This window comes from Stenotrophomonas sp. YJH_SMC_29 (genome assembly GCF_059371235.1).
Map to the genome: position 1 here is coordinate 619,710 of NZ_JCAFUK010000001.1, position 56,789 is coordinate 676,498.

Annotated in this window: 49 protein-coding genes, 3 pseudogenes and 1 riboswitch (2 of these 53 cut by a window edge); of the genes and pseudogenes, 23 read left to right on the plus strand and 29 right to left on the minus strand. The window is 67.8% G+C overall.

Annotation, left to right across the window (positions count from 1 at the left end):
* Positions 1-416, minus strand: partial view of a sensor histidine kinase gene (locus AC5P9I_RS02910; RefSeq protein WP_049465678.1) — the 5' end (the start) only. Its footprint begins 3,127 nt before the window's first position; only the first 416 of its 3,543 coding nucleotides appear in the window; the start codon lies at positions 414-416; the stop codon falls past the left edge of the window.
* A 164-nt stretch (positions 417-580) separates the two neighbouring features.
* On the opposite strand from AC5P9I_RS02910, the gene AC5P9I_RS02915 reads away from it, so the two are divergent.
* From AC5P9I_RS02915 to AC5P9I_RS02925, 3 genes are read left to right on the plus strand one after another with little or no spacing between them, the layout of a single operon-like run.
* Entirely contained in the window at positions 581-1,225 is a 645-nt protein-coding gene (locus tag AC5P9I_RS02915) for a YceI family protein (protein WP_049465675.1), read from the plus strand.
* Positions 1,222-1,794 carry a cytochrome b gene (locus tag AC5P9I_RS02920; protein ID WP_049465672.1) on the plus strand — a complete coding sequence of 191 codons (573 nt, stop codon included), beginning with the start codon at positions 1,222-1,224 and terminating at the stop codon, positions 1,792-1,794. Before AC5P9I_RS02915 ends, AC5P9I_RS02920 begins: the two co-directional genes overlap by 4 nt.
* Before the next feature lie 3 nt (positions 1,795-1,797).
* Entirely contained in the window at positions 1,798-2,370 is a 573-nt protein-coding gene (locus AC5P9I_RS02925; protein ID WP_021202032.1) for a YceI family protein, read from the plus strand.
* A 141-nt stretch (positions 2,371-2,511) separates the two neighbouring features.
* Here the strand turns inward: AC5P9I_RS02925 and AC5P9I_RS02930 are convergent, their stop codons facing one another.
* Complete coding sequence (locus tag AC5P9I_RS02930) at positions 2,512-2,742, minus strand: glutaredoxin family protein (RefSeq protein ID WP_049465668.1); 231 nt, start codon at positions 2,740-2,742, stop codon at positions 2,512-2,514.
* A 100-nt stretch (positions 2,743-2,842) separates the two neighbouring features.
* Here AC5P9I_RS02930 and AC5P9I_RS02935 point away from each other — a divergent pair, with 100 nt between their 5' ends.
* Both AC5P9I_RS02935 and AC5P9I_RS02940 read left to right on the plus strand, forming a co-directional pair.
* Complete coding sequence (locus tag AC5P9I_RS02935; RefSeq protein WP_235644570.1) at positions 2,843-4,225, plus strand: L-serine ammonia-lyase; 1,383 nt, start codon at positions 2,843-2,845, stop codon at positions 4,223-4,225.
* Positions 4,226-4,429: 204 nt separating this feature from the next.
* Positions 4,430-5,425, plus strand: a pseudogene (locus tag AC5P9I_RS02940) (alpha/beta fold hydrolase).
* 55 nt (positions 5,426-5,480) lie between these two features.
* Here the strand turns inward: AC5P9I_RS02940 and AC5P9I_RS02945 are convergent.
* The 3 genes from AC5P9I_RS02945 to metX are packed head-to-tail and all read right to left on the minus strand — an operon-like array spanning position 5,481 to position 8,808.
* Entirely contained in the window at positions 5,481-6,548 is a 1,068-nt protein-coding gene (locus AC5P9I_RS02945; RefSeq protein WP_049465657.1) for a homoserine dehydrogenase family protein, read from the minus strand.
* Positions 6,545-7,780, minus strand: coding sequence for an O-succinylhomoserine (thiol)-lyase (locus tag AC5P9I_RS02950; RefSeq protein ID WP_049465652.1), 1,236 nt, complete (start codon positions 7,778-7,780; stop codon positions 6,545-6,547). The genes AC5P9I_RS02945 and AC5P9I_RS02950 overlap by 4 nt, the downstream gene beginning before the upstream one ends.
* Positions 7,777-8,808 carry a homoserine O-succinyltransferase MetX gene (metX, locus tag AC5P9I_RS02955; protein ID WP_130767844.1) on the minus strand — a complete coding sequence of 344 codons (1,032 nt, stop codon included), beginning with the start codon at positions 8,806-8,808 and terminating at the stop codon, positions 7,777-7,779. Before metX ends, AC5P9I_RS02950 begins: the two co-directional genes overlap by 4 nt.
* Before the next feature lie 77 nt (positions 8,809-8,885).
* Positions 8,886-9,004, minus strand: a riboswitch (SAM riboswitch).
* 148 nt (positions 9,005-9,152) lie between these two features.
* Between metX and AC5P9I_RS02960 the strand changes: the two genes are divergently transcribed.
* The 4 genes from AC5P9I_RS02960 to AC5P9I_RS02975 all read left to right on the plus strand — a co-directional run bounded on the left by AC5P9I_RS02960 (position 9,153) and on the right by AC5P9I_RS02975 (position 14,562).
* Positions 9,153-10,037, plus strand: coding sequence for a M23 family metallopeptidase (locus AC5P9I_RS02960; RefSeq protein WP_049465646.1), 885 nt, complete (start codon positions 9,153-9,155; stop codon positions 10,035-10,037).
* Positions 10,038-10,103: 66 nt separating this feature from the next.
* On the plus strand, positions 10,104-11,708 hold the full coding sequence (locus AC5P9I_RS02965) for a peptide chain release factor 3 (RefSeq protein WP_049428108.1): 1,605 nt from the start codon (positions 10,104-10,106) through the stop codon (positions 11,706-11,708).
* Positions 11,709-11,868: 160 nt separating this feature from the next.
* Positions 11,869-12,507, plus strand: coding sequence for a PAQR family membrane homeostasis protein TrhA (trhA, locus tag AC5P9I_RS02970; protein ID WP_049465643.1), 639 nt, complete (start codon positions 11,869-11,871; stop codon positions 12,505-12,507).
* A gap of 81 nt (positions 12,508-12,588) precedes the next feature.
* Positions 12,589-14,562, plus strand: coding sequence for an AsmA family protein (locus tag AC5P9I_RS02975; protein ID WP_130767843.1), 1,974 nt, complete (start codon positions 12,589-12,591; stop codon positions 14,560-14,562).
* Positions 14,563-15,046: 484 nt separating this feature from the next.
* Here the strand turns inward: AC5P9I_RS02975 and AC5P9I_RS02980 are convergent, their stop codons facing one another.
* The 3 genes from AC5P9I_RS02980 to mtgA all read right to left on the minus strand — a co-directional run bounded on the left by AC5P9I_RS02980 (position 15,047) and on the right by mtgA (position 17,270).
* Positions 15,047-15,478, minus strand: a complete 432-nt coding sequence (locus AC5P9I_RS02980) for a CBS domain-containing protein (protein WP_049469311.1) — start codon at positions 15,476-15,478, stop codon at positions 15,047-15,049.
* Positions 15,438-16,457 (minus strand): glycosyltransferase family 2 protein, encoded by a 1,020-nt coding sequence (locus AC5P9I_RS02985; RefSeq protein WP_049469308.1) that lies wholly within the window; start codon positions 16,455-16,457, stop codon positions 15,438-15,440. The genes AC5P9I_RS02980 and AC5P9I_RS02985 overlap by 41 nt, the downstream gene beginning before the upstream one ends.
* A 63-nt stretch (positions 16,458-16,520) precedes the next feature.
* Positions 16,521-17,270, minus strand: a complete 750-nt coding sequence (gene mtgA / locus AC5P9I_RS02990; RefSeq protein ID WP_049469305.1) for a monofunctional biosynthetic peptidoglycan transglycosylase — start codon at positions 17,268-17,270, stop codon at positions 16,521-16,523.
* A 77-nt stretch (positions 17,271-17,347) separates the two neighbouring features.
* Here mtgA and hslO point away from each other — a divergent pair, with 77 nt between their 5' ends.
* The 3 genes from hslO to AC5P9I_RS03005 all read left to right on the plus strand — a co-directional run bounded on the left by hslO (position 17,348) and on the right by AC5P9I_RS03005 (position 22,472).
* Positions 17,348-18,241: an Hsp33 family molecular chaperone HslO gene (gene hslO / locus AC5P9I_RS02995; RefSeq protein ID WP_049469301.1), complete on the plus strand. Its 894-nt coding sequence runs from the start codon at positions 17,348-17,350 to the stop codon at positions 18,239-18,241.
* Positions 18,242-18,357: 116 nt separating this feature from the next.
* Positions 18,358-19,206: an XOO1806 family protein gene (locus AC5P9I_RS03000; RefSeq protein ID WP_049469298.1), complete on the plus strand. Its 849-nt coding sequence runs from the start codon at positions 18,358-18,360 to the stop codon at positions 19,204-19,206.
* 383 nt (positions 19,207-19,589) lie between these two features.
* Entirely contained in the window at positions 19,590-22,472 is a 2,883-nt protein-coding gene (locus AC5P9I_RS03005; protein ID WP_049469294.1) for a TonB-dependent receptor, read from the plus strand.
* A 137-nt stretch (positions 22,473-22,609) separates the two neighbouring features.
* Here the strand turns inward: AC5P9I_RS03005 and AC5P9I_RS03010 are convergent, their stop codons facing one another.
* On the minus strand, positions 22,610-23,212 hold the full coding sequence (locus AC5P9I_RS03010) for a TetR/AcrR family transcriptional regulator (RefSeq protein WP_005418411.1): 603 nt from the start codon (positions 23,210-23,212) through the stop codon (positions 22,610-22,612).
* A 152-nt stretch (positions 23,213-23,364) separates the two neighbouring features.
* Here AC5P9I_RS03010 and AC5P9I_RS03015 point away from each other — a divergent pair, with 152 nt between their 5' ends.
* The 3 genes from AC5P9I_RS03015 (at position 23,365) to AC5P9I_RS03025 (ending at position 27,299) form a co-directional block, all read left to right on the plus strand.
* The gene (locus AC5P9I_RS03015; protein ID WP_049469290.1) at positions 23,365-24,282 is read left to right on the plus strand and encodes an alpha/beta fold hydrolase; all 918 of its coding nucleotides are present in this window, start codon (positions 23,365-23,367) and stop codon (positions 24,280-24,282) included.
* Positions 24,279-26,756 (plus strand): acyl-CoA dehydrogenase, encoded by a 2,478-nt coding sequence (locus AC5P9I_RS03020; RefSeq protein ID WP_049469287.1) that lies wholly within the window; start codon positions 24,279-24,281, stop codon positions 26,754-26,756. Before AC5P9I_RS03015 ends, AC5P9I_RS03020 begins: the two co-directional genes overlap by 4 nt.
* A gap of 75 nt (positions 26,757-26,831) precedes the next feature.
* Positions 26,832-27,299 carry a hotdog fold domain-containing protein gene (locus AC5P9I_RS03025; RefSeq protein ID WP_049469282.1) on the plus strand — a complete coding sequence of 156 codons (468 nt, stop codon included), beginning with the start codon at positions 26,832-26,834 and terminating at the stop codon, positions 27,297-27,299.
* Between the two features lie 475 nt (positions 27,300-27,774).
* Here the strand turns inward: AC5P9I_RS03025 and AC5P9I_RS03030 are convergent, their stop codons facing one another.
* On the minus strand, positions 27,775-28,125 hold the full coding sequence (locus tag AC5P9I_RS03030; protein ID WP_049469749.1) for a DUF1304 domain-containing protein: 351 nt from the start codon (positions 28,123-28,125) through the stop codon (positions 27,775-27,777).
* A 76-nt stretch (positions 28,126-28,201) separates the two neighbouring features.
* On the minus strand, positions 28,202-29,530 hold the full coding sequence (locus AC5P9I_RS03035) for an NTP/NDP exchange transporter (protein ID WP_130767841.1): 1,329 nt from the start codon (positions 29,528-29,530) through the stop codon (positions 28,202-28,204).
* Between the two features lie 284 nt (positions 29,531-29,814).
* Between AC5P9I_RS03035 and AC5P9I_RS03040 the strand changes: the two genes are divergently transcribed.
* Positions 29,815-31,215, plus strand: coding sequence for a serine hydrolase domain-containing protein (locus AC5P9I_RS03040; RefSeq protein ID WP_049469759.1), 1,401 nt, complete (start codon positions 29,815-29,817; stop codon positions 31,213-31,215).
* A gap of 141 nt (positions 31,216-31,356) precedes the next feature.
* Here the strand turns inward: AC5P9I_RS03040 and AC5P9I_RS03045 are convergent, their stop codons facing one another.
* On the minus strand, positions 31,357-32,115 hold the full coding sequence (locus tag AC5P9I_RS03045) for an SDR family NAD(P)-dependent oxidoreductase (RefSeq protein WP_049469761.1): 759 nt from the start codon (positions 32,113-32,115) through the stop codon (positions 31,357-31,359).
* Between the two features lie 114 nt (positions 32,116-32,229).
* Between AC5P9I_RS03045 and AC5P9I_RS03050 the strand changes: the two genes are divergently transcribed.
* Entirely contained in the window at positions 32,230-33,159 is a 930-nt protein-coding gene (locus AC5P9I_RS03050; RefSeq protein ID WP_049469763.1) for a LysR family transcriptional regulator, read from the plus strand.
* Between the two features lie 83 nt (positions 33,160-33,242).
* On the opposite strand, the gene AC5P9I_RS03055 is transcribed toward AC5P9I_RS03050, so the two are convergent.
* The 10 genes from AC5P9I_RS03055 to nudE all read right to left on the minus strand — a co-directional run bounded on the left by AC5P9I_RS03055 (position 33,243) and on the right by nudE (position 40,689).
* Complete coding sequence (locus AC5P9I_RS03055; protein WP_049469766.1) at positions 33,243-33,737, minus strand: hypothetical protein; 495 nt, start codon at positions 33,735-33,737, stop codon at positions 33,243-33,245.
* Between the two features lie 775 nt (positions 33,738-34,512).
* Positions 34,513-34,908, minus strand: coding sequence for a glycine cleavage system protein GcvH (gene gcvH / locus AC5P9I_RS03060; protein ID WP_049469771.1), 396 nt, complete (start codon positions 34,906-34,908; stop codon positions 34,513-34,515).
* 94 nt (positions 34,909-35,002) lie between these two features.
* A complete protein-coding gene (gene gcvT, locus AC5P9I_RS03065; RefSeq protein ID WP_049469774.1) occupies positions 35,003-36,115 on the minus strand; it encodes a glycine cleavage system aminomethyltransferase GcvT in 1,113 nt (370 codons plus the stop codon).
* A 131-nt stretch (positions 36,116-36,246) separates the two neighbouring features.
* A complete protein-coding gene (locus tag AC5P9I_RS03070; protein WP_049469777.1) occupies positions 36,247-36,690 on the minus strand; it encodes an NfeD family protein in 444 nt (147 codons plus the stop codon).
* Between the two features lies 1 nt (position 36,691).
* Positions 36,692-37,651, minus strand: a complete 960-nt coding sequence (locus tag AC5P9I_RS03075) for an SPFH domain-containing protein (RefSeq protein ID WP_049469781.1) — start codon at positions 37,649-37,651, stop codon at positions 36,692-36,694.
* Positions 37,652-37,717: 66 nt separating this feature from the next.
* Positions 37,718-38,020: an Mpo1-like protein gene (locus tag AC5P9I_RS03080; protein ID WP_049469782.1), complete on the minus strand. Its 303-nt coding sequence runs from the start codon at positions 38,018-38,020 to the stop codon at positions 37,718-37,720.
* Between the two features lie 125 nt (positions 38,021-38,145).
* Positions 38,146-38,475: a YnfA family protein gene (locus AC5P9I_RS03085; RefSeq protein WP_049395784.1), complete on the minus strand. Its 330-nt coding sequence runs from the start codon at positions 38,473-38,475 to the stop codon at positions 38,146-38,148.
* A complete protein-coding gene (mazG, locus tag AC5P9I_RS03090; protein ID WP_049469785.1) occupies positions 38,472-39,311 on the minus strand; it encodes a nucleoside triphosphate pyrophosphohydrolase in 840 nt (279 codons plus the stop codon). The genes AC5P9I_RS03085 and mazG overlap by 4 nt, the downstream gene beginning before the upstream one ends.
* A gap of 14 nt (positions 39,312-39,325) precedes the next feature.
* A complete protein-coding gene (cysQ, locus tag AC5P9I_RS03095) occupies positions 39,326-40,129 on the minus strand; it encodes a 3'(2'),5'-bisphosphate nucleotidase CysQ (protein ID WP_049469789.1) in 804 nt (267 codons plus the stop codon).
* Positions 40,126-40,689 (minus strand): ADP compounds hydrolase NudE, encoded by a 564-nt coding sequence (gene nudE, locus AC5P9I_RS03100; RefSeq protein WP_064239035.1) that lies wholly within the window; start codon positions 40,687-40,689, stop codon positions 40,126-40,128. Before nudE ends, cysQ begins: the two co-directional genes overlap by 4 nt.
* A gap of 77 nt (positions 40,690-40,766) precedes the next feature.
* Between nudE and bioA the strand changes: the two genes are divergently transcribed.
* From bioA to AC5P9I_RS03120, 4 genes and pseudogenes are all read left to right on the plus strand, one after another.
* Positions 40,767-42,158, plus strand: coding sequence for an adenosylmethionine--8-amino-7-oxononanoate transaminase (bioA, locus tag AC5P9I_RS03105; RefSeq protein ID WP_049469795.1), 1,392 nt, complete (start codon positions 40,767-40,769; stop codon positions 42,156-42,158).
* Positions 42,149-42,886, plus strand: coding sequence for a 16S rRNA (uracil(1498)-N(3))-methyltransferase (locus AC5P9I_RS03110; protein ID WP_057494966.1), 738 nt, complete (start codon positions 42,149-42,151; stop codon positions 42,884-42,886). Before bioA ends, AC5P9I_RS03110 begins: the two co-directional genes overlap by 10 nt.
* A 157-nt stretch (positions 42,887-43,043) precedes the next feature.
* Positions 43,044-43,157, plus strand: a pseudogene (locus AC5P9I_RS03115) (16S rRNA (uracil(1498)-N(3))-methyltransferase); the annotation flags it as partial.
* Positions 43,158-43,311: 154 nt separating this feature from the next.
* A pseudogene (locus AC5P9I_RS03120) lies at positions 43,312-43,425 on the plus strand (16S rRNA (uracil(1498)-N(3))-methyltransferase); the annotation flags it as partial.
* Positions 43,426-43,526: 101 nt separating this feature from the next.
* On the opposite strand, the gene AC5P9I_RS03125 reads toward AC5P9I_RS03120, so the two are convergent.
* The 7 genes from AC5P9I_RS03125 to pilG all read right to left on the minus strand — a co-directional run bounded on the left by AC5P9I_RS03125 (position 43,527) and on the right by pilG (position 55,540).
* Entirely contained in the window at positions 43,527-43,991 is a 465-nt protein-coding gene (locus tag AC5P9I_RS03125) for a chemotaxis protein CheW (protein WP_049468090.1), read from the minus strand.
* Entirely contained in the window at positions 43,988-45,313 is a 1,326-nt protein-coding gene (locus tag AC5P9I_RS03130) for a chemotaxis protein CheB (RefSeq protein ID WP_049468087.1), read from the minus strand. Before AC5P9I_RS03130 ends, AC5P9I_RS03125 begins: the two co-directional genes overlap by 4 nt.
* Positions 45,300-52,049, minus strand: a complete 6,750-nt coding sequence (locus tag AC5P9I_RS03135) for an Hpt domain-containing protein (protein ID WP_049468085.1) — start codon at positions 52,047-52,049, stop codon at positions 45,300-45,302. The genes AC5P9I_RS03130 and AC5P9I_RS03135 overlap by 14 nt, the downstream gene beginning before the upstream one ends.
* Before the next feature lie 100 nt (positions 52,050-52,149).
* Entirely contained in the window at positions 52,150-54,186 is a 2,037-nt protein-coding gene (locus AC5P9I_RS03140; RefSeq protein ID WP_049468083.1) for a methyl-accepting chemotaxis protein, read from the minus strand.
* A 41-nt stretch (positions 54,187-54,227) separates the two neighbouring features.
* Entirely contained in the window at positions 54,228-54,758 is a 531-nt protein-coding gene (locus AC5P9I_RS03145) for a chemotaxis protein CheW (protein WP_049468081.1), read from the minus strand.
* Positions 54,758-55,120, minus strand: coding sequence for a response regulator (locus AC5P9I_RS03150; RefSeq protein WP_005410717.1), 363 nt, complete (start codon positions 55,118-55,120; stop codon positions 54,758-54,760). Before AC5P9I_RS03150 ends, AC5P9I_RS03145 begins: the two co-directional genes overlap by 1 nt.
* Positions 55,121-55,138: 18 nt before the next feature.
* Positions 55,139-55,540 carry a twitching motility response regulator PilG gene (gene pilG / locus AC5P9I_RS03155; RefSeq protein ID WP_005418455.1) on the minus strand — a complete coding sequence of 134 codons (402 nt, stop codon included), beginning with the start codon at positions 55,538-55,540 and terminating at the stop codon, positions 55,139-55,141.
* Positions 55,541-55,780: 240 nt separating this feature from the next.
* On the opposite strand from pilG, the gene gshB reads away from it, so the two are divergent.
* Positions 55,781-56,728, plus strand: coding sequence for a glutathione synthase (gshB, locus tag AC5P9I_RS03160; protein ID WP_049468078.1), 948 nt, complete (start codon positions 55,781-55,783; stop codon positions 56,726-56,728).
* Positions 56,728-56,789, plus strand: the 5' end (the start) of a protein-coding gene (locus AC5P9I_RS03165) for an energy transducer TonB family protein (RefSeq protein WP_049468077.1). The gene runs 823 nt beyond the window's last position; 62 of the gene's 885 nt are visible here — the first part of the coding sequence; it begins with the start codon at positions 56,728-56,730; its stop codon lies off the right edge, out of view. The genes gshB and AC5P9I_RS03165 overlap by 1 nt, the downstream gene beginning before the upstream one ends.

Genomic DNA, 56,789 nt, shown 5'->3' on the forward strand with positions numbered 1-56,789 from the left:
TGCCCCTGGCAGGTGGCATTGACCTTGTCGAAGGTCCGGAAGCGCTCGCGGTCGGCATCCAGGCGGGCCACGCCCTTGCCGTTGATGCCCACCCAGACGCGGTCCAGCGGATCGATCAGCAGGGTCTCGATTTCGTTTCCCGGCAGCGCGCCTGGCTGCTCCGGGTCGTGCTCCCAGACCCGCAGGCTGTTGCCGTCGTAGCGGGCGAGCCCGCCATCGGTGGCGGCCCAGATGTGGCCCTGCCGGTCCTCGGCCAACGCCACCACCATGCGCGACGGCAAGCCTTCGGCGGCACCGAAGCGGCGCAGGCGCGGTGTTTCTGCGATATCCAGGGTCGCAGCCGCCGTGGCCAACGCCATCAGCAGCAGTCCCATACCCGCGATGCCACGGCACCACCGGCGCCAGCCGCTCGTCATCCTGAACCCCCTGTCCTGGCCCGATTGTCACACAGGGCCGGGTTCATGGCTGCAACAGCCTGTTTCCAGCGATGGCGCCACCACGAACTGTTGCAGCCATGTACGCAACGTTGTCGGGGGGCTGTGCGTATGATCGCAGCGTCCCCTTCCGGAGCCCGCCATCGATGCGTCCCTGCCTGGCCCTGCTGCCGATGCTGCTCGCCACCGCTCCTGCCTGGGCGGCGGCTGATACCTACCGCCTCGATCCGGTGCATACGCGGGTGCTGTTCTCCATCGACCACGCCGGCTACTCGCAGGCCATGGGCACGGTGTCCGGCAGCCAGGGCCGAGTGCTGTTCGATCCCGACAACTGGCGCGATGCGACCGTGGAAGTGGACATTCCGGTGTCGCGACTGGACCTTGGTGACGCCAAGTGGAACCAGGCCACGCTGGCGCGCAGCCTGCTCGACGGCGAGCGCCATCCCACGGCACGCTTCGTCTCCCATCGGGTGGAACCGATCGACGCCCGACACGCGCGCGTGATCGGCACGCTGACCCTGCGCGGGGTCAGCCAGGAGGTCATTCTGGAAGTGACCTTCAACGCGCTCAAGCGCTATCCGCTCCCGCCGTTCCGGCGCACCGCCGGGTTTTCCGCCAGCACCACGCTGAGCCGGCGCGCGTTCGGCATCACCGCCTGGCCGGGCGTCATCGGTGATGCGGTGCAGGTGCGGATCGAGGCCGAAGCCACCCTCGACCGCAACGACGCCCCGGGAACTCCGGCTCCTGTTTCCCACTCCGACCACACGACGGCCCCCAAGGACCCTTCATGACCGCCAAGAACACCCCCGCCGCGTGGGGAAGTGTCAGCCAGATCCTGCATTGGTTGATCGCACTGCTGATCCTCGCCCTCGGCGTGGTCGGCCTGACCATGGGCGAACTGCCCAAGACGCCCAAGTACTTCTGGGTGTACACCGCGCACAAGTCGATCGGCATCACGGTCCTGGCCCTGGTGCTGTTCCGTCTCGGCTGGCGCCTGTATGCCGGTGCGCCGAAGCCGGTGCCGGGCGTGCCCAGCTGGCAGGAGCGCATCGCCAGCGCCACCCACGTGCTGCTGTACGTGCTGATGTTCGCCATTCCGCTGTCGGGCTGGTTGTACGATTCGGCCAGTGGCCTGCGCCCGTTCCGCTGGTTCGGCCTGGTTGACGTGCCCAAGCTGAGCGCGCCGGATCCGCAGGTCGTCGCGGTGTCCCATGCCCTGCACGAATATGGCTTCTGGCTGCTGATCGCGGTGGTGCTGGCACATGCCGGCGCTGCCTTCTACCACCACCTGTTCCAGCGCGATGCAACACTGTCCCGCATGTTGCCACGCGGTTGGCTCGCCTCCCCTCAGAAGGACTGACCGATGAACCTGAAACTGACCACCCCGGCCGCTGTGGCCGCCGCCCTGGCCGGCATGCTGGCCACTGCCCCGGCGCTCGCCGCCGACTATGCGCAGGCCCCGGGTGCCGGCTCGATCCTGGTGTTTGCCACCAAGTACGACGGTGAAGTGTTCACCGGCAGCTTCCCCGGCTTCGCCACCAAGCTCAGCTTCGACCCGGCCAATCCGGCCGCCGGTTCGCTGGACGTGGTGATTCCGCTGGCCGGGGCCAAGAGCGGCAACAGTGACCGTGATTCGACCCTGCAGGGCGCCGACTTCTTCAATGTCGGCAAGTTCGCCACGGCGCGCTACACCGCCAAGGGTTTCCGCGCGGTGGGCAACGACCAGTTCGCCGCCGATGGCACGCTGGAACTGCGCGGCGTCAGCAAGCCGGTCACGCTGACCTTCACCTGGAAGCCAGGCACCCAGCCGGTGTTGACCGGCAAGGCCACGGTCAAGCGACTGGACTTCGGCGTCGGCGGCGGTGACTGGGCCGACACCAAGACCATCCCGGATGAAACCGCGATCAGCACGATCGTGAAGTTCGACGCGAAGTAAATCGCGTCTGGACCGGGCATTGCTACGCATCGGGTAGTGCCGGCCGCTGGCCGGCATCAACGGGCATCGCAACGCATGGGGTAGTGCCGGCCGCTGGCCGGCGTCACCGGGAACAGAGGGGTTGCCGGCCAGCGGCCGGCACTACCGGTCGGCGGCCAGCCACGCCTGCACCGCGGCCGCGTCGAACGGCCAATCCAGCTCGCGGTCGCCGCGCTCGTCACGCAGTACCGGCACCCGCGCGCCGTAGCGGGCCTCCAGCGCCGGCTGGTCATCCAGGAACACCGATTCGAACTCCGGCGCCCGCGCCCTGGCCAGCTCGGCCAGGGCCATATCGCACAGGTGGCAATCGTCACGCTGGATAAGGATCAACACCGGCCGGGCTCCCGTGGCGGAAATGCTGCGCCGCAGCCATGGAACTGCGGCGTGAACCGCTAGAATAGCGGTCTCTTCCGGTACCCGCAGTACGGCAACCATGGCTGTCAGCACGTTCGACGTTTTCAAGATCGGCATTGGCCCGAGTTCCTCGCACACCGTCGGGCCGATGAAGGCCGCCGAGCGATTCATCCATCGCTGGCTGCTCGACCCGGGCCGCCTGCACGAGGTCGCGCGCATCCGCGCCGATGTCTACGGCTCGCTGGCGCTGACCGGCCGCGGCCACGGCACCGACAAGGCGATCCTGCTCGGCCTGGAAGGCCAGCGGCCGAACCTGATCGACCCGGACATCATTCCGGCCACGCTGGAGCGCATCCGCAGCAGCAAGCGCATCCAGCTGATGGGCCAGCACGAGATCGCCTTCGACGAGAAGCGCGACCTCGGCATGAACAAGCGCCAGAAGCTGCCCTACCACACCAACGGCATGCGCTTCACCGCGTACAACGCCGACGACGAAGTGATCGCCACCCGCGATTACTACTCCGTCGGGGGGGGCTTCGTGGTCAACCAGGACGATGCGGCCGATGACCGCATCGTGCCCGATGAGACCCCGCTGCCCTACCCGTTCAAGAGTGGCGACGAACTGCTGGCGCAGACCGCGCGCAGCGGCCGGAGCATCGCCCAGCTGATGTTCGAGAACGAGAAGTGCTGGCGCAGCGAAGACGAGATCCGTGCCAATCTGCGCGAGATCTGGAGCGCGATGCAGTCCTGCGTGGCGCGCGGCATCCGCGAGGAAGGCGTGCTGCCCGGTGGCCTGAAGGTCGGCCGTCGTGCACCGGCGCTGTACCGCGAGCTGTCGTCGAAGCCGGAAGCGGCGATGCGCGACCCGCTGACCACGCTGGACTGGGTCAACCTGTATGCGCTGGCGGTGAATGAAGAGAACGCGGCCGGCGGCCGAGTAGTGACCGCGCCGACCAATGGCGCCGCCGGCGTGCTGCCGGCGGTGCTGCATTACTTCGATCGTTTCTGCCCCGGCGCCAATGAGCAGCGCGTGTTCGACTTCCTGCTGACCTCGGCGGCGATCGGCATCCTGTACAAGGAAAACGCTTCGATCTCCGGGGCCGAAGTGGGCTGCCAGGGCGAAGTGGGCGTGGCCTGCTCGATGGCCGCCGGCGGCCTGGTCGCGGCCCTGGGTGGCAACCCGAGCCAGATCGAGAACGCCGCGGAGATCGGCATGGAACACAATCTCGGCCTGACCTGCGATCCGATCGGTGGCCTGGTGCAGATCCCCTGCATCGAGCGCAACGCGATGGGTGCGGTGAAGGCGATCAACGCCTCGCGCATGGCGATGCGCGGTGATGGCAAGCACAAGGTATCGCTGGACAAGGTCATCAAGACCATGCGCGATACCGGCCGCGACATGCAGGACAAATACAAGGAAACCAGCCGCGGTGGCCTGGCGGTGAACGTCATCGAGTGTTGAGGGCGGCCGGCTTCGGCGCGATGGCGACGGGCCACAGGTAGAGTCGACTGTTAGTCGACTATCGCGCGCAGCGCGGGATTTTCACGGCCTGAGGGAAGAGCAGTCGACCAACAGTCGACGCTACCCCGCCCACCCTGGCCCGCACGGGCGACATCGTCACCGCGTTGCGGTTAGGCTCCGGGTTCCCCCGCCCCGGATTGCCCCATGCGCGTGATCGCCGCCGCCCTGCTTGCCTGCCTTCCGCTGCCTGCCCTGGCCGCGCCCACCTACGGGCCGCGGCTGGAGGGCTTCGACTATGGCTATCCGGTAAATACCTTCGCGCTGGAATCGCAGCGCCAGCCACTGGAGATGGCCTACCTCGACATCGCGCCGAAGAAGGCACCGATCGGCGTGGTGGTGCTGCTGCACGGCAAGAATTTCTGCGCGGCCACCTGGAAGGAATCGATCAAGCCGCTGGTCGCCGCCGGCTACCGGGTGATCGCCCCGGACCAGGTGGGCTTCTGCAAATCCAGCAAGCCCGAGCGCTACTAGTATTCGTTCGCGCAACTGGCCGCCAACACCCATGCCCTGCTGCAGCAGTTGCAGCTGGGCGAGGTACCGGTGCATCTGGTGGGCCACTCGATGGGCGGCATGCTGGCGGTACGCTACGCGCTGATGTTCCCGCAGGACCTGCGCAGCCTGTCGCTGGTCAACCCGATCGGGCTGGAGGACTGGAAGGCGCTGGGCGTTCCGTGGCGCAGCGTGGACGCGTGGTACGCCGGCGAAATGAACATCAGCTATGACAGCATCCGCCGCTACCAGCTGGAGGTGTACTACGACGGCAAGTGGAAGCCGGCCTACGAACCGTGGGCGCGGATGCAGTCGGGCATGTACGAAGGGCCGGGCAAGCAGGCTGTTGCATGGAGCCAGGCGCTGGCCTCGGACATGGTGTTCAACCAACCGGTGGTTTACGAGCTGAAGCACCTGCAGGTGCCGACCACGCTGTTCATCGGCCAGAAGGACCGCACCGCGATCGGGCGCGACCTGGCGCCGCCGGCGGTGAAGGCGACGCTGGGCAACTATCCGGCGCTCGGCAAGGCGGCGGCCGCGGCAATTCCCGGGGCGACCCTGGTCGAGTTCGCCGAACTGGGCCATTCGCCGCAGGTGCAGGACCCCAAGCAGTTCAACACCGCGTTGCTGAAGTCCTTGAAGTCACGCTGACCGGTTGTGCTCCTGTAGAGCCGAGGATCGGCTCGGCTCTACAGGCACCCTGCGATCAACCCACGATCCGCAGCACGTCATCCAGCAGCGCGGCAGCGGTGACTTCCGCACCGGCACCCGGTCCCTGGATCAACAGCGGCTGGCGCTGATAGCGATCACTGTGGATGGCCACGCGGTTGTCGGTGCCTGCGCCCTGCGCCAACGGGTGATCGGACGGCAGTTCGCGCAGGCCGACCTGTGCACCCTGGCCGTCAACACGGCCCACGAAACGCAGCACGCGGCCGTTGTCCCGTGCCTGTTGCCAACGCGCCTGCAGCGGTGCATCCAGCTGCTCCAGTGCAGCCACTGCATCCTCCAGCGGCAGCGCTGCCAGCGCGTCCGGGACCAGTGAATCCACCTGCACCTGCGCGGCATCCAGGGCCAGCCCGCTGCTGCGTGCCAGGATCAGCAGCTTGCGGCGCACGTCCTCGCCGGACAGGTCCAGGCGCGGATCGGGTTCGGTGTAGCCGGCCGCCAGCGCCTCGCGCACCGCCGCCGAGAACGGCGACTGCCCGTCGTAGCGGTGGAACAGCCACGCCAGCGAACCGGACAGCACGCCCTCGATGGCATGGATGTGGTCGCCACCGGCGACCAGCGCGCGCAGGCTGCTCAACAATGGCAGGCCGGCACCGACGGTAGCGCTGTCGCCATAACGCGCACCACTGTCGGCGCAGCTCTCGGCGATGGCCGTGGCGCGTGCCAGCTGCGCGCCGCGGCCGAGCTTGTTGGCGGTGACCACATGCACGCCCCGCGCCAGCCACTGCACGTGGCGCGCGGCCACCTCTTCGCTGGCGGTGGCATCGACCACCACATCGCCCCGCTCCAGGCCTTCGGCGCTGGCCCAAGGCGGCGAACTGAGGCCGTCGCGCGGTGCGCGGCGCGCCAGCTCCAGCGGCAACGCCAGATCGCGGTCGATCGCCAGTGCGGTGCGCGAGTTGGCCAGCCACTGCACGCTGGGCAGTTCCAGCCCGCGTGCCTGCAACGCCTGGTAACGCTGGACGAAGGCCGACCCGACCGTGCCGGTGCCGAGCAGCGCCAGCCGCCCTGTGCCCAGCGCGGGAATTTCAGCGGCGAGCGCGTTCATGCGTCCACCACCTGTTTGCGGCGTGCGGCCGCGTCGATCACCGCTTCGGCGCGCTGCAGCGCGGCGCCGAGATCGGCCAGCAGGTCACGCTCAGCCTCGATGCCGATCGACAGGCGCAGCAGTCCTTCACTGATGCCAGCCGCCGCACGCGCTTCGGCGCTCATCGCCGCATGGGTCATGGTCGCCGGATGGGCAATCAGGCTTTCGACGCCGCCCAGTGATTCGGCCAGGGTGAAGCAGCGCAGGCCATCGACGAACGCGCGCACCGCCGCATGCGGATCGTCACCGGCGCAGTGCGCCAGTTCGAACGACAGCATCGCGCCGAAACCGCTTTGCTGGCGCGCCGCGATGGCGTGGCCCGGATGATCGGCCAGGCCCGGGTAGTACACCCTGCCGACGGCCGGATGCTGGTCCAGCAGGGCAACGACCGATGCGGTGTTCTCCTGGTGCACGCGCAGGCGCGCGTCCAGCGTGCGCAGGCCGCGCAGGGTCAGGAAGGCATCGAACGGCGAACCGGTCAGGCCCAGCGCATTGCCCCACCACACCAGCTGTTCGTGCAGCGCCGGATCGCGCGCGACCACGGCGCCGCCGACCACGTCACTGTGACCATTGATGTACTTGGTGGTCGAATGCAGCACCAGGTCCGCACCGAACGACAGCGGCTGCTGCAGGGCCGGCGACAGGAAGGTGTTGTCGACCACGACGAGGGCACCGGCCTTGTGCGCGGCGTCGATGACGAAGCGCAGGTCGGTGATGCGCAGCAGCGGGTTGGACGGGGTTTCCACCAGCACCAGCTTCGGCTGGGTCGCCAGTGCCTGGGCGAGCGCACGCGGGTCGGTCAGGTCGGCAGTGACCAGTTCGAAGTGTCCCTTCCGGGCCAGCGCATTGAACAGGCGCCAGCTGCCACCGTATGCATCGTGCGGCACCACCAGCGTATCGCCCGGCTGCAGCAGCGCGTTCAGCACCAGGTTGATTGCTCCCATGCCGGTGGCGGTGATGACGCCACCGGCGCCACCCTCCAGTTCCGCAAGCGCCTCACCCAGCAGGTCGCGGGTCGGGTTGCCACTGCGCGTGTAGTCGTACTGGCGCTTGTTGCCGAAGCCTTCGAAGCTGAAGTTCGACGACAGCACGATCGGCGGCGTGACCGCGCCATGCGCGGTGTCCCGATCGATGCCGGCACGGACGGCGGCAGTGGTGCGACTACAGGACGGCTCGTTTGCGTGCAGGCTCATGCGGACTCTCCAGAAGTGCGGAAGGCGGTGGCGAGGATCGCGTCGATGCGATCGGTTTCTTTGAGGAAGGCGTCATGGCCGTAAGGCGAGCGCAGCACGCGCAGGCTGCCGCGCGGGCCCAGCCCTTCGACCAGACCGACCAGGTCGGCCAGCGACACCAGGCGGTCACCCTCCACGGCCACCACCACGGTCGGCGGCAGGATCGCGGTGGGGTCGACACGATGCAGGTCGATCGATTCGGACAGGCGCAGGTAGGCGGTCACCGGCGTGCGCGCGACGTACTGCGCACCGGCCGCGTCGAGGTAGTCTTCGGCGGCCACGCGCACGCGGCCGTTGATCACTTCCGGCGCGGCGTCGAAGCGCTCGCCGAATTCTTCCGGCGTGCGGTAGCTGAGCATGGCGAACTGCCGCGCCAGGGCCAGGCCGTGGTCTTCGCCGCACTGCAGCTGGCCCAGCGCGACCGCACGGCGCTGCAGCGCGCGCCAGGCGGCGGCATAGGGATGCGGGCGATGCGCGCCGCTGGCCAGCACCAGCTGGCGCACGCGGGCCCGGTGCCGGATCGCGAACTGCTGGCCGACCAGCGCACCATACGAATAGCCCACGAACGCCTTCAGCGCACGGATGCCGAGGTGGTCCAGCAGCAGCGCCAGCGCATCGGCCTGGTCGGCGGTATCGATCGGCACATCCAGCGCACCGTCGGCACCGATGAAGTCGAAGGCCAGCACGCGCAGTTGCTGCGGATCCAGCGCGCGCCCGCTGCCCACCAGGTCTTCGGCCCAGCCCTTCTCGCCGAACTGTGCATTGGACGCCACGTGGCGGTGCGCGGAGATGCCACCGGCCAGCACCACCACCGGTGCATCGGCCGGGCCGACCCACTCATAGCGCAGGCGCACCGGGCTGGGGCCGGCGTGGCGCATCGACAGCACCGCGGCGAACTCGCCGCGCTCGGCATGCACGCGGTCTTCGACCGGCACGCTGACGGGGACAAAGGACTCGGAGCGAATGGCGGTACTGGCGGCGAAGCTCATGGCGGGATCCGGTTGGGGAATCGGCCATCGAGCCTTCGCGGGGCCCGCGTTCGAGATGCACGTGGGGTGCATGGTTCGAACCATCTTTCGGTGGACGCCACGGTCCCCGCAGGATTTGGCACCTACGCAGACGCTTGCGCGCCTGCGGGCTGCCCCGGCTTCAAAGGGCCTGTCCCTCTGCCGGTCTCGATGGTGGAGCCACGATGCCAGCCCTTTCCGGCACTGTCAATCCCTTCATGCGGATAAAGCGATGAATATTTTCAGGTCCACACTGCGCAGTCCGTTCCGGTCGCCCCGTTCAGGATCGGGTACAGTCCCGGCGGTCCATTCCGCTGGAAACGCCGATGTCGCGCTTGCCCCTGTCCTGCCTGCTGTTGACCCTGCTGGCGAGCGCGAGCGTGCACGCCGACGATTGGCGCCAGGGCTGGGGACTGGTTCCCCCGCCTGGCCAGGCGACGCCCGCAGGCGGGTCCGCGGGCGCCGCCACCATGGCCCAGCTGCGCCTGCAGCCGGTCGGCGGGCAATGGCAGGCACGCATCGACAACGCCCTGGCCGGCCCGCTGCAGATCGAACTGCGCGCGGCCCCCGGTCACCCGGTCGACGGCCTGCCGGTGCAGTCACTGATCCAGGGCGACAGCAGCCTGGTGGTCGGCCACCTGCCCGCCCCGATCGATGGGCGCACGCTGGACCTGCGCCTGCAGTCGGTGCCGGGCAACCCGGCCGCGCAGGCCGAGGATGTTGCCTATCGCCTGCCCTTCGACGCAGCCCCCCTGCGCGTGGACCAGGCGCCGCAGGGACGGTTCAGCCATGGCGACGAGGAGAACCACGATGCGGTCGACTTCGCACTGCCGGAGGGCACCCTGGTGCTGGCCGCGCGCGAGGGCACGGTGATGCAGATCCAGGATGGCTTCCGTGGCAACGGCCAGGACCGCGAGCGCGATGGCGCCCGCGCCAACTTCATCCGCGTGCTGCACAGTGACGGCAGCATGGCCCTGTACGGCCATCTGCAGGCCGGCGGCATGCGCGTGCGTCGCGGCCAGGCCGTGGGGGCCGGGCAGCCGATCGGCCTGTCCGGCAACAGCGGCTACAGCAGCGCGCCGCACCTGCACTTCGTGGTGCAGGTCAACCGCGGCATGGGCCTGCGCTCGGTGCCGGTGCGCATCTTCGCCGAACAGGGCCAACTGCAGTTCGCCCGCCACGGCGAAGCCGACGGCGGGACCGGGCGCTGACCGGCCCCGGCCGGTATAATCGGGCGCTTATCTCTTTGAAAAGCGCCCCGGGCGGGCGCCACTGCCATGTCCGAAGTCGCCAACGAAGCGTCGCGTCGCCGCACCTTCGCCATCATTTCCCACCCTGACGCCGGCAAGACCACGCTGACCGAAAAGCTGCTGCTGTTCGGAGGCGCGATCCAGATGGCCGGTTCGGTGAAGGGCCGCAAGGCCGCCCGCCATGCCACCTCCGACTGGATGGCACTGGAAAAGGAGCGCGGCATCTCCGTGACCTCCTCGGTGATGCAGTTCCCGTACGAGGGCAAGATCGTCAACCTGCTCGACACCCCCGGCCACGCCGACTTCGGCGAGGACACCTACCGCGTGCTGACCGCGGTGGACTCGGCGCTGATGGTGATCGACGTGGCCAAGGGCGTGGAAGAGCGCACCATCAAGCTGATGGAAGTCTGCCGCCTGCGCGACACCCCGATCATGACCTTCATCAACAAGCTCGACCGCGAGGGCAAGGACCCGATCGAGCTGCTGGATGAGGTGGAAACCGTGCTCGGCATCCAGTGCGCGCCGGTGACCTGGCCGATCGGCATGGGCCAGCGCCTGAAGGGCGTGGTCCATCTGCTGACCGGTGAAGTGCACCTGTACGAGCCCGGCCGCAACTTCACCCGCCAGGACTCGACCATCTTCCCGTCCATCGATGCCCCCGGCCTGGCCGAGAAGATCGGTGCACAGATGCTGGCCGACCTGCGCGACGAGCTGGAACTGGTGCAGGGCGCCAGCCACCCGTTCGACCTGGACGCCTACCGCGCCGGCAAGCAGACCCCGGTGTTCTTCGGCTCCGGCGTGAACAACTTCGGCGTGCAGCCGCTGCTGGACTTCTTCGTCGAGCATGCACCGTCGCCGCAGGCGCGTTCGACCACCGGCCGCGAGATCGCCCCGGAAGAGAACAAGCTGACCGGCTTCGTGTTCAAGATCCAGGCCAACATGGACCCGCAGCACCGTGACCGCGTGGCCTTCATGCGCGTCTGCTCCGGCCGTTTCAGCGCCGGCATGAAGACCTTCCACGTGCGCACCGGCAAGGAAATGAAGCTGGCCAACGCGCTGACCTTCATGGCCAGCGACCGCGAGATCGCGGCCGAGGCCTGGCCGGGCGATGTGATCGGCATCCACAACCACGGCACCATCTCCATCGGCGATACCTTCACCGAAGGCGAAGCGGTGACCTTCACCGGCATCCCCAACTTCGCGCCGGAACTGTTCCGCCGCGCCCGCCTGCGCGATCCGCTCAAGCTCAAGCAGCTGCAGAAGGGCCTGGCGCAGCTGTCCGAGGAAGGCGCGACCCAGTTCTTCCGCCCGCTCACCAGCAACGACCTGATCCTGGGTGCGGTCGGCGTGCTGCAGTTCGACGTGGCCGCGTACCGACTGAAGGACGAGTACGGCGTGGAAGCCACCTTCGAGCCGGTCAGCGTGACCACCGCGCGCTGGGTCCACTGCAGCAACGAGAAGAAGCTGGAAGAGTTCCGCGAGAAGAACGCGCTGAACCTGGCCTTGGATGCCGCTGGGCACCTGGTCTACCTGGCGCCGACCCGGGTCAACCTGCAGCTGGCGCAGGAGCGCTCGCCGGATGTCCGCTTCTCGGCCACGCGCGAAGCCGCCCATACCGTGTCGGCGGGCTGAACAACGGGGTCAGGTCCCTTTCCGCAAGGAAAGGGCGCTCCCCCTACCGGCGCAGGCCGGTAGTTCATTGACCATACGGGGACGGGCGTGCACATCCCGCCCATCGCGGCGATGATAGGGGGGCGCGGGTCCCCACCTCCCCGCGAACGATGCCTACGCCATGTCCACGACTTCCGTTGCTTCGATCCGCGAAGAAATCGCAAGTGCCTTGACCCACGGCCTGGGTGCCGTGTTCGCGCTGGGTGCCGGCGCGGTCCTGATCACCCTGGCCGCGATCTACGGCGATGGCTGGCAGCTGGCCGGTGCCATCGTGTTCGGCATTGCGCTGCTGCTGCTGTACACCGCCTCGACCCTGTACCACGCCATCCAGCACCCGGTCGCCAAGGGGCGACTCAAGGTGTTCGACCACTGCGCGATCTACGTGCTGATTGCAGGCACCTACACCCCGTTCACCCTGATCGGTCTCCGCGGCCCGTGGGGCTGGGGCCTGTTCGCCGCAATCTGGACCCTGGCCCTGGCCGGTGTGGTGTTCAAGCTGTTCTACACCGGCCGCTTCAAGCGCCTGTCCACGGCCATCTACGTCGCCATGGGCTGGCTGGTGATCGTGGCGGTCAAGCCGATGCTGGCTTCGATCGACGGCTGGACGCTGGGCTGGCTGCTGGCCGGCGGCCTGTCGTACACACTGGGCACCTATTTCTACCATCGCGAATCGATTCCCTATTCGCACGCGATCTGGCACCTGTTCGTGATCGGTGGCAGCGTCTGCCACTTCGTCGCAGTGACCATGCAGGTGCTGTAGACCGGCGTCCGCGCCGCTTGTGCACGCCACGCACATGGACGCTTCGCGCCCCGTCCACGATGAGGGGGCAACCATGGCAGCGTGAATGCTGCCGCCTCCCCTGCTGCACGGCGCTCGCCCCGCTGGCGCCTCCGCCGCCCCGGTCCCCGGGGCCGCCGCTGGCTGACCGTGCTGGTCTTCCTGCTCGCGGCGGTGCTGGTGTTGATCGCGCTATGGGACTGGAACTGGTTCAAGGGCCCGGTTGAACGCGCGGTGCAGGCCCGCACCGGCCGTGCGCTGCAGATCGGGAATCTCGACGTCGACCTCGGCCGCACCAGCACCCTTCGCGCCGATGCGATCACCTTCGCCAATGCCCGCTGGGCAAAGCAGCCGAACATGGCCACGGCCGACCGCGTCGAGATCGACGTGCGGCTCTGGCCACTGCTGCGCGGCCGCGTGGAACTGCCCGAAGTACGCCTGACCCGGCCGGACCTGCTGCTGCAGACTGCCCCGCGCAAGGGTGAGCCCGGCAACTGGGATTTCCTCGGTGACAGCGCTGGAGGGACACCTCCCCAGCTCAAGCGACTGCGCATCGACGACGGTCGTCTGCAGTTCCTCGACGCGCTCGGCCGCACGGATATCCGCGTGGAGGTGCGCAGCGGCCAACCGAAGCAGACCGACGGCGCGCCGCCGCTGCTGGTGCAGGGCAAGGGACGCTGGCAGGGCAACCCGTTCACCCTGCGCGGTGGCACCGAATCCCCGCTGGAGCTGACCGACAGCGACCACCCGTTCCGCATCCACCTTGACGGCCGCGCCGGCGCTACCCACGCCGTCGCCACCGGCACGCTCACCAATCCATTCCAGCTGCGCGTGTTCGACCTGCAGTTCGCGCTGAGCGGGCAGGATCTTGCCGACCTCTACCCGCTGCTCGGCATCGCCATCCCGCCCTCCCCGCCGTATGCGTTGAACGGCCGCCTCAAGCGTGACCACGACACCTGGCGCTACGAGCGGTTCTCCGGCAAGGTCGGCGACAGCGACCTGGGTGGCAATCTGCAGTTCGACGTGGGCGGCGCTCGCCCGCGATTGACCGCCACGCTGGAATCCAGGCGCCTGGACTTCGATGACCTGGCCGGCTTCGTTGGCGCCCCGCCAAAGACCGGCGGTGGCGAAACCGCCAATGCGGAGCAGAAGGCCGAGGCGGCGCGGGTGGCTGCCCGCCCGCGCGTGCTGCCCGATACGCCCTACAACCTCGGCAAGCTGCGGGCGATGGACGCCGACGTGCGGTGGAAGGCCCATCGCATCAACGCTCCGTCGCTGCCGCTGGATGACATGGATGCGCACCTGCTGCTGGATGACGGCCTGCTGCGGCTGGACCCGCTGAACTTCGGCGTCGCCGGCGGCGATATCCGCAGCACGGTCCGCATGGACGCGCGGCAACCGCAGATCAGCACCGCACTGAAGGCCAGCGTGCGCGGCGTGCAGCTGGGCCAGTTGTTCCCCGATGCCAAGCTGGCCGAGCAGGCCAAGGGTGGCATCGGTGGCGAAGTGGACCTGAGCGGCCGTGGCAATTCGATCGCGGCAATGCTCGGCAGCAGCAGCGGCAAGGTCGGCCTGGCGATGGGCCGTGGGCATGTCGGCAACCTCGTGATGGAGCTGGCCGGCCTGGACATCACCGAGTCGCTGAAGTTCCTGGTGACCGGCGACAAGCAGATTCCCCTGCGGTGTGCCTTCGCCGACTTCGGCGTGCGCGACGGCCTGATGACCAGCCAGGCACTGGCGGTGGACACCACCGACACGATCCTCATCGGCGAAGGCACGGTGAGCCTGCGCGACGAGACCCTGGACCTGCTGTTGAAACCGCGCCCGAAGGACAAGAGCATCCTGGTGCTGCGCTCGCCGCTGCACATCGCCGGTACGTTCAAGGACCCGTCGTTCCGCCCGGACTTCAAGGCGCTGGGCATCCGCGGCGCGGTGGCCCTGGCATTGGGCAGCATCGCCCCGCCGGCGGCGTTGCTGGCAACGATCGAGCTGGGGCCGGGCAAGGATGCCGACTGCGGCGGGCAGTATGCGAAGTAGGGTTACAGCGTTGTTCGCGGCGCCTGCATTGATGGTGTCTTGAGGGGGACGGGTGACGCAGGCAGGACACGCCGCAAGTACGTCCCTGTAGGCTCGATGGCGCCATCCATGGCGCCAACGGTCCTGCCTCCGTCACCCGTCCCCCTCCTGACAGTTTCCTGCGCGCGCGGAACGAGAGCGGAAATTCAAAGTCAAAAGAAGAAAGCAAAGTCAAAAGCGGTTGCCAACCAAGGTTGGCGGCTACCAAAGGCGAGGCACCGCGCATGTACGCACCGCGCTCGCGGTGATGTATCCAGAGGCGGAGGGCATGGGCGTGCAGGACCGTTGGCGCCATGGATGGCGCCATCGAGCCTACAGGGACGTACTTGCGGCGTGTCCTGCACGCCCATGCCCTCCGCCTCTCCGACGTATCAGGAAGGCGCTGCTTCTGCTTCTGCACTTGCTGTTGGCGGGCCGGCGGGCCGCAGGCCCGCCAGCGAACACCTCACCCCGCCACGATGTACTGCTGCAGCTGGTCCAGCTCCCGCCGCTGCGCATCGATCACCGACTTCACCAGGTCGCCGATGGAGATCACCCCCAGCACCTGCGCGCCCTCCACCACCGGCAGGTGGCGGATGCGGTAGTCGGTCACCAGCTGCAGGCAGTGCTCCACCTGCTCGCCCGGCGACACCGTCACCACCTGTGCCGTCATGATCTCCGCCACCGCGGTATCCCGCGACGAACGATCGCGCAGCACGATCTTGCGCGCGTAATCACGCTCGGACAGGATCCCGACCAGTTTCGGCCCGTCCATCACCAGCACCGCACCGATGCCTTTTTCCGCCATCAATCGGATCGCATCGATCACCGCCGCTTCCGGCGCGACCGCATGTACTTCAGGAGACTTGCCGTCCAACAGTTGCCGTACCGTGGTCATCTGCCTGCCCTCCGAGGGTGGGTTGCAGGGCCGAGTCTGCCACGGCGGATGCTAGCCAGGCGTCAACCAGGTACAGCGGCCGCTGCTTGGACTCTTCGTACAGCCGCCCCAGGTACTCGCCGATCAGGCCCAGCGCGATCAGCTGCACCCCACCCAGGAACAGGATCACCGCCATCATCGTCGGCCAGCCCGCCACCCGGTCGCCATACAACGCCGCTTTGACGATCACCCACAGGCCGAACAGGAAGGCGACCGCTGCCGTTGCCAGCCCCAGGTAGGTGGCCGCCCGCAGCGGCACGGTGGAGAATCCAGTGATGCCCTCCAGCGCGAAATTCCACAGCCGCCACAGGCTGAATTTGCTGGTGCCGGCCACGCGCGCGTGGCGGTGATAGGGCACGGCGATCCGCTTGAATCCGACCCAGCTGAAAAGCCCTTTCATGAAGCGGTGGCGCTCACGCATGCCACGCAGGGCGCTCAGCGCGCGCGGCGACAGCAGGCGGAAGTCCCCGGTGTCGGCCGGAATCGGTGTACGCGACAGGCGGCCCATCACCCGATAGAACATGGCTGCCGTGGCGCGCTTGATCCAGGCCTCGCCATCGCGGGCCATGCGCGTGCCGTAGACGTTGTCATGGCCCTCGCGCCAGCGGGCGACGAACTGCGGCACCAGCTCCGGCGGGTCCTGGCCGTCGGCATCCAGGATCATCGCCGCGCCTTCGTGCACCAGGTCCAGGCCCGCCGTCAGCGCCGCTTCCTTGCCGAAGTTGCGCGACAGCTTCAGCGCCGATACGCGCGCATCGGCCTGCGCAAGCCCGGCAATTACCTCCCAGGTGCCGTCGTGGCTGCCGTCGTCCACATAGAGGATGTGACCCTCGATGTCGGGCATGCCGTCGAGCACCGCGCACAGCCGCGGATGCAGCAGCGGCAGTGCCAGGGCCTCGTTGTAGGCGGCGATGACGAAGGTGAGCCGTTCGCGGGTCATGCCCGGATTGTACGTTGCCGGCACGCACGCGGCCGGTCGCATGACGATCACGCCGTATGCACCTCAGTCCTCCGACAGGTAGGACGCGCCCCCCAGCTGGCGCGCCTGGCGCTGGATCCAGGCGGCACGCCGCTGCACGTAAGGCCCGGGCGCGGCCGCGTTGTAGCGCCGCGGTGCCGGCAGTACCGCAGCCAGCCGCGCACTCTCGGCCGGGCTCAGCCGGGCCGCGTCCTTGCCCCAGAATTTCTGCGCCGCCGCCTGTGCCCCGTACACGCCATCACCGAACTCGGCGATGTTGGCGTACATCTCCAGGATCCGCTCCTTCGGCCACAGCGCCTCGATCAGCACCGTGTACCAGACTTCCAGGCCCTTGCGTATCCAGCTGCGGCCCTGCCACAGGAACAGGTTCTTGGCCACCTGCTGGCTGATCGTGCTGGCGCCGCGCAGGCGCCCGCCCCTGGCGTTGTGGTCGCGGGCCTTTTCGATGGCCTGCAGGTCGAAGCCGTTGTGGTCGGGGAAGCGCTGGTCCTCGGCGGCCACCAGCGAGATCGGCAGGCTCGGCGCCATCTGGTCGAGGTCGCGCCACTGGTAATGCAGCCGATAGGACCAGTCCGCCTCGCCCAGCGCTTCGCCGTAGCGCCACAGCATCACCGTGGACACCGGCGGGTCGATGAAGCGCAGCACCAGCACCTGCAGGCAGCTGAAAGCAGCCAGGAGCACCGGCAGCCACAGCAGCCGCTTCCAGCGCCAGCGCCGCCGGCGCGGCGCGGTGGCCGCCGCCTCTACCTTGTGCTGCTCTCCCGCTGCCCCCATTACTGGTGCATCCTTCTTCTGTCTGGTTGTCGGCGCATTATCCGGCAACCGCCCCCGTTTACGCGCGATGTGAGCCGATGACCGCCAACCCCGATTCCCTGATCCGCTTCCTGCTCCCCGCCGCCGGCGTCCGCGGCGTGCATGTGCACCTGCAGGCCACCTGGCAGGAAATCCTGTCCCACGCGGCGTACCCGGACGCCGCTGCCGAACTGCTCGGCGAGGCCTGCGTCGCTTCGGCACTGTTCACCGGCCACACCAAGATCGACGGCCGCCTGTCGGTGCAGCTGCGCAGCAGCACCGCGCTGCGCACCCTGTTCGCCGAATGCACCGCCGCTGGCACGCTGCGCGGTATCGCCCAGCTCAGCGAGGGCGCCGACGCGCCGCGTGACCTGTCCAGCCTCGGCGATGACGCCATCCTCGCCATCACCATCGAGAACCCCGGCCTGGACCCGCGTGAGCCGCAGCGTTACCAGAGCCTGGTTGCGCTGGCCGCGCCGGAACTGGACGAGGCCTTCGAAGACTATTTCCGCCAGTCCGAACAGCTGCCGACCCGCCTGCTGCTGGCCGCCGACCGCAACGGCGCCGCCGGCCTGCTGCTGCAGAAGCTGCCGGGCGACGAAGGCGACGAGGACGGCTGGGCGCGTGCCAGCGCCCTGTTCGAAACCCTGGGCAAGGCCGAACTGCTGGCCACCCCGGCCGAAGCGCTGCTGCACCGCCTGTTCCACGAAGAGCGGCCGGAACTGCTGGGCAGCAAGCCCCTGTCCTTCGCCTGCTCCTGCTCGCGCGAGCGGGTGGCCGGCATGCTGCAGTCACTGGGCGAGGAAGAAGCCCGTGCGGCCGCCGAGGACACCGGCGCGGTCGAGGTGCGTTGCGAATTCTGCGGGCGTGAGTATCACTTTCCATTGACGGAGTTCGGCATACTGTTCCACGGCGCCCAGGGGGCTGTACCGGCGCCTGAACGGCTTCAATGAACGGCAGTCTTGTACCTGGGGAGGATCAAGGCTTGTTAAGAATTCATAAACACCCTAGGATCAAGTTCCCGTCCCCACGGGAACTTCCGTTGTCTGTCCCTGTCTGAACTGGTCCGATGCGTACCTTCCTGCGTCTACCGCTGGCCCTGCTGATCGCCCTTGGCGCGATCACGGGCGCGCATGCGCAGAGCAAGGACACCCGCACCGTGCTGCCGGTATGGAACAAGGGCAGCGGCAAGGTGGAGGCGCTGCTGTACCTGGAGCCGACCGGCGAACAGGCGGCCGGCGCCCGCTGGCATTTCGGCCGCAACTCCCTGGACGCGGCCTTTGGCCTGTCGTCCGGCGATTCGCTGGGCCTGCTCTGCAACAGCAGCAGCGGCACCAGCATCAGCGGACTGGCCAGCCACTGCATGCTGGCCAGCCTGGGCGACGACGATGACCTCAACAGCCGCCGCTTCACCGGCACCGCGGCACTGAACCGTGGCAGCAGCCGTCTGGGCATCACCGCCGGCACCGGCCGTGAAACCCTGCCGGCCTGGTTGTCGGGCCCGAACAAGACGCCGTCCCTGCGTGCCGAGCAGAACGATCTGACCGTGTTCGCGCAGAAGAACATCGGTCGCGAAGGCTTCGTGTCCATCGCCGGCACCTATGCCAAGGCCCGCCTGGTCCCGCTGGCCGACGCCTCGCCGGCCCTCGTCGATCGCTGGGACAGCAAGAGCCTGAGCCTCGGTGCCGGTTACGGCAATTTCACCGGCAGCATCATCGGCCGCGTGGTCGACGTCCCGGGCAAGCCCGGCAAGTGGGAAGGCCTGGGCATCGGCCTGACCTGGCGGACCCCGTGGTCGGGCCAGCTCACCGTCGGCGCCGAGAACGTGATCAGCCGCGGCAAGAACCCGTTCTCCCCGCGCAATGAAAGCAACGACGACGGCACCGTGCCGTATGTCCGTTACGAACAGGATCTCTGATCCCCGCAGTCACGCTGTGCAGCGACAGACCCGAGGGCGCCGAAAGGCGCCCTTTGCATGTGCGTGCCGGACGCACAAAGACGCGTTCGCAATGGTCGCTGGGAAATGAAACACAACGCGCCGAAATACTCGGATACATAACAACGGAAACTTTTTTCATCATTCCTCGTTAACAAACGAGGCATGACGAATTGACCCTGCCAGCAACTCTTTGACTGGGTTGGGAAAAGTTGATTTTTACCAGAATCACAGTCTGGATTAACACAGCTTTAATTCTTGGCGAACGCCCGTTACTATCGGGTCAGCCTCGCGATTTGGGAGCGCTTTTTCGCTCCCCCGCCGGGCATTAACCCCAGCCAAGATTTCTTGGAGAGAGAGAGCCAATGAAACTCAAGTCCAGCCAGCTGCGTGACGCAGTTGTGATCGCGCTTGTTGCCGGTGCCACCACCGCAACGGCCCACGCCCAGGAAGCCACCAACCTCGACCGTATCGAGGTCACCGGTTCGCGCATCCGCCAGGTCGATACCGAAACGGCACAGCCGGTGTTGAGCCTGAGCCGCGCCACCATCGAAAAGAGCGGCTTCAAGACGGTCGCTGATGTGCTGCAGAACATTTCTGCCGCCGGCAGCCCGGCCATCAGCCGTTCCGAACCGCTGTCCTCCGGTGAAATGGTCGGCGGCTACTACATCGACCTGCGCAACCTGGGTGCACAGCGCACCCTGATCCTGGTCGATGGCAAGCGCCTCGGCGCCAGCGTCAGCGGCTATCAGGACGTGTCGCAGATCCCGTCGGCCATCGTCGAGCGCATCGACGTGCTGAAGGACGGCGCTTCCTCGGTGTACGGTTCCGACGCCATGGCCGGCGTGATCAACATCATCACCCGCAAGAACTTCGAAGGCCTGGAAGTCAACGCCTACACCGGGCAGTACAGTGAAGGCGACGGCCAGAAGCAGAGCGCCGATTTCGTGGCCGGCTTCACCGGCGATCGCGGCTCGATCACCATCGGTGCCGAGTACTCCAACGAAAAGGCGGTGTGGGCCAAGGACCGCTGGTTCTCCGAATCGTCGCGCACCAATCGCCATCCGACCGCCGGCTGGACCTCGGTCAGCCAATGGGGCTCGGTGTACGACCCGACCGATCCGGACGCACCGTCGCTCACCCTCAATCGCGGCGGCAATCCGTACAACGCGGCGGACTTCCACGAAACCGACCTGACCCCGATCACCGGTGACGTGAGCAACTCCAACCAGCAGATGCAGCTGCTGACCCCCACCAAGCGTCGCAGCGTATTCGCCAACCTGCAGTACGACCTCACCGACAATGTCCGTTTCAGCGGTGACCTGCTGTACACCCGCCGCGAATCGGAAGCGCAGGTGGCCGGTTACCCGCTGCAGTCCGAAGCGTACGCCAACCTCGGTTCCATCTGGTCGGCCAACAGCTACTACAACCCGTTCGGCCAGGACATGGCGTATGTCCGCCGTGGCTGGGAAGTGCCGCGCGTGTCCAACAACAAGCTGACGACGTTCCGCTTCAGCGGCGCGCTGCAGGGCTCGTTCCAGTTCAAGGACAAGTACTTCGACTGGGAAGCCGGCTACCTCTACCAGAACTCCGAAAACAACCAGAGCCAGACCGGCAACTACAACGTCCTGGCGGCCAACGCCGCCACCGGGGCCTCGTTCTACAACCCGGCAACCGGCCGCGTGGAGTGCGGAACCGCTGCGGGCCTGGCTGCGGGCACCAACCCGGCCTACGGCCCCGGCGCCGGCGGCTGCATTCCGTGGAACCCGGCCATTCCGTTCGGCCGCACCGGTGATGGCGGCTTGACCGGCAATCCGGACCTGCAGCAGTTCCTGTTCCCGACGACGCACAACGTCGGCGAAACCACGATGACGTCCTACTACGCCAACATCGCGGGCAGCATCCTGACCCTGCCGGCAGGCGACCTGGGCTTCGCATTGGGTTACGAGTACCGCGAAGAGAAGGGCAACTTCAATCCGGACGCGCTGTCGCAGTCGGGTTACTCCACCGACCTGGCGGCTGGCCCGACCGGCGGCAAGTACGACGTCAATGAAGTGTACCTGGAGCTGAACGTACCGATCCTGGCCGACCTGCCCGGTGCCAAGGAACTGAGCCTGAGCGCAGCCACCCGCTTCTCCGACTTCAGCACCTTCGGCAACACGACCAACAGCAAGTTCGGCCTGAAGTGGCGCCCGATCGATCAGCTGCTGGTCCGCGCGACCTACTCCGAGGGCTTCCGCGCGCCGACCATCGCCGACCTGTACGGCGGCAGCTCGCAGTCCTTCGAGTACTTCACCGATCCGTGCGATACCTCGTTCGGTCTGGCCGCAACCGATGCCGCCACGGCCCAGCGATGCGCTGCCGCCCTGGGTGCACTGGCCCCGAACTTCCGCCAGCTGAAGCAGGGTTACGTCCCGGCGGAAGGCCCGGATGAGCAGAGCCCGGTGCCGTTCACCTCCGGCTCCAATCCGAACCTGACTCCGGAAACGTCCAAGTCCAAGACCGTTGGCCTGGTCTGGAGCCCGACCTTCGCCCCGGGCCTGAACCTGAGCCTGGACTGGTTCAACATCAAGATCGAGAACACGATCGTTTCCGATACCCCGACGGATCAGCTGAACGACTGCTACGTTCTGGGCATTGCTGAGCGCTGCAGCACCTTCACCCGTGACGCCACGCTCGGCTACGTCAACAACCTGACCTACGGCAGCCGCAACGCCGGCTTCATCGAAACCGAAGGCTTCGACTTCGATGCAAGCTACCGCTATGCGACCGACACCTGGGGCAGCTTCAACTTCAACCTGCAGAACACCTACGTCACCAAGAACGTCCTGAAGACGGCCAATGATGACTCCCCGGTGCAGATCTACAATGGCTTCGGCAGCAACTTCCGCCTGCGTTCGAACCTGACCGTTGGCTGGGAATTCGGCGACTTCGGCATCACCTGGGGCACCCGCTACTTCTCCAGCGTGAAGGAGCGTTGCTACTACGCCACCGAGTGCTCGCTGCCTGACTACGGCTCGCCGGATCCGGCCCGCAACCAGGCGCAGAACAAGCGCGGCGCCACCACCTTCCACGACGTCCAGGTCTCCTGGAACGCGCCGTGGAATGCGACCATCGCGGTCGGTGCACGCAATGTGTTCGACCACTACGGCCCGCAGATGTACTCGGCGCCGAACTCGCAGTACTCCTACTACGGCGGCTACGACATCGGTCGCCTGATCTACATGCAGTACAAGCAGAAGTTCTGATCGGTACTCCGATCAGCTGATGCCGCAACGGCCCCGCACGGGGCCGTTGTTCGTTATGCCGCCTGGAAAGGGGCTGCGCCGCCTGAAAAAAAACCGCGGCATCGCCGCGGTCCTTGTTCACGCTGATCCCGGGGCGCTCATCCGTTCGGAATCAGCGTCTCGATCAGATGCTCGACGTACGCTTCGAAGTCCTCGCGCGCCTGCTTGGGCTGCTGCAGCTGCAGCGACAACTGCAGGAAGCCGACGTAGGCGGCATAGGCCAGGCGCGCGCGATGGCGTGCATCGGTCGAGCTGAGGCCGGCCTGTCGGAACGAGGCGACCAGATAGTCGAGGCGACGCTGCGAGACCCGGTCGATCACCGGCCGCACCATCGGGTGGTCCAGCGCCTTCAGCAATTCGCTGTAGATGATGTGCGGCTGCACTTCATGCGCCACCATCTGGAACAGCTGGCGCAGGCGCACGCGCGGATCCGGCACGTCTTCCAGGCTGCCGAATACCTGTTCCTGTTCAAACAGTTCCCAGCGTTCCAGTGCCGCCTGCAGCAATGCGTCGCGGGAGGGGAAATGCCAGTAGAAACTGCCCTTGGTGACACCCAGTCGCCGAGCCAGGGGCTCCACCGCGACGGCGCCGACACCTTGTTCAGCAATCAGATCGAGGGCCGCCTGGGCCCAGTCTTCGGCACTCAGGCGGCTGTTGCGGCCGGCGCGCGGTTCGCCAGCGGAAGCGTCAGGTTGATTCATGGACTGATTTAACCATACGCCGGGGTTCGTTGCAGTACGCGGTTGCGGTCGAAACCGTCACAGGGTCCCGTGAGCCCCTCTCCAGGCACCTTCCGCAGCGCACCATACCATGCAGTATTGACATCCCTCGGAAGCGATCCATACTAGCAAGTATGGTTACGTCCCCAACTTCCGCTGCGTTTCATGACCTGCGCCTGGACGCCGCCCATGGCGCTCGCCTGGCGGCGACCGTAAGCGACCATGGCCGGCGCGGTCGGGTGCTGTTCGCGCATGGCTTCGGCCAGACCCGCCACGCCTGGAATGCCACCGCCCGCGCACTGAGCGCGGCCGGCCTGCAGACGCTGGCCTACGACGCGCGCGGCCATGGCGATTCCGACTGGAATAGCGCCGACCTGCCCTATCACGGCGAACAGTTCGCCGACGACCTGATCGTGCTGGCCGGTGAACAGCCGCGCCCGCCGGTACTGGTTGCCGCCTCGATGGGCGGGCTGTTCGGGCTGCTGGCCGAGTCGCGCTGGCCGGGGCTGTTCTCGGCGATGGTGCTGGTCGACATCACCCCGCGCTGGGATACCGCCGGTGTCGAGCGCATCCTCGCCTTCATGACCGCCCATCCCGACGGCTTCGCCTCGCTGACCCAGGCCGCCGACGTGATCTCGGCCTACATGCCGCACCGTCCGCGCAAATCCGAGCAGTCGCTGCGCGCACTGCTGCGCGAGGACGGCCACGGCCGCTGGCGTTGGCACTGGGACCCGCGCCTGGTGGCCGAACTGGCCCGCGACAGCGAGCAGCACCAGGATGCACTGGCCGAGGCCGCACGCCAGGTGAAGTGCCCGCTGCTGCTGGTCAGCGGCGGCCGAAGCGACCTGGTCACGCCACAGACCGTGGCCGAATTCCTGGCGTTGGCGCCGCACGCGCGTCATGTACAGCTGCCGCAGGCCACGCACATGGTCGCCGGCGATGACAACGACGCCTTTACCGCTACTGTGTTGGACTATCTGGACGTGTTGCCCGCAGCGGATGCTGCAGCTTCGTCCGCCACAAACGAGCACGTCACCGGAGCACGCTCATGAGCATCGTTCTTCCCTTCCTCGCCCTGCTGCTGGCAGGCGCGTTCGTCGCCTACCACCGCATGCGGCTGGTTACCTGGACGCTGATCAGCGTGGCCCTGCTGGTCGCCTGCTGGTTCATTCCCTACGTCAACCAGACCGCCACGATCGTGGCTGCCGCCGTACTGGCCGTCATCGCCGTGCCGCTGCTGCTGCCGTTCATCCGCAAGCCGCTGCTGACCGGCCCGATGATGAAGGTGTTCCGCAAGGTGCTGCCGCCGCTGTCGCAGACCGAGCGCATCGCGCTGGAAACCGGTTCGGTCGGTTTCGAGGGCGAACTGTTCACCGGTGATCCGGACTGGAACATCCTGCTCAACTACCCCAAGCCGCAGCTGACCGCCGAAGAGCAGGCTTTCCTCGATGGCCCGGTGGAAGAGCTGTGCGCGATGGTCAACGACTGGGAAATCACCCACGTCCATGCCGACCTGCCGCCGGAGCTGTGGGTCTTCATCAAGAAGAACAAGTTCTTCGGCATGATCATCCCGAAGGAATACGGTGGCCTGGGCTTCTCCGCGCTGGCCCACCACAAGGTGATCCAGAAGCTGGCCTCGGTGTCCTCGGTGGTCAGCTCCACCGTCGGCGTGCCCAACTCGCTGGGCCCGGGTGAACTGCTGGTGCATTACGGCACCCAGGAACAGAAGGACCAGTACCTGCCGCGCCTGGCCGATGGCCGTGAAGTGCCCTGCTTCGGCCTGACCGGTCCGTTTGCCGGCTCCGATGCCACCTCGATTCCGGACTACGGCATTGTCTGCAGGGGCGAGTGGAACGGCGAGCAGGTGCTCGGCGTCAAGCTGACCTTCGACAAGCGCTACATCACCCTGGCCCCGGTGGCTTCGCTGATCGGCCTGGCCTTCCGCATGTATGACCCGGATGGCCTGATCGGCGACACCCGCGACATCGGCATCACCCTGGGCCTGCTGCCGCGCGACACCGCCGGCGTCGAGATCGGCCGTCGCCACTTCCCGCTGAACTCGACGTTCCAGAACGGCCCGATCCGCGGCAAGGACGTGTTCATTCCGCTGACCCAGCTGATCGGTGGCGCGGCCATGGCCGGCAAGGGCTGGAACATGCTCAACGAGTGCCTGGCCGTGGGCCGCTCGATCACCCTGCCGTCCACCGCCAGTGGTGGTGCCAAGGCCGGTGCTGCGGTCACCGGCGCCTATGCCCGCATCCGCAAGCAGTTCGGCCTGTCGGTCGGCCGCTTCGAGGGCGTCGAGGAAGCACTGGCCCGCATCGGCGGCAAGGCCTACAAGATCAGCGCACTGTCGCAGGCCACCGCTGCCGCGGTCGACCGTGGCGACGTGCCGTCGGTGCCGTCGGCGATCGCCAAGTACCACTGCACCACCATGAGCCGCGAAGTGATCTCGGACATGATGGACGTGATCGGCGGCAAGGGCATCATCCTGGGGCCGCGCAACTTCGCCGGCCGCAGCTGGCAGGCCGCGCCGATCGCGATCACCGTGGAAGGCGCCAACATCATGACCCGCAGCCTGCTGATCTTCGGCCAGGGTGCGATCCTCTGCCACCCGTGGGTGCTGAAGGAAATGAAGGCCGCGCAGGATCCGGATACCCGCGCCGGCCTGCAGGAGTTCGACCGCAGCCTGTTCGGCCACATCCGCTTCGGCATCTCCAATGCCGTGCGTTCGTTCTGGTTCGGCCTGACCGGCGCGCGCTTCGGTGCCGCCCCGGGCGACGCCTACACCCGCCGCTACTTCCGCAAGCTCGATCGCTACTCGGCCAACCTGGCGCTGATGGCCGACATCTCGATGATGACCCTGGGCGGCAAGCTGAAGTTCAAGGAATCGCTGTCCGGCCGCCTGGGCGATGTGCTGAGCCACGTCTACATGACCAGCGCGATGCTCAAGCGCTACCACGACGAAGGCGCACCGCAGGCCGACCAGCCGCTGCTGGCCTGGGCCTTCCATGACAGCGTGCACAAGATCGAAGAGTCGCTGTCGGCCGCGCTGCGCAACTTCCCGATCCGGCCGATCGGCTGGCTGATGTGGGCGCTGATCTTCCCGCTGGGCCGTCGTGCCGAGGCTCCGGGCGACCGCCTGAGCCGCCGCGTCGCCGCCCTGCTGATGGCGCCGAACGAAGCCCGCGACCGCCTGGCCAGTGGCGTGTTCCTGACCCCCTGCGAGAACAACCCGGGTGGCCGCATCAACAGCTACCTGAGCAAGGCGATCATGGCCGAGCCGGTGGAGCGCAAGTTCCTGAAGGCGCTGAAGAGCAAGGGCATCGAGGCGCTGGACTTCAAGGCACAACTGGACGAGGCCGTGGCCGAGGGCGTGATCACCCAGGACGAGCGCAGCCTGCTGGAAGAGCTGCGCACGCTGACCCTGGACACCATCACCGTGGACGACTTCGACACCCACGAACTGCGCGCGGCCAGCTACTACGACCGCCAGCACAAGGATCCGCATTCGCAGGCCGCCTGATCGCCCGCGACACGCGTTGCCTCGACGGCGGGCCTCGGCCCGCCGTCGCTTTATCCGCCGACCGGAATACCCACCATGTCCACGCCCCTGGTCTCGCTCTACAACCGCCTGCAGCGCTGGCCTGCCGGCAACTGGCTGTTCTCGCGCGCGGTGTGTTTCAAGGCGCCCTACTTCGCCAGCATCGCGCCACGCATCACCCGCCTGGAACACGGCCGCTGCGAAGGCACGCTGGCCGACCGCCGCAGGGTGCGCAACCACATCGGCACGGTGCACGCGATCGCGATGTGCAACCTGGCCGAACTGACCGCCGGGTTGATGGTCGATGCATCGCTGCCGAAGGGGATGCGCTGGATTCCGAAGGGAATGCAGGTGCAGTACCTGGCCAAGGCACGGGGCACGCTGCAGGCGGTGGCGTTGCCGGCGCAGCCGATTGTCGTTGCGGCCGAGGGGTATGCGCTGCCGGTGACGGTCAGCGTGCGCGACCGCGCAGGGACGGAGGTGTTCAGCGCGGTCATCGACATGTGGATGTCGCCGGCGAAGTAGTGTTCCCGCGAACGGCGCAGCCCCTCGTGGGTAGACGGTTGATCGCGGAAAGCCCTGGCTGGGCTGGGGACGGTGGGTTCGCGGGGGACGCCGTGAACCCATCCCTGGGGGCTTGGCCGCGGCATCCATGCCGCGGACACCCCCGCGAACCCACCGCCCCCAGCCTCGGACGGATCTCTGCGGCGCCCACCCACGCAAGAGAAAAAAGAAGAGCAGAAGCAACAGCAAAAGCGGCCCACCGGCCGCTTTTTGCTGTTGCTGTTGCTGTTGATCTTCTTTTTCTTCTCCGTGGGCTGGCCGCGCCCTGAAACTGTCAGGGGTGTGGCGGGTGGGCCGGGGGCGTTGGCGCCATGGATGGCGCCATCGAGCTTACATGGACGTACTTGCAGCGTCCCCTGCACGGCCCACCCGCCACACCCAACACATGGCCCGCTCCACGCGACCACCCACGAGGGGCTGCGCCGTTGGCTGGAAACTACGCCAGCGCGCGAAACACCAACGCCAGGATCGCCGGCACCGCCTGGATCATGAAAATGCGGCGGCTCACGCTGTAGGCGCCATAGCACCCCGCCACCACCACACAGGCCAGCGAGAACGTCACCAGCACCGGCTGTGCCATCGCCAGCCCCACCCCGATGCCTGCCGCCAGGAAGCCGTTGTACAGGCCCTGGTTGGCCGCCAGCACGCGCGTGGTCTCGGCCTTCTCCGGCGTGTTGCGGAAGGTCTTCAGGCCCAGCGGGCGGGTCCACAGGAACATCTCCAGCACCAGGAAATAGACGTGCAGCAGTGCGACCAGCAGGGTCAGGGCGAGTGCGATCCAGTACATGGGCGGTTCCTTGGACAGGGAAGGAGAATGGGGTCAGCGCCCTTTCCCCGCGGGAAAGGGCTCTGACCCCGGCAAATCAGCGGTCGCGCGGCAGTTTCTTTTCTTCGCGCAGCACGCCGAATGCGGCAGCGGTCATGCACGCGGCCACCACCACGCCACCGATGAACACGACGTGCGATCCGAACAGGGACAGGCCCTTGTGCAGCCACGCGAAGCTCAGGTCCGCGCCGCGGTAGACCACGGTGTCGATCGCGGCGCCCGCCTTGTAGCGCCACTGCCGGTCCACGCGCGTGTAGATGGTCTCGCGCGCCGGCTTGGCCAGCGCGAACTCGCTGGCGCGGGTCATCACCTGCACCACCGCGACCATCAGCGGCATCGGCGAGGCCGCCAGCACCGAGAAGCCGATCAGGATCGCGAACCCGGGAACCAGCAGCGCCGGCGCGATGCCATGGCGCGACAGCAGCCAGCGGGTCAGGCCCAGCTGCGTCAGCAGCGCCAGCGCGTTCACCGCCAGGTCGATGCGCGAGAAGAACGCGGTACTGGCCGCCGGGTCGGTGAAGGCCGCACGCACGATGCTGGCCTGCTGGTTGTACAACAGCGTGCCGACGCCCACGCCGAACACCACCATCACCGCCAGCCAGCGCAGCAGCGGCTCGCGCACGATCAGTTTCAGGCCATCCAGTACGCTGCCGCCCATCGGCTGCTCGCCGGACACCAGTTGCTGCTCGCGTTCGCGCAGCACCGCCCAGTGCCGCAGCCGCCAGATGCTCAACAGACAGATGGCGAGGAAACCGGCCGAGACCAGCATCAGGTTGGCGATGCCCACGCGTTGCACCAGCGCACTGGTGATGATCGGGCCGAGGAAGGCCCCGATGGTGCCTGCCGCGCCGATGTAGCCGTAGAAGGCCCGTGCCTGCGCGTTGGAGAACACGTCGGCCATGAAGCTCCAGAACACCGCCACCGCGAACAGGTTGAAGACCGTGATCCAGAAGAAGAACGCCATGCCGCGGCCCGGCACGCCGCTGTCGAACATGACATAGAAGCCCAGCAGGGTAACGATGAAGAAGCCATACACCGCGGGCAGGAACACGCGCCGCGGGAAGCGGCTGACCAGCCAGCCGTAGACCGGCTGCAGCACCAGCATGATCACGAACACGCAGGAGAACAGGAACTGCAGGACGAAATCCTTCAATGCGATGCCATGGCTCTGGAACCAGGCAATCAGCACGGGCGGAAACACCGTTTCCAGGTCGGCGGAAGCGGCCATCGCCTCGCGCACCGGGCGCAGCACGTAGTAGCCGCTGAGCAGGCAGAAGAAGTACAGGAACGACCACCACAGCGCCGGCGACTCGCGCAGCGCCGTCGTCAGTCCGCGCAGTGCCCCCTTGCCCGGTGCCGCGCTCACACAGCGGCCCTCGCCCGCAGACGGCGGTTGGACAGCGGCATGGCAGGCTCCGGGGGGCAGTGAAGCGCGTACGTTAGCCAATGCACCGCAACAGCGCCAGCGTGCCCCGTCCTGCCGCCTGCGACGGCGCAGGACGCAGCCCAGCGGCGACACGTTCCGACACACTTTCGGGGCGTCAAAATTCCAACTTTTTCAACGAGATGCGCATTCATCTTCGCTTTGTTTGTGCACAGAGGAAAAGCGGCGCTAGAATCGCCATCAGCAGTCGCGCACGGGTCCAACCGATGAAAAAGAACAGCCTGCGTCGTCCGATCCGTTCGGCGGCTACCGGTTTGCTGGGCATGTTGATGCCCGTTGCCTTGTCCACCACCGCGCAGACCCCGCCGGCGTTGCCACCGATGCCGGCCAACATTGAATCGGCCGCCACCAGCGCCGTGCCGCACACCCAGCCAGCGGCCTACCGCACCGGGCTGGTGCCGCATGTGCAGGCGCCGGCCCCCGGCTTCAACGTCGCCAACATCGAGTCGATGGCGCAGCAGCTCACCTATGGCGAGCGCGTGCCGGGCATGGCGGTGGCGATCGTGCAGGGCGGCCGCATCCTCAGCGCGCGCGGCTATGGCGTTACCGACGTCAACAATCCGCAGCCGGTCGATGCGCACACTGTGTTCCGCCTGGCCTCGCTGTCGAAGGCGTTCGCCGGCACCATGGCCGGCCTGCTGGTCAACGACGGTACGCTGCGCTGGGACAGCAAGGTCACCGACTACGTGCCGGGCTTCCGCCTGAGCTCGCCGGAAGCAACCGATCGGCTGACCGTGGCCGATGTGCTCAGCCACCGCGTCGGCCTGCCCTACAACGCCTATGACCGCGATATCGAAGGCAACGCCGAGTACTACGCGCTGACCCAGAAGCTGGCCAACACCAGCCTCAAGTGCCTGCCGGGCGACTGCTACGCCTACCAGAACGTGGCCTTCAGCCTGATCGGCGACGTCGTCTATGCCGCGTCCGGCAGCTTTTACGAGCAGTCGGTGGAGCGCCGCATCTTCAAGCCGCTGGGCATGAACGATGCCAGCCTGGGCCTGGCCGGCATCCAGGCCAGCTCGCGCTGGGCGCGTCCGCACGTGCGCAGCCGCAATGGCTGGGTCTCGCTGACGCCGAAGCCGACCTACTACCGCGTGGCGCCGGCGGCCGGCGTCAATGCCAGCGCCAGTGACATGGCGCAGTGGCTGCTGGCCCATACCGGCCATCGCCCCGACGTGCTGCCGGCCCCGCTGCTGGCCACGCTGCATTCGAGCCTGATCAACACCCCGGGCGAAATGCGTTCGGGGTGGCGTCGCGAGCGCCTGCACTCGGCGGGCTACGCCCTGGGATGGCGCACGTTCGACTACGCCGGCCACGACGTGGTGTTCCATGCCGGCGCCGTGCAGGGCTATCGCGGCCTGGTCGCGCTGGTGCCGGAACGCGACCTCGGCATCGCCATCCTCTGGAATGGCGAAAGCGGCCTGCCCAGCGGCCTGCTGCCGACCGTGCTCGACTCCGCGCTGGGCCTGCCGGCGCAGCGCTGGCTGGACGTGGACACCGACTTTGGCAGCGACAACCTGATGGCCGAGGGTGCGAGCCCGGCGCAGCAGGACAAGCGCAAGGGCAAGGGTGCCTCCGGCAATCGCGCGGTTGCCTCGCCGCGCTGATCGGGCGGGCTCGACCGTGAGCCTGAAGGGCGGCCTGCGGGCCGCCCTTTTTGTTGTTGTGTTGAGCCGAGCCACGCTCGGCCGAGCGGCATCGTGGCGAAAAACCGCCGAGCATGGGTTCGGCGCTACAGCTCCGCAGCGCTAGTGCGCAAAGTAGTGCATGCCACCGTCCACCGGGATCACCGCACCGGTGATGTAGCCAGCCAGCGGCGAGGCCAGGAACGCCACCAGCGGCGCCACTTCCTCCGGCTCTCCGAAGCGTCCGATGGGGATGTTGCGCGCAATGAACTCGCGCCGGCTGGCTTCGGTGGGATGCAGGCGATCGAGGATCTGCGCGCTGTTGATACGCCCCGGCGCGATCGCATTCACCGTGATGCCCTGCCCGGCCAGCTCCGATGCCAGCCCCTTGTTCCACAGATGCAGTGCCGCCTTCGCCGCGGTAGCGGCATTGACCGCGCGTGGCTCCATCGAACCGCTGAAGTTGATCACCCGCCCCCATCGGCGCGCCTGCATGTCCGGCAACAGTGCCTGGGTCAGCCGTCGCGCAGCGGAGAAGTTCAGGGCGATCGCCTCGTCCCATACCTCGTCAGCGGCGTCCACCGTGGTCGGACGCGAGCCTCCCGCCGCATTGACCAGGATGTCGATGCGCTGCAACGCGACCCGCGATGCCTGTGCGACATGCAGGACGTCCTCGGCAACGGTGAGATCGCCGGCCACGACGACCGGTGCTGCGCCGCCGTCGGCTTCGATCCGTGCGGCCAATGCCAGCAGCGGTTCCTGGCGCCGCGACGTGATGGCGACGTGCACGCCCTGCGCCGCCAGCTGCCTGGCGACGGCGGCACCGATGCCGCTGGCCGCGCCCGTCACCAGTGCGGTACGGCCTGCAAGATTCAAGTCCATGGGGGTCTCCTGTCAGTGCGGCCGGTGCATCCGGCCGGTGCAGGACAGGCTGTACGATCACCCCTGATTGATAAACTCCGCGCAGGTTTCAGCATTCAACACCCGGGGTGTCAGATGAACCTGCTGGAAAGCATGCAGGTCTACGTGCTGATCGTGGACAAGGGCAGCCTCAGTGCGGCCGCGGCGGCGATGGAGATCTCCGCGACGATGGCGGGCAAGCACCTGCGTGCGCTGGAAGCCCGGCTGGGGATGCAGCTGTTGAGCCGTACCACCCGGCGCCAGCACATGACGCCATTCGGCGAGGACTACTACACGCGCTGCAAGGAGATCCTGCGCCTGGTGGAGGAGACCGACGCGCAGGCGCAGCACCAGCAGCTCTCACCGGCGGGCACGCTGCGCATCAGTGCACCGGTGATCTTCGGTACACACGCGCTGGTGCCGGCGCTGGCCGAGTACATGGCGCGTCATCCGGATGTCCGCGTCGAAGCCACGCTGACCGATCGTGTGGTCGACCTGGCCGAAGAGGGCTTCGAGGCGGCACTGCGCATCGGAACGCTGGCCGACAGCACCGTGCTGGTTGCGCGTGCGCTGGCGCCCTATCGCCTGATGATGTGCGCCTCGCCCGCGTACCTGGCCCGGCATGGCACGCCACACAGCGTGCAGGCGCTTGCCCGGCACCAGTGCCTGTCGTTCGAACCGAGCGCGCTGGCACAGTGGCTGCAGGGCGATGCTGGCGGGCTCGACCGCGTTCCCGACGGGCGGCTGCAGATCAACAATGGCGAAGCGCTGCGTTCGGCGGCGCTGCATGGCCTGGGCATCGTCCTGCAATCGACACTGCTGCTGGGCGCCGATGTCGACGCCGGACGCCTGGTGCAGCTGTTCCCCGAACACGGCCAGGCCGGTCGGCCGATGCACGTGGTCTACGCCCACGACCGTTACCGTTCGACCCGCCTGCGCAGCTTCCTGGATTTCCTGGTGGAGCGCTTTCCACCGGCGCCGCACCGGCAACGTCGACCGTCTGAAAAGCCGTCGGGCATGGCTTGACGCTACAGACGGCCCCATAAAAAAACCCCCTCCCCGCTGGGCAGCCAGGGAAGGGGTTTCAGGATGCGGCTATCGGGAAGTACTTAGATCAGCGGCGCCGGGGTTGCCGGCAGAGCGACCGGAGCGGCCTTCTTCTTGCGGGCGGCCGGCTTGCGCTTGGCAACCTTCTTCGCCGCCTTCTTCGGGGCAGCCTTCTTGGTGGCCTTCTTCGCGGTCTTCTTCACTGCCTTCTTGGCGGTCTTCTTGACGGCCTTCTTGGCAGTGGCCTTCTTCGCGACCTTCTTGGCAGGCTTGCGGGCCGTTGCCTTCTTGGCGGTCTTCTTGGTGGCCTTCTTGGCTACCTTCTTCGCGGCCTTCTTGGCAGTGGACTTCTTGGCGACCTTCTTTGCCGCCTTCTTCACTGCCTTCTTCGCAGTGGCCTTCTTGGCGACCTTCTTCGCCGCCTTCTTCACTGCCTTCTTGGCGGTCGCCTTCTTCGCGACCTTCTTCACTGCCTTCTTGGCAGCGGCCTTCTTCGCGACCTTCTTCACCGCCTTCTTGGCGGCGGGCTTTTTCTTCGCAGCTTTCTTGGTTGCCATGGGATGGCTCCTCGTCAGTGATAGGGAGTTGAAACGCCCAGGTGGATCAAACCCGCGGATGCTGCGTGCGGGGACCGCCGGCGCGTCAGGCGCGCCGTTACGGATGCGGCAATGCCCGCCTCGATCGGCGGAGCGGGCACTGGAACGGAAGGTGCCTTGCATTTCTCCGGGGGAAGCGGGGCCGTGTCCACCGTCATCAGGGTCGCGGTGGTCTTGAGGGGGCTGCTTCGCATCGGACGATTGATTCTGCGCACTCGGTTGGGCAGGCAAGGTCTGCTGAGGCGAAACCTAATCACGGTTTTTTTTACTGTCAACAACCCCCGCGAAAAATTTTCACATCCGCGCCATCCCGGACACCGCCTGCGCCGCCGGCACGCACGGCCTGCAATGGCGGTTGACGCGGTGACCACGTGCGCCGCAACGACCAGCGCCGATGCACACGTTGAACAAAAACCACTTGAAATAAGCACTCCGCGCAATCATGCGTAGTGCCGTCGCGCGCGTGCGCGTGCTTCGCCGATGGTTGCTGGCACCGCCGCCAACGCCAGCACAACGGGGCCGCAACGGGGGGCGAAAAGTTTTCACATCCGACTGCGTCGGAGCGGGGCGGAAACGTGGATTTGCGCAAAACTGCGCACGCCTGTCGGCACCGTTCGTCTGTCTGCTGATGCCGCGCCGAGGGCGCGCAGCGAACCGGCCGGCATGAGTCCGATGCGGTCGTCAAAACAAAAACGGCCACCCGAAGGTGGCCGTTCCAGAACCCGGAGGCGACGACTCAGTGGTCGTCGTTCTCCAGGGCTTCGGCGTACGCGTCCGGATCGAGCAGGTCGTTGATCTCTTCGGCGTTGGTCAGTTCGACCACGAACATCCAGCCTTCGCCGTAGGCATCTTCGTTGATGGTTTCCGGCTTGTCGGACAGCGCCGCGTTGACCTCGACGACCTTGCCGCTGACCGGGCTGTAGACGTCCGAGGCGGCCTTCACCGACTCGACGACGGCGATCTGCTCGCCGGCCTTGGCGTCGGCGCCGACTTCCGGCAGTTCGACGTAGACCAGGTCACCCAGCAGGCCCTGGGCGTGGTCGGAAATACCGACGGTGACGCGGCCATTGCCTTCGACACGGGCCCACTCATGGGACTTGAGGAACTTGAGGTCGCCGGGGATCTCGCTCATGGGACTGCTCCAGAGATATGCAGGGGGTGGAAAAAACGGGGCTAGTGTAACCAACCGGCCGCCACTGCTGTCAGTGACGACCGGCATGTCCGGATCAGGCGTCGGCGAGCACGCCGGGCTGGGCCTGGCCTTCGCGCACGAACGGGAACTTGACCACGCGCACCGGCACCTGCCGACCGCGGATATCGACGGTGACCTCGCCGAGCTCACCGGCCGGCACACGGGCGAAGGCGATGCCCTTGGCCAGGGTCGGCGAGAAGGTGCCGGACAGGATCTCGCCCTGGCCACTGGCCGTGGTCACCGCCTGGCCGTGGCGCAGCACGCCCTTCTCGTCCATCACCAGACCGATCATCTGGCGCGCGGTGCCGGCGGCCTTCTGCGCCTCCAGCACGTCGCGGCCGATGAAGTCGCGGCCTTCGTCCAGCGACACGGTCCAGGCCAGCGCCGCTTCATACGGGCTGATCTCTTCATCCATGTCCTGGCCGTACAGGTTCATGCCGGCTTCCAGGCGCAGGGTGTCGCGCGCGCCGAGGCCGGCCGGCTTCACCCCTGCCGCCAGCAGGCGGTTCCAGAACGCGACCACGGCATCCTGCGGCAACAGGATCTCGAAACCATCTTCACCGGTGTAGCCGGTGCGCGCGACGAACAGCTCGACGCCATCATCGGACTGCGCCTGCAGGGCGGCGAAACGCCCCAGCTTGGTCAACGCGGCACGGTCGGCTTCGCGGGCCAGGCCGATCACGATGTCGCGCGCCTTCGGGCCCTGCACGGCGAGGATCGCCAGGTCCGGACGCTGCTCGACCGAAACGCCGAACGGCGCGGCCTGCTCGCGCAGCCACGCCAGATCCTTCTCGCGGGTGGATGCGTTGACCACCATGCGGAAGAATCCTTCGTCCAGGTAATAGACGATCAGATCGTCGATGACACCGCCGCGCGGATTCAGCATGCACGAGTACAGCGCCTTGCCGGTCACCTTCAGCTTGTCGATCGAGTTGGCCAGCAGGCGACGCAGGAACGGCTTGACCTGGTCACCGCGCAGGTCGACCACGGTCATGTGGCTGACGTCGAACACGCCGGCGTCGCGACGCACCAGATGATGCTCGTCCAGCTGCGAGCCGTAGTGGATGGGCATGTCCCAACCCCCGAAATCGACCATCTTGGCGCCGAGGGCGCGGTGGGTATCGTTGAGCAGCGTCTTCTGGGTCATGACCGGGTCCGGCAGCAGAGGAAACAAGAATCCCCATTATCCCAGATCGGTCGCCCGCAGGCGTGCCGCAGCGCAGCGCCGGAGCGCAAGCGCCGAGCCCACGCCCGGCGCCCGCACGAAGCGGCCCGGCTCTACAGGGAGCGGCCCGCAGCCTCGACCTGCAGCGTGCTGCCCTGCACCGCCACCACCCGCACCCACGTACCCGCCGGCAGCTCCGGGCCGCTCACCGGCCAGGACGCATCGTCGATGCTGACCCGTCCGTGGCCATCGACGATGCCCTGCTGCAGTACCACCTCCCGGCCGACCAGCTGCTCGGCGCGGCGGTTGAGCAACGGCGCATCGCTGGGCCGTGCCCGCGGCCGTCCCCAGCGCCGGTAGCACTGGATCGACACCACGCTCAGCAGGACGAAGGCGATCACCTGCCACAACAGCGGAATGTCGCTGAATACCGCAACCAGCACGAACACGGCCGCCGCGCCAATGCCGATCCACAGCATGAACGCACCCGGCGCCAGCGCTTCGGCCGCGAACAGCAGCAGCGCCAACGCGCCCCAACCGACGACTTCCCAGCGCATGTCAGCCTCCGAGCGGCGGCGGCCGCTTGCCCGCGGCCTTGTTGTCCTGGCTGGCCAGCGCCTGCTTTGCCAGTTCGGCCACGCCTGCGATCGATCCGATCACCCCGCTGGCCTCCATCGGCATCAGCACCAGCTTCTGGTTCGGCGAACTGGCCAGTTCCTTGAACGCTTCCACGTACTTCTGCGCGACAAAGTAGTTGATCGCCTGCACGTCACCCTCGGCGATCGCCGCCGACACCACCTTGGTGGCCATCGCTTCGGCCTCGGCCAGGCGTTCGCGCGCCTCGGCATCGCGGAACGCGGCTTCGCGACGGCCCTCGGCCTCCAGGACGGTGGCCTGCTTTTCGCCATCGGCGCGCAGGATCTCCGACTGGCGTGAACCCTCTGCCTCGAGGATCTGCGCGCGCTTTTCGCGCTCGGCCTTCATCTGCCGCGCCATCGCGTCCAGCAGATCGCGCGGCGGCTGGATGTCGCGGATCTCGATGCGGTTGACCTTCACGCCCCAGGGATTGGTGGCATGGTCGACCACGCTCAGCAGCTGGGCATTGATGACCTCGCGCTGGCTGAGCGATTCATCCAGGTCCATCGAACCGATCACGGTACGGATGTTGGTCTGCACCAGGGCGATCATCGCCACTTCCAGGTTGGCCACCTCATAGGCGGCCTTGGCCGCATCCAGGACCTGGAAGAACACCACGCCGTCCACGCGCACGGCGGCGTTGTCCTTGGTGATCACTTCCTGGCTGGGCACATCCAGCACCTGCTCCATCATGTTCACCTTGCGTCCCACGCCGTACACGATCGGGATCAGGAAGTGCAGGCCGGGGCTCATGGTGTGCGTGTACCGCCCGAAGCGCTCGACGGTCCATTCGTAGCCCTGCGGTACCATCCGTACCGCCTTGAACAGGATGACCACGGCCACGAAAGCCAGTACCGCGGTGAAAAACATGGTCGGGAACATCTCGCTTTCCTTATCTGTGACGTCCAGGCCCCAGCATAGCGCGTGAAGGCCCCATTCACAGGGGAACTACCAGGGCACGCGCCCGCGCAGGATGTCGGCGAACATCACCCAGTCGCCCATGAACGAGTACAGCGGGTGCTGGAATGTCGCCGGGCGGTTCTTCTCGAAAAAGAAATGACCGACCCAGGCGAAGCCGTAACCGCAGACCAGGGCGGCCAGCACGAGGATGGCTTGCCCGCGCAGGATTGCAGCCGCAACCAGCAGCAGCACCCCGCAGCTGCCGATGAAGTGCAGGCGGCGCGACACCGGGTGGCGATGCTCGCTGAGGTAGAACGGATAGAACTCGCGGAAGCTGGCGAAGCGGGACATGCGCGTGCTCCGGGAACCAGGGTCGTCGCCATCATGCACCATCGCCGACCTTGTGGCGCCGAGCCATGCCCGGCTTGCGCGCGCCAGCACGGTCGGCAGGAAGCGCCGCCACGCATGGCCCGGCGCTACCCTGATGAGGTGCGCGGCCCGAACATGATCACCGCCATGCCGGCCAGGCACAGCGCAGCGCCCAGCAGGTCCCAGCGGCTGGGGCGGATGCCGTCGACCAGCCACAACCAGAACAGCGCGGTGCCGATGTACACGCCACCGTAGGCCGCATAGACCCGCCCACTGGCGGTCGGGTGCAGGGTCAACAGCCACGCGAACAGGGCCAGGCTGGCCGCGGCCGGCAACAACAACCAGACGCTGCCGCCCTTGCGCAGCCATACCCAGGGCAGGTAGCAGCCGACGATCTCGGCCAGCGCGGTCAGCAGGAACAGGCCCAGCGTCTTCACGCTTTCTCCGCCGCCTTGGCCTGCTGCCACAGCGCTTCCTGCGCATCCAGGTCCAGTGCGGGCAATGCGCTGCCCTGTGCTTCGGCCTGCGCCTCCATCGCACGGAAACGGCGCTCGAACTTGTGGTTGGCGCCGCGCAGGGCGGCGCCCAGGTCGACATCGGCATGGCGTGCCAGGTTCGCGCAGACGAACAGCAGGTCGCCGAGCTCTTCCTGCAGCCGCGCCTTGTTGCCCGCGATATCGCCGCGCTCGAACTCCTCGCGCAGCTCCTGCAGCTCCTCGGCCGCCTTGTCCAGCACCGGCAGCGGACCTGGCCAGTCGAAACCGACCTTGGCCGCGCGCGACTGCAGCTTCACCGCACGTTGCCACTCCGGCAGGCCGCGCGAGATGCCGGCCAGTGCGGAGGTGTCCTGCTCGCCCTTGGCGGCACGCTCGGCGCGCTTGATCGCCTCCCAGTTGCGCATCACCCCATCGGCATCGTCGACGCTGACATCGGCGAACACATGCGGGTGGCGGCGCTGCATCTTGTCACTGATCGCGCGGGCGACGTCGGCGAAGCCGAACGCGCCCTGCTCCTCGGCCATGCGCGCATGGAACACCACCTGCAGCAGCAGGTCGCCGAGCTCGTCGCAGAGATCGTCGAGGTCGCCGCGGTCGATCGCATCGGCCACCTCGTAGGCTTCCTCGATGGTGTACGGGGTAATGGTCGAGAAGTCCTGCTCCAGGTCCCATGGGCAACCTCCCTGCGGGTCGCGCAGGCGCGCCATGATGACCAGCAGGCGTTGCAGTTGATGGCTTGCCTCGCTGCCGGCGGCAGGGGTGTCGTGCGCGCTCATGCGGCCTCCAGGAATCAGTCGGACAACCAGTCCCGCCACGGCAGACTGGTATCACCAAGGGCGATGAAATCGCCGTTCAACAGGGTTTCGCGGCGGTTGTAGCGGAACGGCTTGCCGGTCGCCGCCGACAGCACCGCACCACCAGCGGCGTGCAGCACGCACTGGCCGGCCGCGGTATCCCATTCAGAGGTCGGGCCGAGCCGCGGGTAGACATCCAGGCCGCCTTCGGCGATCCGGCAGAACTTCAGCGACGAGCCCTGCGCGATGGTCTCGATGCGGCCCATGCGCGCCAGCAGCGCCTCGGTTTCCGGCGAACGGTGCGAGCGGCTGGCGGCAACGCGCAGCGGGGCGGTGGCCGGCGTGCGGGTACGCAGCACGGTGTCGTGCAGGCCCTGCCGCCGGTAGGCCAGCTCGCCACGCATGGCATGCCAGACGATGCCGGTAACCGGCGCCAGCACCACGCCGAAGGCCGGCGCGCCCTGGTAGATCAGCGCGATGTTGACGCTGAACTCGCCATTGCGCTTGACGAATTCACGGGTGCCGTCAAGCGGGTCCACCAGCCAGTACGCGCCCCAGTGGCGCCGTTGTTCCCACCCCACCTGTGCCGATTCCTCGGACAGGATCGGCAGGTCCGGGGTCAGCTGGCGCAGGCCCAGTTCGATGACCTGGTTGGCGGCCAGGTCGGCGGCGGTGACCGGGCTGTCGTCGTCCTTGATCTGCACCTCGAAGCCATCGGCGTACACCTGCATGATGGCCTGTCCGGCTTCCTGGGCGATGGCGATGGCGGTCTCGCGCAGGTCCGTGGTCAGCTTGATCATCGCGTTCCCTGCAGCCACTGGCGGGCGATGAACAGCGCCGCCAGCGAGCGTCCCTCGGAGAAGTCCTCGCGCAGCATCAGCCGGTCCAGATCGGCCAGCTTCCACGGCACCACTTCCAGTTCTTCCGGCTCGTCGCCGGCCAGCTTTTCCGGGTACAGGTCGCGCGCCACCACCAGCCACGACTGGTGGCTCATGTAGGTCGGGGCCAGGGTCATCGCGCGCAGCACGTCGACCCGGCGCGCACCATAACCGGCCTCTTCCTTCAGTTCGCGGTCGGCGGCCTGCTCGGGGGTCTCGCCGGCGTCGATCCGGCCCTTGACCAGCCCCAGCTCGTAGCGGTGCATGCCAGCGGCGTATTCACGTACCAGCAGCACGGTTTCGTCGTCGAGCATCGGCACCACCACCACCGCACCATGCCCGCGGCTGACCAGCCGCTCGAAGCGGCGGCGTTCGCCGTTGGAGAACTCCAGGTCCAGATGCTGGCGCTGGAAGGGGCCGTTCTCCTCATCGGTGATCCGATGGATGATCGGCAAGCGACGGCCGGCACGGTCATCGTTCATGCGGGATCTCCGCGGCGACCGGCGGCTGTGCCGGGGCCGATAGAATGTGCAGGCAGCAACATGTTCATGAGCCCGAAATGCTAGCAGACCCAACCCCTTCCCCGCTGGCCAGCCATTGGCGGCAGCGCGACCTGCAGGTGCTGTGGCACCCGTGCACGCAGATGCGTGAGCATCCGGACACCCTGCCCCTGGTGCCGATCGCCCGTGGCGAAGGGGCCTGGCTGATCGACCACGATGGCAACCGCTACCTGGACGCGGTCAGCAGCTGGTGGACCAACCTGTTCGGCCACGCCGAGCCGCGCATCGGGGGCGCCATCGCCACCCAGGCCGGGCAACTGGAACAGGTGATGCTGGCAGGCTTCGGCCACGAGCCGGCCATTACCCTGGCCGAACGCCTGCTGGCACTCGCGCCACGCCAGGCCGGCCGTGCACCGCTGGCCAAGGTGTTCTACGCCGACAACGGTTCGGCCGGCGTGGAAGTGGCGCTGAAGATGGCCTTCCAGTACTTCCAGAATCGCGGAGAGTCCCGGCGCACCCGCTTCATCGCGCTCGAGAACGGCTACCACGGCGAAACCCTGGGCGCGTTGGCGCTGGGTGACATCCCGCTGTATCGCCGGGTCTATGCGCCGCTGCTGGCCGAAGGCCTGTTCGCCCCCTCGCCCGATGCCTACCTGGCCGAACCGGGCCAGAGCGCGGCCGATCGTGCGCGGCAGGCGGCCGATGGCCTGGCCACGCTGTTCGACCAGCACCCGGGAGAAGTCTGCGCGGTGGTGCTGGAGCCACGTCTGCAGTGTGCCGGTGGCATGCGCATGCATGATCCGGTCTACCTGCAGCGCGTGCGCGAACTGTGCGACGCGCACGGCGCGTTCATGATCGCCGACGAGATCGCCACCGGCTTCGGCCGCACCGGCACCCTGTTCGCCTGTGAGCAGGCCGGGGTGATGCCGGACCTGATGTGCCTGTCCAAGGGCCTGACCGGCGGCTTCCTGCCGCTGGCCGCAGTGCTGGCCACCCAGGCGCTGTACGACGCCTTCCTTGACGACACGCGCGAGCGTGCGTTCCTGCATTCGCACAGCTACACCGGCAACCCGTTGGCCTGCGCAGCCGCACTGGCGACGCTGGACATCTTCCGCGACGACGATGTGATCGCCCGCAACCGCGGCATCGCTTCGGTGATGGGCACGCTGGCGGCTCCTTTCAGCGACCATCCGCACGTGGCCGACGTGCGCCAGGCGGGCATGGTGGTCGCCTTCGAACTGTCGCGCGACGGCAACCGGCGCACGCCGTTCGACCCGGCCCTGCGGCTGGGCCTGCACGCGTACAAGGCCGCGCTGAAACGTGGCGTGGTGCTGCGCCCGCTGGGCGACGTGCTGTACTGGATGCCACCCTATTGCGTGGACGACGAACAACTGGAGCTGCTGGCACATGCGACGCTGGCAGCCATCGACGAGGCGATTGCATGCGCGTGACCCGCTGCCCCATCGACCTGGCGCTGCACAGCGGCCAGACCGTGACCCTGCCGGAAGAGACGGCCAACCACCTGGTGCGGGTGATGCGCCTGCGCGAGGGAGATACCTGCGTACTGTTCAATGGCGACGGCCATGACTACAGCGCGACGCTGACCGTGGCCGGCAAGCGCGAGGTCCAGGTCCGCATCGACGCGGTGCAGGCCGTCGACAACGAATCGCCGCTGGCCATCACCCTGCTGCAGGGCATCGCCCGCGGCGAGAAGATGGACCTGATCCTGCAGAAGGCCACCGAACTGGGCGTGGCGGCGATCATTCCGGTCAACGCCGAGCGGACCGAGGTGAAGCTGGATGCGGCACGGGCCGAGAAGCGCGTGGCGCACTGGAACAACGTGGTGACGTCGGCCTGTGGCCAGTCCGGGCGTGCACGCATCCCGCGGGTGGGTTCGCCGCTGTCGCTGGCCCAGGCCGCCGCTGCGCTGCCGGCCGATACGCTGCGCCTGACCCTGGACCCACTGGGCGCGCATCGGCTGTCGACGCTGCAGGCTGCGCCGGCAGGCGGCATCGTGATCGCGATCGGCCCGGAGGGCGGCTGGTCACCCCGTGATCGCGATCAACTGGCTGCGGCCGGCTTCCAGGGGCTGCAGCTGGGCCCGCGGATCCTGCGCACGGAAACGGCCGGGCTGGCCGCGATTGCCGCATTGCAGGCGCGGTTGGGCGACCTGGGGTGAGGCTGATGCGCGGCAATGCCGACCGCTGGCCGGCATCCACGGGAACATGAGGTTGCCGGCCAGCGGCCGGCACTACCAGCTACCCGACCGGCGGATTACCGATCAGGCCGCCAGCGAATGTCGACGCAGGAAGCCGCTCCCGCTGGCGGCATCGTGATTGCAAGCGGCAGGGTTCCAGGGGCTGCAACTGGGGCCGCGGATCCTGCGCACGGAAACGGCCGGACTGGCCGCGATCGCGGCGTTGCAGGCGCGGTTGGGCGATCTGGGGTAAGGCTTCGTGGTAGTGCCGGCCGCTGGCCGGCATCCACGGGATCATGGGGTTGCCGGCCAGCGGCCGGCACTACCGGGAACCCGACCGGCGGATTGCCGATCAGGCCGCCAGCGAATGCCGACGCTGGAAGCCGCTCCCGCTGGCGGCATCGTGATTGCAAGCGGCCGGCTTCCAGGGGCTGCAGCTGGGCCCGCGGATCCTGCGCACGGAAACGGCCGGGCTGGCCGCGATTGCCGCATTGCAGGCGCGGTTGGGCGACCTGGGGTGAGGCTGATGCGTGGCAATGCCGACCGCTGCCGGCATCCACGGGAACATGACGTTGCCGGCCAGCGGCCGGCACTACCGGGAACCCGACCGGCGGGTTCCCGATCAGGCCGCCAGCGAATCCAGCGCCGCTTCCAGGGCATCCAGGTTCGGCAGCAGGGCGCTCTGCTCACCCAGCAGCACGCGCATGTGCACGGTCTGCGGCAGGGTTTCCTCGGAGGCGTCGGCCAGCAGGCCATCGCGTGGCACCGAGATCAGCTGCGGGAAGTTCTGCGTCAGAAGCGCATAGTACGGGCGCTGCGCGTTGCCGCTGAGGGACTTCAGCACCACCACCTTGTTGTGGCCGGCCACCACCTCTTCGCCCAGCCCCGAAAGCCGCGCGAACGACACCAGCGGCACCTGCCAGCCATGCCAGCCGATCTCGCCGACCAGCCAGCGCGGCGCATCGGAAACCGGCTGCACCGGTACCCGCGACATCATTTCGGCCACGGTGGCATTGGGCAGCAGCACGCGCTCGTTGCCGGCCTGGATCAGGACGCCGCGGATTTCGTCATTGCTGGCGTAGCTCATGGTGCCTCTCCGTTCTCATGCTGTTCGCCCCAGCGCGCGGCAATCGCCTGCGCCAGTTCCTGCGGCTCGCCGGCCACCATGCCGGCAGCGACCACTGCGGTGGCCGCAGCCGGGTCATAGCAGCCCTCGCCCACCTGCCCGGCCACCCATGCACCGGCGGCCGCCAGATCCAGTGCCGGACCGACGTGGGCCAGGTCGGCACCACTGAGCAGCACCAGCGCGGTGTGCCCTGCCGGCAGCGAAGCGAGCGAAATGCCCTGGGCATCGCTCTGGAAATGCAGGCCATCACCGGCCGCGCGCACGCCGATGTCATCGGCCAGCACGTGCACCTCGCCCGGTACGGCGCGCTGGCCAGCCTCGGCCAGCTGCACCGGCAGAGGCGAAACGCGCGACATCTGCTTGACCAGGTTGCCGTAGCGGCCACCGTCCAGGCGCATGTGCACCAGTACCGGGACGCTCAGCGATGCAGGCAGCGCGCCGAGCAGGCGACGCAGTGCATCCGGCCCGCCAATGCCGGCCAACACCAGCAGCGAGGCGGCCCGCGCACCGACCGGTGCCGCAGCGTCCAGGTCGACCAGGCTCAAATGATCGGTATCAAAGGCCGGCTGCGTCGCGGCCATGGGCGCCGCCACGGCGGCCGGTGCCGGGGACTCGCTGGATTCGTCGACCAGCGACCAGGCGGTGTGATCGAACGAAACCGGTGGTGCCGCGGGCGCCGCCGGCTCGGCCAGCGGCGGCGGATCCAGCGGCGACGGCACGACCGGCTGCAGCGCCGCCAGGGCCTGTTCGAGCGCGATCGGCTCGTGCAGGTTCGTCGGCGGCGAATACAGGCCGTCGGCCGGGACGTCATCAGCCCAGCTCAGCGCCTGTTCGAGGTGCGGCTGCAGGGCTTCTTCCTGTGGTGCCGGCGCGGGCGCCGGATGACCGGGCTCCAGCTGCAGGCCCGGTTCGTCCTCGGCACCCGGCGGCAACACCTGCTGGTGTCCGTGCAGCTTGGCGGCCAGATGCCGGCCCCAACGCTGGGCCTCCCAGCCATCGCGGCGTGCGGCCAGCTCGGCTTCATCGAACACCAAGGTCAGCCCGGGGGCGGAGAGGACAGCTTCCAGGCGTTCCAGCGCGTCCTCGATCGCCGCTTCCAGCGCGATCACCACGAACTGCGGGTCCGCAGCCTGCAGGACCTGTGGCTCCAGGCCGTTCGGATCATCTTCCAGGACCAGCTGCACATCCGCATGCGACAGCGCTTCGCGCAGGCGCTCACGCGCCGCGCCGGGGCGCGCCAGCAGGGCAACGGCCGGGGCCGGATGGGCTTCACTCACGGACACGGGCGATCCCCAGCAGGTCGTACACGTTACGCATCAGGTCCAGTTCCTGGTACGGCTTGCCCAGGTAACGCTGGACACCGATCTCGAAGGCGCGCTGGCGGTGCTTGTCGCCGCTGCGCGAGGTGATCATCACGATCGGCACATCCTTGTAGCGCGGGTCGGCACGCATCGCGGTGGCCAGCTCGTAGCCGTCCATGCGCGGCATCTCGATATCCAGCAGCATCAGGTCCGGCACGCGCTCTTCCAGCCGCTCCAGTGCTTCCACGCCATCGCGGGCGACGCTGACTTCGAAGTTGTGCCGTTCGAGGATGCGACCGGTCACCTTGCGCATGGTCAGCGAATCATCGACCACCATCACCAGCGGCACCTGGCGTTCGTCACGCGGCGCATTGGCCAGCACCGGTGCGGTCGGATTGGCCAGGAAGCGGCGCACCAGCGGCGCGACGTCCAGGATCACCACCACGCGGCCATCGCCGGTGATGGTGGCACCGTAGATGCCCGGTACCGAGGCGATCTGCAGGCCGACTGGCTTGACCACGATTTCGCGGTTGCCCAGCACCTGGTCGATCGCCACGGCCGCGCGCAGGTCACCGGCACGGACCAGCAACAGCGGCACCTGGTCCTGCCCATCCGCCCGCGCCGGGGCCTGCCCGACCAGGCTGCCCAGGTCATACAGCGGATAGTCTTCGCCGCTGTAGCGGTAGCTGCTGTCGGCGGCCTCGAAACGCTCGCGCGACAGACGACCGATGCCACTGACCGAGGCCACCGGCACGGCAAAGGTGGTGTCGCCGATCTGCACGAACACCGCTTGGGTGACGGCCAGCGTCTGCGGCAGGCGCAGGGTGAAACGCACGCCCTGGCCGCGCACCGACTGGATGTCGACCGAGCCGCCGAGCTGGCGCACTTCATTGCGCACCACGTCCATGCCCACGCCGCGGCCGGCCAGCTGGCTGACCTGGTCGGCGGTGGAGAAGCCGGAGGCGAAGATCAGGTTGTCCAGGTCCTGCTCGCTGGGCTGCGCATCGGCTGCCAGCAGCCCGCGATCGATGGCGCGCCGGCGGATCGCTTCGCGATCCAGGCCCGCGCCGTCATCGGCCACTTCCAGCACGATTTCCGAGCCTTCGCGATGCAGGCGGATGGCGACCTCGCCCTCTTCCGGCTTGCCGGCGGCGCGACGCTGCTCGGGCGCTTCCAGGCCGTGGGCCACGGAGTTGCGCAGCATGTGCTCCAGCGGCGCGACCATGCGATCCAGCACGTTGCGGTCCAGTTCGCCGTGGGTGCCTTCCAGGGTCAGGTGCACCTGCTTGCCGGTGTCCATGCCGGACTGCCGGACCACGCGACGCAGGCGCGGCACCAGGCCGTCGAACGGCACCATGCGCGCGCGCATCAGGCCATCCTGCAGTTCGGAACTGACACGCGACTGCTGTTGCAGCAGCGAGTCGTACTGGCGCGACAGATCGTCGAGCACGCCCTGCAGGCCCCCGAGGTCGGCCGCCGATTCGTTCAGCGCCCGGCTCAGCTGCTGCAGGGTGGAGAAGCGGTCCAGTTCCAGCGGATCGAACTTCTGGTCGGCCTGGTCCTGCTCACGCTGGTAGCGGGCGACGATCTGCGCTTCGGTTTCCAGGTCCAGGCGGCGAAGCTGGTCGCGCAGACGCGCGTTGGTGCGCTCCAGTTCGCCCATGGCACCACGGAAGGCACCCAGCTGCTGTTCCAGCCGCGAACGGTAGATCGCCACTTCACCGGCATGGTTGACCAGGCGGTCGAGCAGATCCGCGCGCACGCGCACCTGTTCCTGCTGCGGGCGTGCCAGCGGATCTTCATCGACCCCGCCTTCGGCCGGCAGCGGCGCCGACAACGGCGCATCGAGCAGGGCCGGTGCCGGGACCGCGTCCGGTGCCCGCGCCGTTTCGGCAACAGCGGCTTCGTTCGCGGCTGCCGCTGCGGCTGCGGACGCCGCCGCAGCGGCGGCGATGTCGGTGGTGGTGCGCACTTCGAACGCGTCCACCAGGTCCTGCGCCGGTTCCACCACGCGGTGGTCGCCGGTGCGGGTCAGCAGCTGGTGCAGGCGATCGAACCCGCGCTCCAGCAACTGCACATCGCGGCGTTCGATGTCGGTGCGACCGGCGGCAACGGCTTCCAGCAACGATTCGATGCTGTGGCCCAGATCGCCGATAGCGTTGATGCCGGCCATGCGTGCACCACCCTTCAGGGTGTGCAGGTCACGCTGCAGGCCGGCCAGCACCTCGCGGTCCTGCGGCGCATCGCGCAGTTCGCTGATCAGGCCATCGCAATGGTCGAGCAGGTCCTTGCCTTCCTCGACGAAGATGTCGACCAGTTCGCGATCATAGACGCTGAAGTCAAGCGCATCGGCACTCTCTTCCGTCACCGCCGCGGCAGCAGCCTCGGCTGCCTCGGGTTCAGATGCGACGCCTACGGCCGGATCGGCTTCCACGTCATCCAATGCGGCAACCGCCCCGGCGTTGCCGATGTCGGCGTGGCCTTCGGCCTGGCCCGGCGCGTCTTCCATTTCGAAGAAGCGCACCGGTTCGGCGATGCCCGGCACTGCGTCCGCGGCCGCCTGCTCGTTCACCGTCGCCGGGGACGGCTGATCGGCGCTCTCTCCTTCACCGATCGCCGCCTCCCCGCCGACGTCCGCATCCTCGGCAAAGGCTTCCGCCTCGCCCGGCGCGAGTTCGCTGGCCTGCAGGCCGAGCACGGGCCATTGCCCGTCGTCGGCCAGGGGCTGCTCTTCGTCGATCACGTGCAGGCCGGCCTCGAGCGCGGCTTCCAGCGAGACCGGTTCTGCAAACCCCGGCGCAGCCATTTCATCCTGCAGGCTCGACAGCTCGCTGTCGAGTGGCAGTGCAACAGGCGTCTCGAACTCCACCGCGTCGGCGAGGTCTGCACGCTCCGGCGCTGCCCCATTCAGGTCAGGGGCGACGGATTCGACAGTCGTCGGATCTTCTTCCGCATCGCGGTCGTCGACCGGCAGCGCACTGGCGTCCAGGTAGGGCGACAGATCGTCGACGACGGTCAGCCCCGCCTCGTCGGACAACGGCAACACGCGCTCTGCCTCCGCCTCGACCTTATCCGCCTCGGCTTCCTGTGCCACCTCCGCGGCCTGGATCGATTCACCCTCCGGCAGGCCCAGCTCGCCCTCGCCCGGCGCGGACGGCCATTCCGCATCGAAATAGCGCGACAGGTCGTCGCTGGCAGTCAACTCGCCCACCTCCAGCCCGGCCTCGACCGCCGCGTCGGCCACTGCGGTAGCCCCAGCATCGGTAGGCGCGTCGTGCTCCGGTGCCGGTTCGGCAGGCGACAGCGACAGGGCATCGGTTTCGACGTCGACGGGCGCCGATGCGTCCGCCTCCGATTCCGCCGCCGGTCCGTCCTCCAGCGCCAGCTCGTCGTCGTCGGCTTCCAGGCCAACCATCGGCCAGCGGGCTTCCGGCAGTTCGCCGGCCAGCGCCTGCAGGCGCTGCGCCAACACCTGCTGCGGCGCGATGCGCGGCTGTTCGGCCTGCAGCGCTTCCATGGTGGCGGTGATCGCCTGCGCGGTCGCATCCAGGGCGGCCACGGCGTCTTCGCCGGGCACCACCTCGGCCGCCAGGGCGCGCTTGATGTAGGACTCGGCCCCGCCGGTCACGGCGGTAATCTCGGGCACTTCGGTCATCGCGAAGGCGCCGTTCATGGTGTGCACCGCGCGCAGCAGTGCATCGCTGACCGGCAGCGGCGCCTGCTGCGCCGAACGCAGCCAGTCCTGCAGCGTGGCCTGGTGGACTTCCACCTCGGCCTCGAGAATCTCGCGCAGCACGCTGTCGATGTTGGCCGGCGTGCCGATGGCCTCGGCCTCGGCGGTTTCGCCCGCTTCCGGACCTGCAGCCTCGGCCTCGAGAATGCGGCTGATCTCGTCTTCGGCGTCGGCATTGGTCTCCGCCGCCACCGGTGCCGCAGCGCCCGGCAGCGGTACGTAGTAGGTTTCCTCGCCTGCACCGACGCGATCGGCGATGGCCTGCATGGCCTGCAGGTCGACGCTGATGCGCTGGCCGTGGCGCAGCGCCGCGTTCAGCTGTGGCAGCGCCGCATGGGCGTTGTCGACCATGGCCAGCACCGCCGGCGACGCGGCGCGGCTGCCATCCAGCACGCGGTTGAGCATGCTTTCGATCTTCCAGGCGAACTCGCCCAGGGTACGCGCGCCGACCAGGCGGCCGCTGCCCTTGAGGGTGTGGAAGATGCGGCGGATCGGACGCAGCCGGTCCATGTTGTCCGGCTGCATGCGCCACGCCGGCAGCAGCGTGCCGAGGTTGGCCAACTCATCGTCGAACTCTTCCAGGAACACCTCGCGGATGTCCTCGTCGATGTTCTCGGCATCGTCGTCAAAGCCGGCGTCGAAGCCCGCATTTGCGTCGGCGTCGGCGTCGGCCGCATCCGCAACCGCCGTTTCCGGAGGTGCAGCCGCGGCCATCGCCTGCGGATTGAAATCGGCAGCCGCCGCGCTCAGCTCGGCGAAGAACTGGGCATCGGCTTCGCTGAAATCGATCGGCGCGATGGTGTCGATATCGATCACCGACACGGCCGGAGCGGACGCTTCTGCAGTCGCAGCCGCCTCTTCGGGCGTCGGCTGCGCAATGGATGGTGCCGGCGGCTCATCCACGGCCGCATCCATCCCGGGCTCCGTCGCCGGCACGGCATCGGCCTGCGGCGGCATCACCGCATCGGCAAACTCCAGCGAAGCCGGCAACCCGGCGTCGTCATCCAGCGACAGCGTCTCCATCGCATGCAGCGACAGGACATCGTCAGCGTTGTCCAGTGCATCGGCGTCGAAGCGGAACACCACGTCATCGGCCACCGCAACTGCATCCTGTTCCGCGGCGACCGGATCGAACACCGGTGCAGCATCGAACTCGGCGACGGAGGCCAGCACTGCGTCGGTCGGCTCGTCGCTGGCAGGCGCATCGACATCCTCAAGCACCTGTGGCGCCTCGGACAGCGACCACTGCGGTGCACCGGCGTGATCGCTGTCGGCCAGTTCGAAGCTGACGGGATCGAAACTGGCGAACGTCGGCGCGCGTTCGTCGGCGGTCGCGAGCGCTTCGGCTTCGGGGTAGAACGGCGCCAGCTCCCACTGCGGGACATCCGGCGCAGGTGCGCTGGACGCGGCAAAGACCAGTGCTGCCTCGGCATCTTCCTGCGTTGGCAGCGGCGAGGCGCCAGCATCCAACGGGCTGGCGGCCACGACGCCTGCGGTGCCCAGCGCGCCGAACATCAGGCTGTTGTCGGGCACCCTCGGTGCCGGCGTGGCCGGCGGCGGATCGAAGGTGAAGTCCGGCAGCGGCACCGGCACGTCGCCGGCCGCGGGCGCAGCAGGCTGCACCGGCACCTCGATGCGCTCGGGCCGCAGCGGCTCGGCCTGCAACGCAACCGGCTCGCGTTCAACCGGCTCGCGTTCAACCGGCAGCAGTGCCGGCGCTTCCGGTGCGGCAGCGTTGCGTTCGGGCAGCGGCCAGTAGCGCAGTGCCTCGAGGCTGCTGCGGGTGATTTCGAGGATGTCTTCGCGACCCGGGCGGCGGTCGCGCAGCGCTTCCAGGTAGTACTCCAGGCTGGCCATGGCATCGGCCAGGGTGTCCAGCTGGCGGCCGCTGGGTACGCGCTGGCGGCCGATCAGCTCGGCCTCGATGTACTGCTGCACGCCGCGCAGGTAGTCGGCGGCAGTACCCAGGTCAAGCATGCGCAGGGCGCCGGACACGTCGCCCAGCAGGCGCGGGACATCCTGCAGCTCGGCATGGTTCCAGCTGGTTTCGATGAAGGCGACGAAATGCTCGCGCGCGGCGGCGAAGTTGGCGATGGCTTCATGCGCCAGCACTTCCACCGTGCGCCGGTTCTCGACCGCGCTCGGGTCGTCCTCGCCACTGCCGCCGGCGCCCAGATGGGCGACCTGATCGTCCAGCGACGCATCGACGTACAGCAGCGCGCCGGCGATATCCAGCAGCAGGTTCTCGTCGATCTGCTGGCGGCCTTCGACCACGCCACGCAGCGCGTCGCGCTGCTGCACGACCACGCCGCGGGCCACGCCCAGGCCCATCATGCCCAGCGTGTCGGCCACGGCGCCGAGCTCGTTGGCCTGGGTCTGCAGCTGTTCCGGCGCACCGCCGGTGCGCAGGTGCAGGTCCAGCGCATCCTTGATGCGCAGCAGTTCTTCCTTCACCGCACTGCCGACCGTGTCGAGCAGTTCGCGGTTGCGCCCGCTCAGGCTGCCCCGGGCATGGTCCAGCTCGGCCTCGGTGGCGGTGACGCTGTCCGGCGCAAAGGCCAGCAGCACGCTGTCATTGACGCCTTCTTCGCCGCGCGACGCACGGATCTCGTTGAGCAGCGGCATCAGCACGATCGGAATGTCGCGATGGCCGTTCTGCAGGCGCTCCAGATAGTCAGGCAGCAGCACGCTGCCACGCATCAGGGTCGCGCAGGCTTCGTCCCGGTCGGCCACCTGGCCGGCGCCGATGGCATTGGCCAGCTGCTCCAGCTCTTCGGCCACCATCGCCGGGGCATACAGCTCGACCATGCGCAGGGTGCCCTGCACCTGGTGCAGGTAGCCGGCGCAGATGCGCATGCGGCTGGCATCGCTCGGGTCTTCCGCGTAGTACTCGACCTCGTTGCGCACCTGGCGCAGGGTCTCATCCAGCTCGGGCTTGACCCAGCCCAGTGCTGCGTGGCTCATCGCATCGCGCAGACTGCTCATGGACGCGCTCCGTTCGCCGCCGCGCGGTGGCCGCGCGAGTTCTGGCGTGGGGAATGGAAATGCTTCATCGACTGGTTCCTTGCTCGCCGCCCTGCCCGCGTCACGCCGGCAGCTTGAAGTCGGCGACCGAACGGCGCAGGTCCGCCGCCAGCTGCGCGAGGTGGCCGATCGACTCTGCGGTCTGCCCGGCACCCTGCGAGGTCTGGCCGGTGATCTGCCGGATCACGCCCATGGTGCGGGTGATGTCCGAGGCCGCGGCCGACTGCTGCTGGGCGGCGATGGAGATGTTCTTGATGAGGGTATTGAGGGCGTTGGACACGCGCTCGATCTCGGTCAGCGCGGTACCGGCGTCCTCGGCCAGGCGCGCACCGGACACCACTTCGGCCGTGGTCTGCTCCATCGAGGTGACCGCTTCGTTGGTATCGGCCTGAATGGCCTGGACCAGGTTTTCGATGCGTCGGGTCGCACCCGAGGTACGTTCTGCCAGGCGCTGCACTTCGTCGGCCACGACCGCGAAGCCCCGGCCGGCTTCACCCGCCGACGCAGCCTGCACCGCCGCGTTCAGCGCCAGGATGTTGGTCTGCTCGGAAATGTCATTGATCAGTTCCACGATCGAACCGATTTCCTGCGACGACTCACCCAGGCGCTTGATGCGCTTGGAGGTTTCCTGGATCTGGTCGCGGATCTGGTCCATGCCCTGGATGGTCTCGCGCACCACGCCGGCACCTTCGGCGGCGATCACCACCGAGCGCTGTGCCACGTCGGCAGACTCGGCCGAGTTGCGCGACACCTGCTCGATGCTCGCTGCGATTTCACCGATGCGGTCCGAGGCGGAGGTGATCTGGTTGGCCTGGTGGCCCGCCGCCTCTGCCAGCTGCATCGCGGTGGCCTGTGTTTCCTGGGTGGACATCGCGACCTTGGCCGAGGTGTCGTTGATGGTGGTCACCAGGTGGCGCAGTTCGTCCACCGCATAGTTGATCGCGTCGGCGATCGCGCCGGTCATGTCCTCGGTCACCGACGCCTTCACCGTCAGGTCACCCTCACCGAGCGAGGAGATTTCGTCCAGCAGCCGCATGATCGCCTGCTGGTTGCGGCTGTTGAATTCCACCTGGGTCTGGTAGCGCAGTTCCTGCTCGCGCGAGCGGCTGCGCACGTTGGTGGAGACGAAGCCGATGATCGCGATCAGCGACAGCGCGCCGGACACCACGCCGATCCAGAAGTTCGGGAACAGGCGGGTGTCGGAGACCGAGCCGAACGAGGAGAACGCATCGAACAGCTTGCGGCTGTCGTCCAGCATGTGGGCCGAGCCCTGGCCCAGCGCGGTGGCGGCGGACTGCGCCGCGAACAGCTGGCGCGAGCTGGCCAGGATCGCGTCGGCGTCCTGCTTCATCGCTTCCCACTTCTGCTGCGACTGCTCCAGTGCGGCCACGGCGGCGCCGCCGCGCACGGCGGTGATGCCCAGTTCCTCGTTGCCGTTGCGCAGGCCGTCGAGCACCTGCGAGAACACGGTGATGTCACGCGCCAGCGCATCACCGGAGGTCGCCGCAGCGCTGCCACCGGCACGCATTTCGGTCACGCGGCGCGCCATCGAACCGGCCACCACCACCTGCTGCAGTGCGCTGTACACCTGCGACGAAGGGGCGCCGGAGGCGGACATCGCGCGCACCAGCTCGTTCAGCTGGGCCTGCAGGCCCGGTACCGCGCCGGTGAAGTTGTTGGCATTGCCGGCCAGCGCCAGCACCGCCGGCTCGCTGGCCACCAGCTGCCCGGCCTGCTTGCCCAGCGGCGCCCAGGTTTCGCCCAGGGTGGCGATGGCGCCGGACACGCCCGGCTCCTTGCCATAGCGGCCCTGCAGCGTCGACACGTTCTGTTCGATCGCGTTGCGGGTGGCCTTGAAGGCGGTGAAGGCCTGGGCATTGCCGCCGACCGCGTCACGTCCCTGGTTGGCCAGCTGCTGCGACAGCACCTGCAGGTCGGCGGCCTTGGAACCGGCGTCGGCGAGGCGACTGCCCTGCCAGGTGGCGACGCCGGTATTGACGCCGAACAGGATCATCGATGCCAGCAGCAGGAACAGCCAGAGGTTGCTGCCGCCCAGCCGCAGCTTGCCGGTCTTGGTGGCGTCCGAAGCAGTACTCATCGTTCAACCTCGATCTTCAATGCAGGGGGCGATGCCCGGCCTCAGGCCGCGGCTTGCCGGAATTCAGGGGTGCGCGACAGCAGCGAGAGCGAGAACACGCCCCAGTCGTGGCCGTCGGCATGGAAGGCACGGTCAACGAAATGGCCGTAGCGACCTTCGGCCAGCGTGCCCGCTTCGATCTGCTGGTCGAGCTCGAAGCTGCGCTGGCCGAACAGTTCATCGATGGTCAGTGCGACGTCGCCGCCGGCCTGGCGCATGATCAGCACGCGCTGGCCTTCCTGCTGCACGGTGCGCGTGCCTTCCAGGAAGTACTTCAGGTCGACCACCGGGAACAGGTTGCCGCGCAGGTTGCCCACGCCCAGCAGCCAGGGCTGCGCGCAGGGTACCGGGGTCACCGGCGGCATCGGCACGATTTCCACCACTTCGCGGAAATCGGACACCAGCCGGCGCTGGCCGACGCGGTAACCCACGCCACGCCACAGGTCCTGGGCGAACTGCCGCCCGGGCAGCTGCACTGCATGGGCCAGGCTGCGTCGTTCGTAGGCTTCAAGAATGTCGAAGGGCGAGCGCATCAGGCCACCAGTTCGTTGATCCGCGCGATCAGTTCATCCTCGCGCGGCGGCTTGACGATGTAATCGGCCGCGCCCTGGCGCAGGCCCCAGGCCTTGTCGGTTTCCATCGCCTTGGTGCTGACGATGATCACCGGGATGTGCTTGATCGCCGCATCGCGGGCCATCGCCCGGGTGGCCTGGAAGCCACTCATGCCGGGCAGGACCACGTCCATCAGCACCAGCTGCGGCACCTGGTCGCGGACCAGCTGCAGGCCATCCTCGGCGTTGTCCGCTTCCAGCACCTCGTGGCCGGCACGGCGCAGCCACTGGGTGAACACCGCGCGGTCGGTCGGTGAATCCTCGATCAGGACGATACGAGCCATTGTGCCTTTCCCCCCTGGTCAGGCGTTGACGTATGTGCGGATGGCACCCAGCAGTTCTTCGCGCGTGAAAGGCTTGGTCAGGTATTGCTCCGAGCCGACGATGCGCCCCCGCGCCTTGTCGAACAGACCATCCTTGGATGACAGCATGATCACCGGGGTCGCCTTGAACAGCTGGTTGCCCTTGATCAGCGCACAGGTCTGGTACCCATCCAGGCGCGGCATCATGATGTCGACGAAGATGATCTGCGGTTGCTGGTCTGCGATCTTGGCAAGCGCTTCGAAGCCGTCGGTGGCGGTGACCACCTCGCAGCCTTCGCGCTTGAGCAGCGTTTCCGCAGTCCTGCGGATGGTCTTCGAATCATCGATGACCATCACCCGGAGTCCTGCGAGTTCCCCGCCCGCAGTCGTGTTTTCAGTCATTGCCTATCCCCAAGCGCACGGCCCAATCTCTGGCGGGAGCCGCTGCGAAAGCGTATCTATATCGCACTTTCCGCGCCCGCTTCAAGGCCGGCCTGCCGCGCAGGGGGTAGCACCGGGCTGAACGTGACCGGGTTCGCAATGACTGCGCCGCCGGCAGGCGGACGCTGCGTTGCAGTCCGCCGGGGAGGCGCGCGGCCAGCGTTGCCGCTACCATCAACGCCTTGCCTGACAGGTGCGCCCATGCCGTTGAACGTCATCGTGGTGATGGATCCCATCGCCCACATCAAGATCGCCAAGGACACCACCTTCGCCATGCTGCTGGAAGCCCAGCGCCGCGGCCATGCCCTGCACTACGTGCGACCGGGCGGCCTGGCGCTGGAAGGTGGCGTGGCGGTCGCCCAGACCGCGCCGCTGCAGGTGCGCGACGACCCGGCCGGCTGGTATGAGCTGGGCGCGTTCAGCCGTACCGCGTTCGGTCCCGGCCAGATCGTGCTGATGCGCAAGGACCCGCCGGTCGACGCCGAGTACGTCTATGACACCCAGGTGCTGGACGTGGCCGCCGCCGCCGGCGCCTGCGTGGTCAACAACCCGCAGGGGCTGCGCGACTACAACGAGAAGCTGGCCGCCCTGCTGTTCCCGCAGTGCTGCCCGCCGACCCTGGTCAGCCGCGATGCCAAGGCGCTGAAGGCCTTCGCCCTGGAACACGGCCAGGCCGTGCTGAAGCCGCTGGACGGCATGGGCGGCCGCTCGATCTTCCGCAGCGGCCAGGGCGATCCGAACCTGAACGTGATCCTGGAGACCCTGACCGACGGCGGTCGCAGGCTGGCGCTGGCCCAGAAGTTCATTCCCGACATCACGGCCGGCGACAAGCGCATCCTGCTGGTCGACGGCAAACCGGTCGACTACTGCCTGGCGCGCATCCCGCAGGGTGACGAGTTCCGCGGCAACCTCGCGGCCGGCGGCCGCGGCGAAGGCCGCCCGCTGAGCGAGCGTGACCGCTGGATCGCCGCCCAGGTCGGGCCGGAGATGAAGCGCCGTGGCATGCGCTTCGTCGGCCTGGACGTGATCGGCGATTACCTGACCGAAGTCAACGTGACCAGCCCGACCTGCGTGCGCGAGCTGGACGCGCAGTACGGCCTGAACATCGCTGGCACCCTGTTCGACGCGCTCGAGGCCGGCCTGCGCTGATGGAGGCCGCACCCGCCGTCCTGCCGCCGCCGCGGCGCGAAGCGCAACGGCTGGGCGCCAC

Bases quoted from the DNA above. Each gene is read 5' to 3' on its own strand.
- AC5P9I_RS02915 (WP_049465675.1), top strand. From the start codon at position 581: ATGCGTCCCTGCCTGGCCCTGCTGCCGATGCTGCTCGCCACCGCTCCT.
- AC5P9I_RS02920 (WP_049465672.1), top strand. From the start codon at position 1,222: ATGACCGCCAAGAACACCCCCGCCGCGTGGGGAAGTGTCAGCCAGATC.
- AC5P9I_RS02925 (WP_021202032.1), top strand. From the start codon at position 1,798: ATGAACCTGAAACTGACCACCCCGGCCGCTGTGGCCGCCGCCCTGGCC.
- AC5P9I_RS02935 (WP_235644570.1), top strand. From the start codon at position 2,843: ATGGCTGTCAGCACGTTCGACGTTTTCAAGATCGGCATTGGCCCGAGT.
- AC5P9I_RS02945 (WP_049465657.1), bottom strand. From the start codon at position 6,548: ATGAACGCGCTCGCCGCTGAAATTCCCGCGCTGGGCACAGGGCGGCTG.
- AC5P9I_RS02950 (WP_049465652.1), bottom strand. From the start codon at position 7,780: ATGAGCCTGCACGCAAACGAGCCGTCCTGTAGTCGCACCACTGCCGCC.
- metX (WP_130767844.1), bottom strand. From the start codon at position 8,808: ATGAGCTTCGCCGCCAGTACCGCCATTCGCTCCGAGTCCTTTGTCCCC.
- AC5P9I_RS02960 (WP_049465646.1), top strand. From the start codon at position 9,153: ATGTCGCGCTTGCCCCTGTCCTGCCTGCTGTTGACCCTGCTGGCGAGC.
- AC5P9I_RS02965 (WP_049428108.1), top strand. From the start codon at position 10,104: ATGTCCGAAGTCGCCAACGAAGCGTCGCGTCGCCGCACCTTCGCCATC.
- trhA (WP_049465643.1), top strand. From the start codon at position 11,869: ATGTCCACGACTTCCGTTGCTTCGATCCGCGAAGAAATCGCAAGTGCC.
- AC5P9I_RS02980 (WP_049469311.1), bottom strand. From the start codon at position 15,478: ATGACCACGGTACGGCAACTGTTGGACGGCAAGTCTCCTGAAGTACAT.
- AC5P9I_RS02985 (WP_049469308.1), bottom strand. From the start codon at position 16,457: ATGACCCGCGAACGGCTCACCTTCGTCATCGCCGCCTACAACGAGGCC.
- mtgA (WP_049469305.1), bottom strand. From the start codon at position 17,270: ATGGGGGCAGCGGGAGAGCAGCACAAGGTAGAGGCGGCGGCCACCGCG.
- hslO (WP_049469301.1), top strand. From the start codon at position 17,348: ATGACCGCCAACCCCGATTCCCTGATCCGCTTCCTGCTCCCCGCCGCC.
- AC5P9I_RS03000 (WP_049469298.1), top strand. From the start codon at position 18,358: ATGCGTACCTTCCTGCGTCTACCGCTGGCCCTGCTGATCGCCCTTGGC.
- AC5P9I_RS03005 (WP_049469294.1), top strand. From the start codon at position 19,590: ATGAAACTCAAGTCCAGCCAGCTGCGTGACGCAGTTGTGATCGCGCTT.
- AC5P9I_RS03010 (WP_005418411.1), bottom strand. From the start codon at position 23,212: ATGAATCAACCTGACGCTTCCGCTGGCGAACCGCGCGCCGGCCGCAAC.
- AC5P9I_RS03015 (WP_049469290.1), top strand. From the start codon at position 23,365: ATGGTTACGTCCCCAACTTCCGCTGCGTTTCATGACCTGCGCCTGGAC.
- AC5P9I_RS03020 (WP_049469287.1), top strand. From the start codon at position 24,279: ATGAGCATCGTTCTTCCCTTCCTCGCCCTGCTGCTGGCAGGCGCGTTC.
- AC5P9I_RS03025 (WP_049469282.1), top strand. From the start codon at position 26,832: ATGTCCACGCCCCTGGTCTCGCTCTACAACCGCCTGCAGCGCTGGCCT.
- AC5P9I_RS03030 (WP_049469749.1), bottom strand. From the start codon at position 28,125: ATGTACTGGATCGCACTCGCCCTGACCCTGCTGGTCGCACTGCTGCAC.
- AC5P9I_RS03040 (WP_049469759.1), top strand. From the start codon at position 29,815: ATGAAAAAGAACAGCCTGCGTCGTCCGATCCGTTCGGCGGCTACCGGT.
- AC5P9I_RS03045 (WP_049469761.1), bottom strand. From the start codon at position 32,115: ATGGACTTGAATCTTGCAGGCCGTACCGCACTGGTGACGGGCGCGGCC.
- AC5P9I_RS03050 (WP_049469763.1), top strand. From the start codon at position 32,230: ATGAACCTGCTGGAAAGCATGCAGGTCTACGTGCTGATCGTGGACAAG.
- AC5P9I_RS03055 (WP_049469766.1), bottom strand. From the start codon at position 33,737: ATGGCAACCAAGAAAGCTGCGAAGAAAAAGCCCGCCGCCAAGAAGGCG.
- gcvH (WP_049469771.1), bottom strand. From the start codon at position 34,908: ATGAGCGAGATCCCCGGCGACCTCAAGTTCCTCAAGTCCCATGAGTGG.
- gcvT (WP_049469774.1), bottom strand. From the start codon at position 36,115: ATGACCCAGAAGACGCTGCTCAACGATACCCACCGCGCCCTCGGCGCC.
- AC5P9I_RS03070 (WP_049469777.1), bottom strand. From the start codon at position 36,690: ATGCGCTGGGAAGTCGTCGGTTGGGGCGCGTTGGCGCTGCTGCTGTTC.
- AC5P9I_RS03075 (WP_049469781.1), bottom strand. From the start codon at position 37,651: ATGTTCCCGACCATGTTTTTCACCGCGGTACTGGCTTTCGTGGCCGTG.
- AC5P9I_RS03080 (WP_049469782.1), bottom strand. From the start codon at position 38,020: ATGTCCCGCTTCGCCAGCTTCCGCGAGTTCTATCCGTTCTACCTCAGC.
- mazG (WP_049469785.1), bottom strand. From the start codon at position 39,311: ATGAGCGCGCACGACACCCCTGCCGCCGGCAGCGAGGCAAGCCATCAA.
- cysQ (WP_049469789.1), bottom strand. From the start codon at position 40,129: ATGATCAAGCTGACCACGGACCTGCGCGAGACCGCCATCGCCATCGCC.
- nudE (WP_064239035.1), bottom strand. From the start codon at position 40,689: ATGAACGATGACCGTGCCGGCCGTCGCTTGCCGATCATCCATCGGATC.
- bioA (WP_049469795.1), top strand. From the start codon at position 40,767: ATGCTAGCAGACCCAACCCCTTCCCCGCTGGCCAGCCATTGGCGGCAG.
- AC5P9I_RS03110 (WP_057494966.1), top strand. From the start codon at position 42,149: ATGCGCGTGACCCGCTGCCCCATCGACCTGGCGCTGCACAGCGGCCAG.
- AC5P9I_RS03125 (WP_049468090.1), bottom strand. From the start codon at position 43,991: ATGAGCTACGCCAGCAATGACGAAATCCGCGGCGTCCTGATCCAGGCC.
- AC5P9I_RS03135 (WP_049468085.1), bottom strand. From the start codon at position 52,049: ATGAGCAGTCTGCGCGATGCGATGAGCCACGCAGCACTGGGCTGGGTC.
- AC5P9I_RS03140 (WP_049468083.1), bottom strand. From the start codon at position 54,186: ATGAGTACTGCTTCGGACGCCACCAAGACCGGCAAGCTGCGGCTGGGC.
- AC5P9I_RS03145 (WP_049468081.1), bottom strand. From the start codon at position 54,758: ATGCGCTCGCCCTTCGACATTCTTGAAGCCTACGAACGACGCAGCCTG.
- AC5P9I_RS03150 (WP_005410717.1), bottom strand. From the start codon at position 55,120: ATGGCTCGTATCGTCCTGATCGAGGATTCACCGACCGACCGCGCGGTG.
- pilG (WP_005418455.1), bottom strand. From the start codon at position 55,540: ATGACTGAAAACACGACTGCGGGCGGGGAACTCGCAGGACTCCGGGTG.
- gshB (WP_049468078.1), top strand. From the start codon at position 55,781: ATGCCGTTGAACGTCATCGTGGTGATGGATCCCATCGCCCACATCAAG.